This is a genomic window from Psychromonas ossibalaenae ATCC BAA-1528 (assembly GCF_000381745.1).
Lineage (GTDB): Bacteria > Pseudomonadota > Gammaproteobacteria > Enterobacterales > Psychromonadaceae > Psychromonas > Psychromonas ossibalaenae.
In genome coordinates, this window is the sequence record NZ_KB907002.1 from 1 (window position 1) to 53,778 (window position 53,778).

Sequence of the window (53,778 nt, forward strand, 5' to 3'; positions counted from 1 at the left end):
ATATACAGTATAATTACAACTGTTTATTTATCCAGCTTTCAGTATACAAAGGACGATGGGTATGGCTTCTCTGGGCGTAGCCCGGCATGTTCAACAGCTTATTATACGACGAAATGTCGTATTTCCGATGGAAAGACGACAGCCGTTTATTTATTTAAATATGAGGTCAGATTACTTGATTTGAATAATATATCAAGACGTTACAATTATAAATCAAAGACAAATCATGGAAAAAAGCGGCAAATTGGCGTAATTACGGCAGAAAGACGACAAAAACACTACACTGTATATAAAAACATCTATTTTCTAAAAAAAAGGAAATAATATGGCTTCTCAATTTTTGTCAGCCATCGCTGAAAATATGCGCCTTAAACATTACGCGCAAAAAACCATCAAATCGTATTTATACTGGATTAAGATTTATATTAAATTCAATAAAAATACTCATCCTGTCCACTGCCATAATAAGGAAGTTGAACGGTTTTTATCTTATCTGGCAAATCAACGCCATGTCGCCCCTAAAACCCAAAGTTTAGCTTTAAATGCTCTGGTCTATTTGTATAAGGAGTTCTTAGATAATCCGCTTACTCTTGAGCTGAAATATAACCGCACAACAACACAACCCAAATTGCCAGTGGTCTTAACGGTAACAGAAACCGCCGCACTATTGCGCAATCTCCCGGCAGCTGTTTCACTGCCCTGCCAGCTTTTATACGGCAGCGGCCTGCGTTTAATGGAAGTATTACGGCTGCGTATTCAGGATATTGATTTTGATTACTTGTCAGTGCAGATCTGGCATGGAAAAGGCGGCAAACACCGACGTGTTACCTTAGCACGAGAGCTTGTTAAACCTTTACGTCAGCAAATTGAAGCTGCACGTTTATATTATGATCAAGACATGCTTAATAACGATTATTGCGGCGTGTATTTACCCTACGCAATGGCGGCAAAATTTCCTAATGCGCCGAAAGAGTTTGCCTGGCACTTTCTTTTCCCTTCTCACAATTTAAGTGTCGAGCCTGATACAGACAGCTTGCGTCGACATCATATCCATGAAAGTCACCTGCAGCGTTCGGTACGACAAACCGCCAGAAAATTAAAGTTTGAAAAACATGTGACCTGCCATACTTTACGCCACTCTTTTGCTACGCATTTACTGCAGCGAGGCGCAGATATCCGCACGGTCCAAGAACAATTAGGACATAGTGATATTCGTACGACACAGATCTATACACATGTATTACAGGCTGGGGCTAATTGTGTAAGAAGTCCATTATCCGACCTGTTAGAAATTGATACCGGCAGCCAGCAGAAAAGTGAAATTTGATATCTTTTCACAATAAATAATTATCTAAAAAAAAGGCACTGAACGTTTCACGAACAGTGCCTTGTATATTAGGATTTAAACCTACTCCGGCGAATAGCCAAGCAGGCTCTGCTCTAAACTCACCCCCTGCAGTTTCAGCTGGTTGACCCGCTGCAGATATGCTGCACCTTTCAGTAGGTGAAGTGCCACATCAACCGCTTTACGCTGGTTGTAATCCTGCAGATAAGTACCCTTCACCCAGCTGTTAAATGCACCTAAACTTGGACCGGCCCAAATCTGGTAATCCATTTCACGGCCCTTTTCACCGATATTTGACCAGCGTGAAGAGAGGCCTAAATACCAGCGGAAGATCAGCGCCATTTTACGTTTCGGACTGCTTTTTGCGCGTGCCAGCATTTCCGGATCCCGCTCATGGAAAAAGTCGATAGTACCCGCCCAGACATCATCAAGATTCTGACGGAAAATCTGCTTTTCGATTTTTTCCCGCTCAGCAGCCGGAATTGCTTCAATTGAATCATAATTCATATACAGGTCATAGAGCTTGTTAGCGCGCATGGCAAACATGGAGCCGCGTTTTACCACCTGCAGTTTTACGCCCATCTCAAACATATCAGCAGCCGGAGCCATAGTGACATCGGCCATTTCAACGCCGGCTAATAGTTTGCGGGTATGCTCAGAAGCCCCTGCTTCTATACAGGCCTGGTTTACTGAACCAAGTACAATATAAGCGGCGCCCATATTAAAGGCAGCCAGTGCTGCTTCCGGGGTTCCGATACCGCCGCCCGCACCAACACGCAATGCTGGAGAGAAGTTATACTGGGCTTGTATTTCATCACGCAGTGCAATAATAGTCGGCAGCAGAGTTAAAAATGGACGGTTATCCGTATGGCCGCCGGAGTCAGCTTCAGCGGTAATATCATCAGCCATTGGCACACGTTTTGAAAGCTCAGCCTGTAAAGGAGTGATTTTGCCCTGCGCTAACAGTTTATCAACCAGCTTCTGCGGCGCAGGCTCCATAAAGCGGCGCCCTACTTCGGTACGGGACACTTTGGCAATTACTTTATTGCCGATATTTACCGTACCGTCTGCATTTTCAGATAATCCCGCTAAACGGTACCAGACGATATGTTCAGTCAGCCCCAAATAAGCAGAAGCTTCAACGGTATCTACACCGAGTTTTAAGAAGCGTTCAACGGCGCCGCGCTCTAATGCTTCTTCAGCAGGCGCATGGATCAGGTTTACCGCAAACGGACCGTCCGGTAATTCAGCCTGGATACGTTTAATTGAATCTTCAATCACATCGGGTACTAAACCAGCAGCCCCGAATGAACATAAGAATCCCGCTTTACCTAAAGCGACAACCAGCTCAACAGAAGCAATGCCGTTAGCCATTGCGCCGCCGTGATAGGCATACTTAACCTTATGCTGCTGCTTAAATGCATCATCACCTAAGTCTTCGGGATTAAGCGCCTGGGCAAAAGCTAATACCGCTTCAGAACCCTGTGCCGATACTTCCTGACTCAAGCCTAAACCGGCACCATTTTGTGCAAGGTATACAGGTTTTTTTAAATCCATTAAGCGTTTTCTGATTTCACTGCTTTCGCTGTTAATCGCACCGGCCTCTACCTGCCATGCCCAGTTGATCTGATTTTTATTATTAAAAGTTAAAGCTGACATATTGTTCCTTTAAACCCGTGTTATTCATTTCAGTGCTGATAAAACAACACAGTTTTTATGTAAAGCACCTCTAAAATTCCGGCAGCACCGCCGCCGAAATTTTAAACATTTTAGGCTTCTACGATGCTCAATACGATGTTTTTCACTTCGTATATACGCAGGCCGTCTTTTGATAAGTTAGCATCACCCACTAAACGTACTTCACCAGACTCACGAATGATATCAGTAATATGCACATCTAAGCTCATCTGTTTATTAAGCGGGGTGATCTGACCACGGTATTTCCAGATAACATTAGTCAGCGGCGCTTCAAAACGCGGATTACTAAACTGTGCGCCTAAATCATTTTTCAATGCGTAAGTCTGCAGCAGCTCGATAATTGCTTCCACCCCAAGTGATCCAGGCATTACCGGATCTTGATGAAAATGGTAACGGAAGAACCAGTCACTGGCATCGATGGTACGTTCACCATAGATATAAGCCAACCCGGCTTTACCGCCGCCTTCAACAACTGACACAGTGTCCACAAAGTTCATCTGTCCGCCGGCTAAACGGTAATGCGGTTTAGCGGCCGGCGTCTGGAAGAACGGCAGCTGTTTATTTGTTAAATCAAAGCGTTCAATCTGCGCAGCCGGGGTATTGTTATCAACAAACCAGGCATGAGTGATTTTACCGTTATCTATGCCTAGCTGGTTAGTCAGTGATTCAGAGCTAAAGTAACCAAAGACTGCATTACCTTTATAGAAGGTTTCGCCGTCAACCAGCAGATCAAAAGTGAAGCTTTGAATAATTGCGCCGCCGGCCATACTAGTGCTCAGTAATACCGATTTATTAATAATCGTTTTACCGCGCAGGTCAATTTTCTTAAGCAGTTTGCCGCTGCCGTCAAGATTACGGAAGAACAGATCTTTTTCAGGATATTTAAGCGTGGTGCCCATATAACCGGAAATAAAACCGTTCGGCTGCAGTGCAATTTCCATAATCAATGAATACGGCATCCAGTTTTCATGGCTGTTTTTGGTAAAGTACCAGGCATCGTGCGGCACATAATACTCAGCGATACAGCTGGACGGATTTTTAAGATCCAGACGTTTACCTTTTACTTCCACAACCTGGGTCACGACCTGCAGATCACCACAGGGCGTACGCGGCGGAATGCGTCCTTTATAAACATCAAAGTCAGGACCGAAACATTTAGAGATGTTACCGGTGGCAAATTCAAACATATGCCACGGAGTAAACGGTGCCTGGTTAGGAATGCGGTTCTGTCCACTAACTAACGGGGCTTCATAATGTTTAATCGGCACCACGCCTTTTTCACGATGTGCGTTTAAATCTGATTCCACACGCATTAAAGGGCGCTGTGCATGCTTAAACGGCTGCACACCGCGTTCATCGGTGATCAGGTTATTCTCAACGTCATGAATAGCGGCACTGTCGATATCTTCAATATGCTTCTCTAATTCAGTTAATGCGCTGTCCACCGAAACACTGGTTGAACCTAATGTCTGCACCACATTGCTGGGCAGTGTTACCGGGTAAGGTGAGTTCGCATCCTGCTCTTTAATTTCCACACAAAGATTTTTGAAATCAACAACGACTTTGCCGTCCAGAATAATATCAATATTTGCTTTCATAAACGGGCGCGGCGACATACCCATTTCCGTGACTTCCATCCGGTAAGTCAGTGTATTACGCTGCGGCTGCACCTGACCGCGGCAGCGTACTGTCTGCGCCTGTCCCGGCATAGGCTGGAAACGAGCATTGTTAACTTCACTGTTCATGCCTAACCAGAGCATAAAGAACATCGCCATCTGTCCGCAGCCTTCCGACATTAACGAACCAGCCATCACCTGATCACCTTTAAAGTGACACGGGAAATACCAGTGATCCGGGTCGAGATCTTTCTGACCTTCTAATAAACCCAGTCCCCAGTGACCGCCGGTCGGATCAACTTTAGTGATACGCTCAATCATCAGGAATTTTTCCGACGAGAATTTCAGTGATGGATTACGTCCCTGCTGATCATATTCAGGTCCGAAACAGCCGCTGATATCACCGTTAACCAGCTTCATCATATCGTCATAACCATACAGGGTACGGTCATTATTAATCAGCGGTTTAAAGTAGGACTTCTGCGCATTAGTAAATTCAGCTTTATCTTTATCATTATGGATAACGCCTTTGCCGTCAGCCAGCTCTTCATCGGTGAAGAAACCAGCACAGCCGTTACGCATGATCAGGACTTTTTTATCACCAACGTAACAGTCGTAATGGAAGAAAAACAGCAGCTGTTCGCCGTTTTTCGCATAGGAATCGATATGGATTTCATAACGCAGGGTTTCGCCGCCGAAGGCCATCTCTTCTAAGAAGGTTAATTCACAGTCCAGCAGACGATAAACACGCTCACTTTTGTTCTGGAAGTCGATTCCTATAAAGGAGATCAGCATTAAATCACACTGACCGGATTCAACCGATACCGACCAGGGGATCTGACCGTCGATTAAAAACGGCGCATCGACAGGAATATCATATTCCGTGGCCATATAGGATTTTTTGTATTCATTAACTTTAGCATCAAGATCGGTAACACGGGTTACCAGCAGATAATCTGTGGTCGGCAGACGTACGCGGCGCGCATAGCTGTCGATAATCTTATATTCACTGCCGAATACTTTAGCGATATCACCTTCTGCAAATTCAACTAAATCGGCAGTATCGTAAATTACCTGTTTAGGTTTATTAAAGCGTTCCACTAAATTCAAAGGCGGATAAGCGTAACCTGAACTGCCCTTTATCTGAAAACCAGGAGCTTGAAAAACAGGAGCCGAAGAGGCAGATGCCTGCATAACGGCATTCGTCGCTGTAGTTAAAGGCGTGCCCGCAAGCACCTGTGTCTGTAGATTAATCAGTTTGGCAATCTGCTGCTCGGCCGCATGACGCGAACGAATAAATGCCTGGTGTGTTTTAGTCTGCTGGGCAATCTCTTTGGTAGTTTTACTGATCACACTGTTGTATTCACCAGTCTGACTGTTTGCACTGTGGTTCATAGGGTCTGCACCTCGACCTGTTTGTACAGGCTGTTGAGTATTAGGTGTAAAAGGTTCGGCAGCTGCCGTTAATAATTCCCGGTTAATGGTTAACACAGTTAAATTATTAGGGTTAGACAGCGCTGTTAACTGTCTGCCGTTAATCTGCTGACGCACCGCAGTAAATACAGGGTTAGCCTGCTCTTTCAAAATTGCTTCTTTGATGTCGGTGCCGCCTAAGGTGATGGTTTTAACCAGCGCTAATTTCTTTTTAGGCTGAGCATAAACAGGCGCTTGATGCGCTGAATTTGTCGATGATAAAATCAGATGCGCACAGCTTAAATCTTTCCCTAAGCCGTTAACTGCAGTGATAGAAGCACCTGGCCTCTGATCCAGCTGGAGTGCGGTTTTGATAATGCTCGCCATGCCTGAAGCGTTAAACAGATGGCCTACCTGACGTTTGACACTGTCAATCTGTGCGTTTGGATAACAGGCCGCAAAAGCGGCTTTCTCAGCCTGGTTATCAGCAGTAAAACCACTGGCAAAGGCTTCTACTGAGTTAACTGTTGAAGCATCTACAGCCGCTGTTCGGCAGGCTTTTGCACTGCTTTTTTCAATCGCGCCCGCATCTGTGCCGGTACTGAATACACAGGCATCAATATTAGCGTAAACCTGCTGCGGCTCTACTTGCGTACTTGGTTTAAGTACAAATGCACCCGCGCCTTCGCCGACAACCCACTGCTGCGAATCTAGGAGGTTGGGGCAGTTTGTGGCGTTTTCAGAAACACCGCCGTAAGACTGGCGTATGCTGATATTTTCCAGTGAACCGGCCAAATCTACACTGGCGATGATCACCGCTTCAACGTCAGATGTCTGGAACAAATTATCTGCTAACTCTACGCAGCGGTATACCGAGTTTTCTTCACTGGAAACGGTAAATGCCGGACCGGAGAAATCCCATAATGCCGAGATCCGCGAAGCCATTATATTACCGATAAAGCTGGTGTACTGGTTTAGCTGAGCAGCTGAAGCGATACTCTCTTTAGCGATGGCAGTTAATTCATCCTGCTGAGCGGCTGTTAAATGAATGCCCTGCTGCAGCAGACTCTCTTCAATCTGTGAGCTTAAATTTACCCGCCCGCGGTACTGATGCAGATCCAGCTCAATACCCATTGCCACTAATACAGCAACATTACTGCCCTCTTTAAGGCCGGCATCTTTAGCCGCATTATCTGCAACTTTCATCATCATCAGCTGCTGCGGAATGAGACAGTCTTGTTCATTCGGCGGTACTTTGAAACGTAAAAAGTCGATATCAAAGTTTTCTACATAGCCGCCTTTGGGCGCTTTATTTAAACCTAATGTCTGTTTAACCGTCGAATTTAAATCTAAACCTTTCCAGCGCTTTGGCGGCAGTTCACGAAAAGTAGTCTGATCGCCGTCCAGCAGGGTTTTAAATTCAGATAAGTCGGCAGCACTGCCGAACAAACAGTCCATGCCGATAATAGATAAAGGCGTTGAAGCTTTTGCCTGCACACTGTTGTCGGCCAGCGGTGTATTACCCGGCTGTAGAACCAAATGGGCATTACTGCCGCCGAAGCCAAATACACTGACACCGGCAGTACGGGTTTTCGATTCAGGAACGTTCCATGATACTGACTCCGTCGGCATCTGGGCAGCATCAAAATAACTGTTTTTAGAACTGATAGGATTCTTTAAACTGATAGTGGCAGGAATAATGCCTTCATTTAATGCCCAGATAGCTTTGGTCATGCCCGGCATACCGGCAGCTGTCAACAGGTGTCCTAAATTAGATTTAGCCGAGCTCAGCAGCGGTTTAGTGTGATACGCACTAAAGAAAGTCTCCATGGAAGTCAGCTCAACCTTGTCGCCTTTCGGCGTGCCCGTTGCATGACATTCAATGTAATCAACATCAGCCGGATTGACCTGCGCATCCTGATAAGCACGCTGATACGCAAGTACCTGCCCTTTAGAATTCGGACTTAATACAAACTCGCCTTTACCGTCATTAGACAGCGAGCCGCCTTTAATAACCGCATGGATCTTATCACCGTCACGCAGCGCATCACTGTGGCGTTTTAACACCATCATGCCTGCACCTTCAGCCGCAAACAGCCCCTGCGAATCTTTATCAAAAGGTGCATGGGTATTATTAGCCGGGAAAGCCTGGAAAATTGAAAAGCCCATATTAACAAACATAGGATCCGCACCGGAAACCGCACCGGCTAACATCATGTCAGCTTTACCGGTATGCAGATAATCACAGGCTAATTTAACACTGTAGCAGGATGACGCACAGGCGGCATCCAGTGATAATGAACTGCCGCCGAGTCCGGCAGCTTTACTTAATAACGCCGACGGGTAACCGGCAATTAAAGCATTATCCGAATGGACCTGTTTAGCTTTGGTGAAATTAGCCAGCTGAAAACTGTCTGAGGTTAACTGCTGCAGCGCGTTTTCCACCACATGGTGGTAAAAAGGCAGAAACAGATGATTAGATGATTTAGTCGGGAAAGACAGATTACCTAGAATCAGACCGCAGTGTTCAAGCTGTTCACTGCCCCAGTAACCGGCATCGGTTAATGCCTGCCGGGTAACATATAAGCCCCATTTGTTAAGGTCGTCTAACTGGTTAAGGTAACTTTCCTGTAAACCGTGCAGCGCAAACGGCCCGGCCTCAAATTCAAAGCCGCGAATATAACCGCCGTACATGCAGTAGAACTTGTCAGTATCGCCTTTTTTACCGTAATACTTTGCCGGATCAACCCCCATTTCAACTGCGCTGATCTGTTCGCGGTTATCCTGCTTTTCCAGCAGCTGCTGCCAGAACTGCTCTGGTCTACTTGAGCCGGGAAATAGATTCGCTATACCGACTACTGCAATGTTTTCCATAAATTCTCTCTGTATTTTTAATCTTTTAGCGGCTGAATAATCGAGCCGTAGAAAAAACTATCTAAATTGATTTTTACACCGAAGCTAAGCAGCTTGGCAGCCGCCCGCGCATAGGTGAGCTGATCATCGGTGCCTTTGGCGTTCACCGGCACACTAAGATGTTCAACAGCGCCCGCTTTGTCTTTTAAAATCTTATCCGTCCAGCTGCACAGTGAGCGCCCCGCGCCCATTTCGATATATACCGACGTACCTTTATCCGCAAGGGTATTAATCAGCCGCGGAAAATCAACGGGATCACAAAGGCATTTGGCAATGCTCACCGCAATCGCTTTTTTATGCTGCGGGATCGGCAGATAACATGAGCTGGAAATCATTTTAGTGCTAATACGTTCCGTCACATCCATGCTGTATAGATCCAGCATATTCTGATATTCCGCATGGGCTGGAGCGCTGTGAATCGCATTAGCCATATTCAACGGCATAGCACGCACGCCCAGACGTTTAATCACTTTTAAACAGTCGTCAGGATAACCGCCGATCACTAAGCTGTCCGGGGTATTAATAATGGTCACATAAACCCGTTCGCCCTGTGCAATGACCTCATTGACCTGCGCTAATGTGCCTTTAATGCTGTAGGTTTCCCAGATCTGCTCAAAGGTGCCGTCACTCACATCGGGCAGATTCCACAACTCGCGAATAGCACGCAGTTCACCGGATAATCGATGGTTAAAAGTGTCCGAAGCCGCTAAACGCGCACTCATCAAACCCGGCGAGTGCCAGCAGCCGAGTGCTGCAAACATACTGATTTCGCCCATACTGTATCCTGAGGCATAATCTGCATTAACTGCAAATACCTGTTCGAATATTTTGGTAAAAACACAGGCATAACCAACACCGCATTCGGCAATATTTGCCAGATCATTACGCAGTGCTAAATCCCGCTGTTTGAGCTGTTTGAAATCTAAAGCGGTTACCGAACGCGGGTTAAGCAGCTGATCTTTTAAACTGGCGCCGATATTGTCCGCCAGCGCAATGACACTGGGATAGATTTCCGGAAAAAGATGAAACAGATCCCGGCCTAACCCGACATAAGTTGCGCCGATCCCCGGATATAAAAATGCGACATTACTGCTGCTTTGCGGCTGACTGCTGAAATAACTGCCCTTGGGTGTTTTCCAGTCGCCCTGCTGCAAAAATGCATCAGGCACGCCTGTTAAAGCCAGAGTAATCTCTTTGGTTAATTCAGCGCCTGATTCGGCAATCAGCACCGCTTTATAAACTGAGTCGCGCTTAGTTAAATAGGTCTGATATAAAGATTCAGCTAAGCTTTTCAGATTTGTATCTGCACATGCTGGCAGTTCAGAAAGCTGCTTAAGCAGCCCCGCTTCACTATTATCGGCAATAATAAACAGAGACTGCGCAGAGCTGGCGTTAAAACCATTATGATGGACCTGCTGGTCACTGTTTTCCTGCACAATAATATGCGTATAGCTGCTTTTATTGAGACAGCTTAAGGCCGCATAACGCGGACTGTTATCTGCATTAGGAAAAACCGGTGCAGCCTGATTAAACAGATAAAACGGCGAAGCCAGCCAGTCTTCAAGCAGCTTCGCCTGCGGTGCAGTCCAGTCCTTAACAGCAGGACGATAGCGCTGCTGCAGGGCAAACAGCGTATTTATCAGGCTTAGCAGCTCTGATAACACAGCATTTTCGCCGAGCACACTTTTAGCACAGCTGATTGAAGTATTAAGTGTTTTATCACATCGATAAGCACCAAGCAGTGCCAGCTGTTCAATATTGTTAAGATCCGGATCAGCTGAAGCTGAGACCTCCACTGTGCTGATATCTGCGCTGTTAAGCGCGCAGTCGACAAAAGAACGTTTAATTACTTCTTGTGCATCGGATAAAACTGAGCTGCTGACCAGCGAATCGATCGTCGCATAAATATAACTGTTATTAGCCGCGGCAACCGACTCACTAGCCACTAATACACTGCTTACACCGTTATTAACACCGTAAGCTTCGAAGTTCTCAGCAAAACTGATAGTGGCTTTACCCTGGACAAGCTCTGTCTGACTACGCACATCTGCAGCCTGAATTAAAACCGCCAGGTTATGCTGATTAATAATCTGCTCAGTAAGCAGCAGCGCATCCGCTAAGCTGCACACAGTATGACTGCTGAAATAGTTGTGCTGTTCAGGAGCGCTGTGCTTTTGGTCAGTGATCATAATCACAGCGGTTTGACTGCGGTTAAGTTTATTAACCTGGAGCACACGGTCAGCAGACAGCTTATATAAATCCGCATTGCTGTAATGCTGCTGTAGTGAAGCAGCCGCATTAAACACTTCACCACGGTATAAGGCAGCTTCAAACTGATCAACATCAGTTAGACCATCAAGCTGCACATCAAAACCGATCAGCGCTAATTTTGTCTTAATACACTTAAAATCAGTCATGCTGTTCAGCCTGTAAAGCACTGCTCAATGCAGGGCGTTTAAACAGATCATTAAGACTGGCACTGGCAGTCACCTGCGCACCTGTTACAGCCGCCATAATCTGTTTATCGCGGTTAATCATCTGCACATCAGCCGTTACTTTTTTACCCTTATGCGCCGTAACAGTCAACTTCACATAAAAAGGTTCATCTAACGGAACCTGGGAGTAAACCGTCCAGGCCGCAGTGCTGCTTGGCAGACTGCCTAAACCTAACTGTTTACGCACCCAGACCAGCAGTGACTGATAAATCAGATCATCGGCAAAAACATTATTTACCTGTACATCAAATTCCCCCTGCACAGCGGCTACTGAACCATCGATCAGACAGCTCATCAGTAACCCCTGCTGATCACAGTAATTAACTGCGCTGAATCCCTGCAGGCTTGCTCCGTGAAACAAGGTGCCGTTTTCATACAGCTCACTAGCACTTGTCTGTTTCTCCGTGATCAACGCAGGAAGTTCACCAGAATACAGCGGCAGCTCCTGTTTCTCTCTGCTCAGAAGCAGTGTTGCACCGTAATGAAATTGCGAACGGTCAGCTGTCTTTTGGCTGCCGATCTTAACTTCAACGGTTAGCAGGTTTTCACTTGTCGAGACTAAAGTCAGGTCGATAAAATATTGATCGGCCTGTTTCCCGTCAAAAATAACACCCTTGAACAGTTTGTAGTTGTGCACTGCTGCACAGCTGTAACCACTATAGGTTTCAGCTGCAGCATCCACCATCCAAGCAATTGCACAGACAGTAGGGAAAACCTGATTTTCACCAATCTGGTGATCAGCAATAAAAGGATTGTTAGCCGCTAAAAGTGTTTTAGATAAGCGGCTAACTAACGGCTTTTTTACAGCAGTTACCTCTTTATTTTCAGTTTTCAGCTCAGTCAGAGGCGCACTCTGCGGTTCCGGCTCCCCTCCCATATCGTTTCCAACCAGGATCTGCGGGCAGCGGTTGCTGTCAGCGGCTAATTCATTGAGCAGCAGCTCAGCCCCGGCATCTAAAGGAATGATATACACACCACGGTCGTTAAACATACGTTTAAGCTCTGGTGTTACCATGCCGCCGTCCCAAGGGCCCCAGTTAAAACTCAGTACCTGAGCAGTCGGATTAAGTGCTTTAAAGCGGTAAGCTGTTTTATTTAATATATCGTTAGCAATTGAGTAATCTGACTGCCCTGGATTTCCGTAGAAACCGGCAGCCGATGAGAACAACACTAAATGTTTAATCTGCTCCTGCTGGCAACAAGCCAGCATGGATAACAGACCGTCAATTTTGGTGCTGTAAACGGCTTCGAAATCAGCCAATGTTTTCTGCTCGATAAATTTATCTGCCAGTACACCTGCGCCATGGATAAGTCCGGTTATCGGCCCCCAAAGATCAGTAATCGGTTCAACTGCATCCTTCACACTGGCTGCATTTGTCACATCTGCGCTGACATATTCAGCAATACCACCGGCAGCGGCAACTGCATCTAATGTTGCTTTGATTTCACGATTAGCGAGAACAGGACGAATAAAGGCTGAAATTCGCACCGGCGTTGGTTTTTCACCAGAGGTTAGCAGCGACTGCATGGCCGCTTTTTTAAGTTCAGCCTGATCATTAATTCCATTTGCCCAACTCGGCTCGTCACTCTGATATTTCGAGCGTCCTAACAGGATAAACTTCGACTGATACTGCTTCGCTAAACGGATAATACAATGTGCAGTGACACCTTTTGCGCCGCCGCTGACTAGAAATACAGAATCACAATTTATGCTGTTACCTGCCGGCAGTGCATAACTATCGGTTTTTTCTCCAACCAGCGTTAAACGTCCGTTATTATTAAAACCAACTTCAACTGGATTTGTATCAGCATCGTTTAACTCTTCAACAAGCAGTTTAGCGACTTTGTCAGCAGCAAACTTGGCAGCCACATCAACGACACGGCAGAATACATTCGGCCATTCATGGGCTAACGTTTTCACTAAACCGCACAACCCTCCCTGTACCAGGTCAGAATTAAGCTGGTTATTCTCCAGACCAAAAGCCCCCCCCTGACGGGTTAGCACCACAAATGACGACCGGACTTCATTATTGTCCGCACTGCTGTTTTTCCCTAAACCGGACAGTTTTGCTAATAAAAATGCTAACTGCAGGCCTTGCTTATAAACCACTGGATATTCAATACCGCTAACATCACTTTTAGGGTGTAGATAGATAATGCTGGTCCAGATATCCTGCGTTGCTAAAACGGCAGTCAGCTCTTTTTCATCAAGCTCAGCCAGTTCAATAACATTAACTTTTTCAGCAAAAGTTTTTGAGCTTACGGTTTTCACCCATGACGGTTTTAATACTGTAACAGCCCAGCCTAAAAGAGTTAATTTGTCTGCCAGACGTACACAGCAGCCTTCACCGTCATCAACTAATAACAGATTCTGACCGTTAACATTGCTGTCGATTGTTTTAACGGCATCTAAATGTTTAATAACAACCGTTGCACTGGGTGCCGGTTGAAAATCAGCAGCAGGCGGCAGTTCAACAACCTCAGACTGCGCTGCAGCGGCAGAACTATCGATTTGTGCTTCGCCCTGTTCACTCATATAAGTAACAATCTGACCTAAGGTGCGCAGATCAGCTAAAGCTTCGGCATTAAGCTCCGGCAGTTGTGGAATTTCATCCTGCACCGCACCTAATATTTCTACACGTTTAATTGAGTCGATACCCAGGTCCGCTTCCATATCCATGCTTAGTTCGAGCATTTCTGATGGATATCCGGTTTTGTCAGCCACCACATCCATCATCACAGCCTGGATTTTTGCTAAATCAAGCTGCACTTTGCTGTTAGTCGTAATCGGTACAATTTCGGCAGAAACCAGTGAACTAGCCTCAACCGTTTCATTCATATAAGTAACGATTTCACCCAGAGTGCGCAGCTCAGCTAACGCTTCTGGATTTAATTCCGGCAGGTCAGCAATTTCATCCTGCACTGCACCTAAGATTTCCACTCGTTTGATTGAGTCGATACCCAGGTCCGCTTCCATATCCATGCTTAGTTCCAGCATTTCCGCCGGGTAACCAGTTTTATCGGCTACCACATCCATCATTACAATTTCAATTTGAGCTAAATCGATAGCGACAGTTTTTACTGTCACCGGCTCCTGCATTGCCTGCGTGGTAACCACTTCAGCTGCCGGCGCTTTTGACTGCATGTAATTGACGATTTCACCCAGCGTTCTCAGCTCAGCAAGATCTTCCGGGTTCAGCTCCGGCAGGTCAGTGATTTCATCCTGCACTGCGCCGAGGATCTCAACACGTTTAATTGAATCGATCCCTAAATCCGCTTCCATATCCATGCTCAGTTCGAGCATTTCAGACGGATAACCCGTTTTATCGGCAACCACTTTAAGCATCACACTCTGGATATTTTCTAAATCCAGTAATGCACCTGTTGATACATTAATCGGTACTACTTGTGCACTTTGAGCCGGAGCAGCCGGCGCTTGTGACTGTATATAACTAACAATTTCACCGAGAGTGCGCAGCTCAGCAAGATCTTCCGGATTTAGTTCCGGCAGGTCTTGAATTTCATCCTGAACTGCGCCGAGGATCTCAACACGTTTGATCGAATCAATACCCAGATCCGCTTCCATATCCATGCTCAGTTCCAGCATTTCTGATGGGTATCCGGTTTTATCAGCCACCACATCCAGCATTACCGTTTGGATTTTGTTAACATCAACAACGGCTGTCGGAGGCGTTTGCACAGCTGGTGCAGCCGGCGCTTTAGACTGCATATAAGTAACGATTTCGCCTAAGGTGCGCAGCTCAGCAAGGTCTTCCGGATTTAGTTCCGGCAGGTCGTTTATTTCATCCTGCACTGCCCCAAGGATCTCAACGCGTTTAATAGAATCAATACCTAAGTCCGCTTCCATATCCATGCTTAGTTCCAGCATTTCTGATGGGTATCCGGTTTTATCAGCCACAACATCCATCATTACCGTCTGGATTTTATTAACATCAACTGCGGCAGCTGGTGCATCCGTTTGGCTAACAACTACTGCAGCTGGAGCTTTAGACTGCATATAAGTTACGATTTCACCTAAAGTGCGCAGCTCAGCAAGGTCTTCCGGATTTAGTTCCGGCAGGTCAGCAATTTCATCCTGTACAGCACCAAGGATCTCAACACGTTTAATAGAATCAATGCCTAAGTCAGCTTCCATATCCATGCTTAGTTCGAGCATTTCAGATGGATAACCGGTTTTATCGGCAACCACTTCCAGCATTACCGTCTGGATTTTATTCACATCCACAGCAGTGGTTTGTGCAGCGGGAGCAGTTTGTGTCGCAGCCGGTGTGGAAGGTACAGCCGGTGCTTTAGACTGCATATAAGTTACGATTTCACCTAAAGTGCGCAGCTCAGCAAGGTCTTCCGGGTTTAGTTCCGGCAGGTCTGCAATTTCATCCTGTACAGCACCAAGGATCTCAACACGTTTAATAGAATCAATGCCTAAGTCAGCTTCCATATCCATGCTTAGTTCGAGCATTTCAGCAGGATATCCGGTTTTATCGGCAACCACATCCAGCATCACAGTCTGAATTTTGTTTACATCCACGACTGGTGCAGCTTGTATAACTGGCGGCGTTTGCGCTGTCGGTGCAGAAGCAGCCGGCGCTTTAGCGGTCTGACTGTTTTGAATAGTCTGATGGGTTTTCTTAAGCTGTTCCGGCATAGTCAGCGGCGCAGCTTTAACAGTTTTAGCTGAAGAGGCAGCGGCAGCTGGCGCTGTAGAAACAGGCTGGATCTGAGTCGCTGTGATAGACTTCTGCTGCTCAGGTAATGCAGACAGCATCTGCTGCATATTATCTGTCTGGCTGTTCAGGTAAGTTTCATGTACTCGTAATGTTTCTGACTGGAAATCATGATACATAGCAAGTGTTTTATCTAAGCTTTCCGGTAGTTCTGCTGCACCGGCCTGCGCCTGTAATACATTCTGGAAAGTCTTGGCATATTCCTGCGGCCCCTGCATGTATTCCTGATGTACATTTAACAGCTGTGCCTGATGATTTACAAATTGACTGACACTTTGTTCAATTGACTCTGCCAGCTGCGCATTATCAGCGCCGGCTGCAGGAGCCGCATTGCCGGCCGGTGAACCGTCGGCTTGAACATAAACAATCTTCTCCACTACTTTTTCAACAATAACTTCTTTGATCACCTCTTTAACAACCACTTTTTCCTGATGCTGCGGCGCAGTCAGCTGCCAGCCGTCATTTAAAGCATCAGTAAATGCTTTTTGGGTTTTAGGGCTGACATAAGCGGCACCGGTTAATTTCATCGCCAATGGCGAGCGTTTTGGCGGTGTTGTCGGGCGGGCCACGGCATTGTACGGGTCAATGTCAGCTAGTGATAAACCTAATACCGCCATTTCCAGTGCGGCTAAACGCAGCTGCAGATCCGCTGATTTTTTAGGACTGCTGTTAACAGCAATGGTAGTTACGTCGTTTTTGTCTTTTAAGATATTGTCCACTAAACGGGTTAACACGTTTTTAGGACCAAACTCGATAAAGATACGTCCGCCGGCATCATAAAGATTATCAATTTCATCATTAAAATGAACTGACTGCAGAATATGCTTTTTCAGGCTGTCTTTAATCTCAGACGGCTGGTCAGAATGGACCTGTGCAGTGCCGTTAGCAAATACCGGAATAAGCGGCGCCTTAAACTCAACACTGTCAATTACATCCGCAAATGGTTTTTGTGCATGTCCGACTAATTCTGTATGAAATGCAGCAGAAACCGGCAGCGGTACTACTTTGTAACCTTTGGCTTGTAGTGTTTCAACAGCGATAGTTACCTGACTGCTTACACCGGCAATTACGACCTGATTATTAGAGTTATAGTTAGCAATCGATACATCTTTAATGTCTTTAATATCATCTGCAACGCCAGAAGGTGAACCCACAACAGCGGCCATAGTACCGGCATCAAAGTTTTCATCCTGCGGCGCGGCCATTGCCTCTCCGCGGCTGCGTGCTAAAGTCATGTAGTCTTGTTCAGATACTACGCCGGCAGCCCATAATGCCGTTAACTCACCAAAACTGTGTCCGGCAGTAAAATCAGCACTGAATCCAGCCTGTTTAAAGGTATTGTATAAACCAACACTGAAGGTACCGATCGCAGGCTGCGCATGTTCTGTTAAACGTAAACTGTTTTCCTGCGCAGTGACTTTTTCTTTATCAAATACAGGGATCGGATAAACAAATGATGATAGTTGGGTTTTACCAGCTTCGCTGAACTGACTGTCCATAGCGGCATTAGCAGCTAAAACAGACGGGAAGTTACAGGTTAGATCGCGGCCCATATTAACGTACTGTGAACCCTGCCCGGAAAACAGTGCCACCACTTTACCAGCTGTTTCTAAACCCGACTCACGGTAATAGATACCCGTTGGTCTGCTCCAGGAAGCGCTGTCGTCAGAGGCCAGCTGTTTTATTATTTGTCCAATTTCGCTAAGCGCCTGCTCCGCATTTTTAGCGGCAAAACCACAACGCGCTAATTCACGATGCGGTGTTTTTAACGGGTTTTCAGTCACTAAAACATTAAAAGCAAAAGACTGCAGATCAGCATCAACCGCTAATTTTTCACTCCAGCTTTTTAAACTCTGCTGCAGTGCAGCTTTATCAGCAGCACTGATAATAATTGTCTGCGCCACTTCATTTAAACGATAGGCCCCAGAATGCGCCGCTTTATACTCTTCTAGAACAAAGTGGAAATTTGTACCGCCAAAACCAAAGGAGCTGATACCGGCACGACGTTTAACACCGTCGGCACGCGGCATCCACGGTCGCGTTTCATTATTAATATATAAAGGCGTGTTTTCAATATCTAAATTAGCATTCGGTTTATCAACGTTAATGGTTGCCGGCAGCACTTTGTGATGCAGTGCCAGCGCAGCTTTAATCATACCCGCAGTACCAGCGGCGGCTTTAGTATGGCCGACTTGCGATTTAACCGAGCCTAACGCAATATGCTGCTTCTGATTGTTATTCTCGCTGAACATCATATTCAAACCGGAAAACTCAGCAGCATCACCCGCTTTAGTTCCAGTACCATGCGCTTCAATCAGTCCGCAGGTAAGCGGATCAAATCCAGCATCAGCATAAGCACGTTTCAGCGCTTTAACCTGCCCTTCCGGACGCGGCGCATAAATTGATTTAAAACGACCGTCTGATGAACTGCCGATCCCTTTAATCACAGCATAAATTCTATCACCGTCACGTTCAGCATCTTCTAAACGTTTCATGGCGATCATACCCACACCTTCACCAATCATCATGCCGTTAGACTGATCATCAAAAGGACGGATATTTTCTCCATCGGTAAACGCAGGCGTTTTAGCAAATGACATATACATAAACGGCGAGTTATCACAGCACACGCCGCCGGAAAGCATCATTTCTGAACGGTATTCTAATAAGTCAGATACAGCCATTTTAATAGCGGCTAATGAACCGGCACAGGCGGCATCAACCACGCAGTTTGTACCACCTAAATCAAAACGGTTAGCAATACGGCCGGCAATAACATTACCCAGCATACCCGGGAAAGAATTTTCTTCCCACGGGATATAAGCTTTTTTAAATTTGTCGATAATCACCGCGCAGTCTGCTTCACTAACACCCGACGCTTTTAATACTTTTTCTAATACCGGGCCCTGCAGACGAGAAGTCAGCGGTGCGATCTGTTTCTGACCGCCGCCTACTCCCAGCGTAATACCGACTTTGTCACGGTCATAACCGTTTTCATCACTGATACCGGCATCGGCTAATACATCACGGGCAACCACTAAGGACATTAACTGGGTAATATCGGTTAATTCTAAAATATTCGGCGGCAGACCAAACTCCATCGGATCAAAGTCAATCTCAGGAAGAAAACCGCCGCGTTTACAGTAAGTTTTATCAGCGGCTTTTTTGTCACTGGAGTAATAATCATCAACCGCCCAGCGGTCTTCAGGGATATCTTTAATGCCGTTGACTGACTCAACAATATTGTCCCAGAACTGCTCGAGGTTTTTAGTTTCAGCAAATACGGATGCCATACCGACAATGGCAATCGGACATTCCTGTAAGCGTGAATTTAGTTGTTTATCTTCGTTCAAAGCATGCTCGCTTATTGTTGAGTTATTAGATGTCTGCTTGTTTGATTTATTCTGCTTAGCCAAGTGATTACTCCAGTTATGACTTATCTGCATTTTCAGATGTTGTTAATCTGCTAGATTTTTTATCTAACAAGCGAAAACGGCTTAAAAATTCGTTGTAGTTTCTTACTAGTACACGGCGCACATGAAACGGCGCTTTTAACAGAACGTATCTGATATAGCGCTGAGCGGCCTGGTATTCATCATCGTCGTACAGGTCAACATATACCCAGCTGCTGTCCGGATCATGCGCCATTAAAATACGCTGTGGTTTAGTCTTATTTTTTGCAGCCGAAGCACTAGATGCGGGCAGTGTAATTAAATAAACCTGTACCACATCCAGACTGCTTAACTCGCAGTCCATATTCTCTGGTACAGCCTCACCGCCCTGTTGAGCCAGCTGCAGACGCATCTGATTCAAAAAATCCGTCATTCCCTGCGGGGTGATCACCGTATTGAGTACTTCACTAGACAAGCTTTCCTCAATGGCAACCTGCACATAGGCATCACTGCTGCAGCTGTCATCAAAGGAATCCATATCTGCTAGCCGGGAAACGCCGTGGCGTTTAAGACAGCGCTGCAGGCCCGCACGCGAAACATCGGCATTAATAAACTCCCTGCACACAGCGAGTAATTCATCTAATGAAAGTTTTAAACGTATGCGCAGCTGTACAACTACATACTGCTGTGCGGTGGTTAAGGTAGTATTTAACTGTTTGGGAATATGCGAACCGTCATCGGTACTCGCGCGTTTGCGCCACTTACGTACCGTTGATTCAGAGACTTTCAGCAGCCGTGCTAATACTGCTGTTGCAAGATCAGATTCATGGATAAAAGCACGCATTTCTGGTGTGGTTGTTGCGTTTTTATGTTGTTTGGGCATTTATAAACTACTTAATTAAGTGAATATTCTGCTTACGACGAGAGTAGAAGCAGTAATATACACAGGTATCACACCCTATACAATCACCCGAAACTAAATTTACACTTTATGTGATAAGAGGCATTTTTGCGCACAAAAAAAGCGCATAAGCGCGCTCTTAAATAGTTGTTTTTGATTAATATTTAATACTCAGAAGCAAAACTTACTGGCTTATATTCCCTAAAACCGGTTGATGAATGCATATGTGGTATTCTGTGTACAGGTCTGAAATTTATTTATCCTTATCAACTGTCGGTATAAGCAGCAGATTATTATATTTGATCTCCTCCTCAGGAAAACACTTTGTTACCTGCTGTCCTTTTTCACCTAACGAACGGCTGTAAAGCTTATGCACTTGGCAGCCGGTGCAGTAGTTGTCTTTTTGTGCAAATGTACCTTGAATTTCGCCGCCGCAAAGAGTCCCTGCTACCGCCCAGCAGCTGTGACCAAGCTTTTCTTTTGAAACGATACACTCACCGAGCTCAGAGACTTTAGAGCAGCCTTTTTCTCGCCCGCAGTCCATTATCTCCCAGCAGTTTTTTAACTTTTCTTTCATTTTTCTCCCTGTGTACAGACACACATTAGTTTTAATGCACACGTCCCTCAATAATAATTCCGAACAAACGTATATTAGTATAAAGCACAGATGGCTTTATACGGCATTCAGCTTCATTGTTTATAGGTTTATAAGCTTAATGATTCAATTTATCTGCTTATGTGCACATTTTTGAACATAATTACTACCGGCAGTCAGAAATTCTGAAGCCGGTTAAACTCTCCTTTTACTTGCAGATTAATTTAGGGCAACAAAACAGGGGACCTGGCAGCACTTTTCATTTCTAATATTCTCTGCCGCACATAAATGAAACATCGCCGTCATTAGTGAATAAACTGCATAGATCCAGTAATGATAAAAATATATACTGCTGACTTAATAAAATTATCAACAAAACATGGGTTATTCAGAACACTAATTCAGCGATATAGTCGCTATTGCCGCAGCCTGTTTTGCCTGCTTTTACTAAATTATCGATGAGCATGAACAAGGAATTTCATGAAAAAAGTAATAACTGAAGTAGTAATACTAGTGTCATTGACCCTATTTTCTTTTATTACTCATGCTGCTGATTTCAAACCCGCAATCGCATATGACCTTACAGATATATTTGATAAATCTTTCAATCAGGCGGTTTATGAAAATGGTGTGATACACTTTACAAAAGAGACAGATATTAAGGTTCGTAATTTCTTTCCTACCAATGATATTAACCATGAACAAGGGCTTGAACGTTTAGCTAAACGTGGCTACAACCCCATTTTTGCAGTTAGTTTCCTGTACACCACCGCATTGATAGAGACTGCCCGCAAATATCCAGAAACTCAATTTATTATTATTGATTCTGTTGTTGATTTACCAAATGTAAAATCCATTGTATTTAAGGAGCATGAAGGTTCATTCCTTGTTGGTGCATTAGCCGCGCTAAAATCTAAAAATAACAAGGTTGGCTTTATTGGTGGTATGGATATTCCGGTTATCCGTAAATTTGCTTGTGGATATGAGCAAGGTGCTAAATATATCAATAAAGACATACAAGTGTTTCAAGATATGACCGGCTGGACTAATGCTGCCTGGTCAAATCCTGTTTATGGTGCTGAGTTAGCCAAAACTCAATTTGCTAAAGGAGCAGATGTCATATTCGCAGCTGCGGGCGGCACAGGTGTAGGTGTTTATCAAGCAGCGAAAGATGAGGGAATGTATGCAATCGGTGTTGACTCTAACCAGAATTACTTACAACCAGGTATCATGCTCACCTCTATGGTCAAAACTGTTGGTATTGTCACCTACCAAACTCTAAAAGATATTCAAGCAGGTAAATTCTCTGCCGGCGTGGAGAGGCATGGACTAAAAGAGAATGGTATTGACTGGGCTTTAGATAAATATAACCGTTCAATAGTTTCCCCTACGCTGGAAGCTAAAATTAATAAGATCAAAAAACAAATTATAATGGGTGAGATAACAATAGATGATTATATTACTCACAATAGCTGCGTCTATTAAATGCGGATTGTAAACCTGAATTCTGCTTCCTAAATTTCAATCTGCACCGAAAACCAACTTACCTACGGCAGATTATTTGATTACGTTCTAAAGGACGAAATTAAACGCCCTAGCTATAATCCTATCGTGAGATTAATACAACTACGCTGCGTGCATCTACGTTAAAAGTGACGCCTTTATACTCCTTCTCTTTACCTGTTTCAGCAATATCTGCAGGTGAGGCTAACGCAGTATTAACAGCACAATACCACTTCTTTCCCTTTACCTGCGGCAGTTCAAATTCGAGCGTATACCAGTACATATTAAACATGATATGCATATCCTGATGGGCCTCCCGTGCCCCTAAAGTCATCGCCAGCGCTAATCCGTGGGGATCATGCCATCCAGGTTTACCGAGCCGGCAGCCGTGCCAGGTAATATCCGCCAGACCGCGCCGGTTGACTTCACCGTCAAAAAAACGATCTCGAAACAGGCGCGGATGAGACTTACGAAAAACAATCAGGCGCTGCCAGAACTGCAGCATGCTTTTATTAGCTTTAACTAAATCCCAGTTAAACCATGATATTTCGTTATCCTGACAATAGGCATTATTATTACCCAGTTGTGTCCTGCACACTTCATCACCGGCAGCAAACATAGGCACACCTTTGGAAAGCATCAAAACCGCCGCAAAATTTTTAATCTGCTGCTGTCTTAGTGCATTGACCTTTTCATCCTTTGTCGGTCCCTCACTACCGCAGTTCCAGCTTCTGTTATGATCAGCACCATCACGGTTATTTTCACCATTGGCTAAATTATGCTTATGGTTATAGGAAACCAGATCATTCAGGGTAAAACCATCATGCGCGGTTATAAAGTTGATACTGTTGCTGGGCAGTTCATTCTGATTCTGATAAATATCAGCACTGCCGGATATCCGAGCAGCCAATACGCCGAGCATACCGGGTTTTCCACGCACAAATTCACGCACATCATCGCGGTAAATCCCGTTCCATTCCGCCCATCGATGGCCGGGAAAAGAACCGACCAGATAGCCGCCGCCGGCATCCCATGCTTCGGCAATAATTTTGCTTTCTGCTAGTGCTTCAGACAATTCAATACCCCACACTACCGGCGGATGAGCAAGCAGAGTACCGTTTTCGCCACGCGCTAAAATCGTGCCCTCGTCAAAACGAAAACCATCAACATGCATGTCACGAACCCAGTACTCTAAACAGTCAATAATGAATTTTTCACAGATAGGATGATTGCACTTAAAGGTATTGCCGCAGCCGGAATAATCGAAATAGAATTTTTTACTCTGTTCAACTAAAAAATAGTAACTGTCATTAGCCAGACCTTTAAATGAGTACACAGGTCCGAGGTGATTACCCTCATCGGTATGATTAAATACAACGTCCAGAATCACTCCGATACCCGCCTGGTGCAGTGCTTTAACCATATCTCTAAATTCGTCAACAGGCCTTGCCCCATGCGGGTTGACACAATACCCGGAATGCGGTGAAAAAAAGCTTACGGTACTGTACCCCCAGTAATTCACTAATTTACGGCCGTTAACATAACGTGCGTGTCTGTCATCAAACTCAAATATCGGCAGCAGCTCCACCGCCGTAATACCCAGCTTCTTAAGATAAGGAATTTTTTCGATCAACCCGGCATAAGTTCCCGGGTGTTTGACTTTAGCGCTGGGTGACCGGGTAAACCCGCCCACATGCATCTCATAAATGATACTTTCATTAAGCGGATGATTAACGGGTCGATCACCCTGCCAGTCATAATCCGTTAAGGGGACAACACAGCTTCTCATTGAAGTATGCAGATTGCTCCCGGGTAAGCAGGCAAACTCGCGCCGCCATAAACTGCGGCTGATACCTTTAGCATAGGGATCGATTAAGACTTTATGCTTATCAAAAATACGCCCATTTTGCGGCTGATTAGGACCGTCAACACGATAAGCATAATAGCTGTTTTCCGGCAGACCTTTGATAAAGATGTGCCAGAAATAAAAACTGCGGTGGATGAGTGGATCTAAGCGGATAATCTGATCCGGCTCTGGATCATCATGCAGATTAAACAGAAGCAGCTCAACAAAGGTGACGCTTTCATCACAATACAGACAAAAATTAACCCCGCCCCTCTCACGATCGATACTTACACCTATAGGATGGGTTTTACCTGGGTATAATTCATACTTGTCAGCATTTACCATACTTTCTGTCCAGTTGAGCTGTCTTTAGTTTCAGTGCAGAAGATAACTTATAACTGTACCGTTTGTCCTCTAGGTATTAACCAGCGAAATCACTTCAGCAGCCAGTTTATCTATCCCGCCCTTAGCGCTCAATATGCCGTCAGCCAGCATATATGCAGGCGTTGTCACTACCTTATGCTTTTGATCAACAACAATATCATTAACAGCACAGCTGACATGACGGCCGCCAAGACTGTTAATCACTTCCGCAGTCGCCGGGTCTTCCCCTATGGTACATTGAATATGATCGTATATTTTCGGCAGAAGTACAGGGGCTATACACATATATCCGGCAGGTTTACAGGCATCTCTAAAAGCTCTCATAACCTCTGCAAACTGTTCATTGATAGAAAATTCGCAGCCCGCAACGGCATAATTAGATAAATTTTTAGCAACCCCAAAACCGCCCGTCACAATCAGCGCATCAAATTCATCCTGCTGTAGTTCAGTTAAGGCTTTTACCCTGCCTCTGACTATGCGTGCGGATTCTGATAATGTATTTCTTACCTGATTGACCTCTTGTCCGCTAAGATGATCAATAACATGATAAAGATTGATATCAGGAGAGAAACATTGATAGGCAGCCCCCTGCTCTTCAAGTGCTAAAAGTGTTAAAACAACTTCGTTGATTTCTGAGCCGTCATATACTCCGCAGCCGGCTAAAATTACTGCTACCTTATTTTTCATTTACAACTTCCCCTATAATTATTTAACCGCCTGGAAACGGCAGACTTGGCGACAATTACATATTAAAACGTTAAATCAGATGTGATTAAATTTATTAGAAGGCTGAATAACAACAAATCGAAACGGCGGAACCTACATGTGTCTGCTGGGCCGGTATCCGCCGCTGGTAACGACGAATACCTGTCCGGGGGATTAATCTCTACTATGGCGCTCAATATACTGTTTGGCGATGGCCGTCATGCCGCGGCTGCCGCATTCGCAGCTATAGTCACGAGGTATATACTTAGAACCGCATCGGTGCCCGGAGCACCAGTCTTTCTCACATAAGCATTCAACTTTCCCGGATGTTTCAACTTTATTGCCGCATTCAGGGCAGGAAATAGCCTTTGTCATAACGTATCCTTCTTTTCATTATTATAGTTTTTAAAAATTACTGTTCAGCATGCTGCTGAATATTTCTCCGTTTTACAGAAAGAACAAAGTTCCTCTGCTTGGTGCATAACAATCGTATCAATTTAATATAACGGTAAATTTGACACTGCTCTAATTATTTAATATTGATTTGATGAAAATGCGAGGCATACGGATTTTATTTCAGGAAGTTATGATTAATGCTGAGGGTTAAAGCGCATCTAAAAGCTGTTGATTAAAAAACAAACATGCTGATGTAGTCTAAGACATAGATATTTTTTTGGCGGGTAAATTTATCGAAAACATAAATAACCAGTGCTCGGCAGCTAAAACTTGTTCCTGCAGTACATGATGTTTCACCTGCCATGATTAATATGGTCAGGCGAAACATCGAGGCTGCAGACCTTGATCGAAATAGACCTTTACAGCCTTTAAACAGGTCGGATTTAAGCCGGCAGAAAAATGCTGTAATCAGCAAGGCAGCACTAGAAATGAATACCGTTATCTAGTGAAGTAATTTGAGCTAATGACAGAGTTTCAATCTCCTGCTGATCCAGCATATCTCGTCCTGACTGAAATGATTTCTCAAATAATATGCCGACACCGGCAAGCTTTGCATCAGCGAGTTTAATAATATCAAGTGTGCCCTGTACCGCATTGCCGTGCGCTAATACATCATCAATAAACAAAACCCGATCACCGGCATTAATATGCTGTGCATTGCAGTTTAATTCATAGGTGCTGTTCTTAGTGAAGCTATGCACGAAAGTTGTTAATAGAACCTGTGTATCTAAAATACTGCGCTTTTTCTTCATCACAACTAACGGCACATTCAGCTTTAGTGCGGCTAATGTTGAAATTGCAATACCGCCGCTTTCTATGGTTAGAATTCGATTGATATTATGAGATTTAAAGTGGGCGGCCAGCTGTTCGGCACACCAGTCCAGCAGCTCTATATCAACTTGTTTAGTTAAAAAGTCACTCGCATCAAGTGCCGTATTATTAACCGATTTACCTTTTTTCTGAATAGTTTGTTGTAATAGATTCATTTTAATTTCCCAAGTTAAGCAAGTGCTAAATAAACAATAAACAAGGCGGCAAGGCAGTAGATAAGCGAATGAACTTCTTTACCTTTACCCTGAACTAACATAACAAAACAGTAACTGATAAACCCCATAGCCATACCGTTAGCCGGCGAAAAGGTAAGCAGACTGAATACCATAATAAAAAATACCGGTACAGCAGACTCTTTTTTCTGCCACTGCACATTAGCCAGGTTTTTAATCATATAGATACCGATAATTACCAGCGCAGGTGACACAATCGCGGTAGTAAAAATAGAAAAAACCGGGAACAAAAAAGCAGATACAATAAATAAAGCGGCAACCGTTAATGCACTGATACCCGTTTTTGCGCCTAATGATGAGGCGACTGCAGATTCGGAATATGCGGTGATGGAGGTAGTGCCTAGCAGCGTGCCGATAATAGTGCCTCCGGAATCAGCAACAAGTGCAGATTTTGCATTAGGTACTCTACCGTCCTTATCGATTATTCCCGCATCTTTACCAACCCCGACAATGGTGCTTAGACCGTCAAAGAAATCCACGATAAAAAATATAATAACCAGAAATATCAGATCGCTGATTTTAGGGATACTCATATGTGAGAAATCAAAGGCGGCACCAAATGTCGGCGCTAAACTTGGCGGCATAGCAACAAGCTGACTGGGAAGAGAAATCAGATTGCTGCCGGTAAACAGATCACTTAACAGGCTTAACACAATAGCGGCCAGAAAAGAGATAACCGTGGCTAATTTTATATCCCGCACCATACAGCCGACAGCAATAAAAATACTGATTAAGGCGATAAATACCTTAGGGGAATAAACATCACCTAAACTGACTAAAATAACCGGGTCACTGACAATAATGCCCGCATTTTTCAGCCCTAGAAAGGAAACAAAAAGCCCTAAACCGACAGATATACCCAGCTTGAGATCTTCAGGAATAGCTTCAATAATAAGCTTTCTAGCCGGTGTTAAACTCAAAATCAGATAGATACAGCCCGACAGAAAAATAGCAAAAAGTGCTTCATGCCAAAGCAGAGATATACCGCCTCCGAGCAGTATTGCTTTAAAGAAGCCGTTCATTGACATACCCGGCGCTAACATTATCGGATACTTGGCAAATGCCCCCATAATGAAGGTTGCCAGTGCCGCCGATACCGCAGTTGCAGTAAATATTGAACCTTTGTCTATACCGTCAATACTGCCTAAAATAGCCGGATTAACGGCTAAGATATAACTCATCGCTAAAAAGGTAATTAACCCCGCGTACATTTCATTTTTTACAGTGGAGCCGCGCTCAGAAAGCAGGAAGTACTTGTCCATTAAAAACCCATATAATAGTTTATTTAAGAGACAATATTTCGAAGTATAAAACTTGGGTAGGGAAATTAGACAAGCAAAAGAGGCAAGTAATTAACCTGTTCCATTGTAGTTCTGAAATTTACGGTATCAGAGTAGAGACTTATGGCCCATATCGCCAAGATTATACAACGTCACATTGTTTGATGGGCATATTAATGGTGCAGAAATAATTGTCAATTATTATTACTCTCGAATTACATGTCTGCTGAAAAACTGCGCATACGCCACAGCGCACAAGGGCTGCAGCGCACTATACTCAAACGCCGATAAAGATAACCAATACATCACAGTCTTTACCATGCGCACTGAAGTTTCTTTTTTATCCTCTATGGTTCAAGGCTGTTACGGTACTCAAACTGAGCCTGATACAGGGAAAGCGGCAGTACAGACTCGCCCATACTTTCCACAAAAGCCTGATCTGTTTCAGGGAGCATATCAACATATTGTGCCTTACCTAATTCATGCATGTTTTCAGCATAGGCCTTCTGCGTCGCATAAGTCATCGTATTACCTGTCATACCGATAATATAGGGCATAATAATACGACCGTACTCGTTATTAATGCGCATAAATTCAAATCCGTTATTGTTACTGCTGCTGAGATTCTCAGGATTCCAGTAAACTAACCCCTGCAGATGATTAGGCTGATTGGCTAATGAAGCTCCCCAGCGCCCGTAAACAAAACCGCCGCTCATATTATCAAACAGATTGTACATCGACTGCTCGCCATGCAGATCATTTCCAGAAGTTTCATCAAACTGCAGATTAAGGTAAACATTACCAATAGAGTATTTTGACACTCCCGGAGCATGCCATGTCGCGGCAGTATCATCAACATTAACAGCTAAATCATTATTGCTGTACATCATGCCCAGTGCACTATGGCCGGGATTGCCGTTAAGCTGAATATTTTCAGCGGTAACATTAAAGGTATTTTTAAGGTTTACAGCCTGCGAAAAATCTTTAACTTCAATATTATTTATCCAGCTGTTATTGACGTTGCTCAGCTCAAGCATACTATAGCCGCTGTCATGTACAGCGTCCTCATGATGTATAAACTCATCCTGCCAGTTTCCCTGCAGGGTAAGATCTTCAATACCAATATTCGTTACGGAATTTATAACGCTGGCCGTCCAGCTATATTCCTCTGATATTTCATGATTCAAAGGCGCGGTAAATGTAATTCGATCCGCATCAATAGACTCAATAATATGTTTTTCAATCTGCAGTGTATTTTCCGTTAAATTAGTCCAGATATAATTTCCGGGCTCGTGAGGCTGATGTTCTAACAGATAGGGGCTGATCAGCGTATTAACAGCACTAATACTGTCGGTTACCCCTGTTAATTCAACACTGTCGCCGACCTTAAAACCGCTGCTGTCGGCCACTGTAATAGTAAAAGTAGAACCCCTTAAGTGGCTTGATGTGATAGCAGAGCTAACCTCTGGTGTTTTATCTTTTGTTTCAGCACCAATACGAATCAAGTAAGGTGTTGTCCATTTTTTTTCAGGATCTTCAGGCAGCAGATGAACATCTGAATAGAGAATAGTTTTACCGGGCCCGTCGCCTTTCATAATAAAATCACTAATACGGATAATAATCGGCTGTACCTGTAGAATATCTTCGCGATCCTCGGGATCAATTTTGGCAATATCATGTGCATCATTAATAATGTAACGGCCTGACGGGAAATAAAGAATAGCTTTATGATCAGGGTCTAAAGCTTTCCGTTCCTCGATAAAATGGATAAGCTTTTTAAGCTTATCCTTACTGCTGACCGTACTGCCGGCTGTAATGCCGTAATCATTGACGTTATATTCAGTGTAGTCACTGCGGTCAATATCCTGGTAATGCTGCTCGCCGTTTTTATAACCGGCATAGGAAAAATCAGCCATCACCAGTGACGGATCAATCGACTGATCGCCGTTATATAAACCGTTACTGTCTCGTGTATTTACATAATTAGTCCAGTAAATGGAGGTGTCTGCTTGCGATTTTACACTGACATCAGGTATATCAGCATAACTACTGACAGCACCGAATATACAAAATGCAGTACACAAAGGATTTATATATTTTTTCATCATTAACTCCTTACTCTATGACAGGTGCATTTACATAATCCTATTTAAAGACTTATATAGATGCAGGCATTAAACGTTGAATTCTTTTATAAGAGTTGTGCAGGAATGGGGGCGGCGGTACAGCCCATTGCAATAAACCAGACTGTACCTGTTTCGAAGCTGCTAACGACTACTAGTTAACAGTTGGCCGCTTTTAGCCGAAACAATATTTTTATTATTTCCTGCCCGATAAATCATTGCACCGATACCGAGAATGAAGAATCCGCAGATTAAGAAATAATATGACGATTCATTATCCGGCAGCAGGTAAAAAGCGGAAATAACTGCACCGAAAATCAGTGTTAAACGCCCGAGAATATTACACTGCATTACATCTGATTCATCCATTCCACTTTCTGACGTAATAGGTGTAACTTGATTTTTAAAAAATTTCTCAACGGCATGATAACGTTCACCTACAGGTTTTTTATAAAACAACATTGTCGAAAAGAAAAATGCAACCGTTACAACTGCGTGCATAAACTGGGTAATAACAACCCCCAGGTCACCAATTTCACGCCCGCTAAAGGTGACATCAAGCGTTTGTGAAACCCAGTGAGCATTGAAAACGTTATTGCTGATAATACTGACCACAAAGCCAAACACAACCGTTGCCCAGCCGGCCCAGTCAGGAGTACGTTTGATAAACATACCCAGTGTCTGAGGTATCATCATTGGGATATTTACTAAACCTGCAAATATAATCATAATTGAAAACAGGCTGATTCCACGCAGTTCATTGAGAAACAATGCAAAGGCAATGACGATTAATCCCATAACACCCGTTGTTATCCTGCTGACCCGCAGTTCATCTTGTTCAGTAGCTTCTTTGTTGACCATTGGTTTATAGATCGACTTTACATATGAAGCCGTTACAAAGTTAATGCGCGAATCAAGGGTAGACATAGTTGCGGCAAACATCGCTGAAACCACTAATCCGACCATACCGGCAGGTAATAACTCCTGCACAATCACTAGATAGGCGGCCTGATCGGCTTGCTCTCCCAGCTGCGGGTACATAGCGGCAAGATCCGGATATGCACCTGCTGCATACATAGGCGGCAGAAACCACATAATACTGCCGAAAGCAAATAGCCCAGCAGTAAAATAGGCTGCTTTTCTAGCATGCTGCGAATCTTTTACACAAAGAAAACGCACTGACTGACCGATATTATTCATATCAATAACACGCTGAATCAATATCGCTCCCACCCATAACAGGAAAATCTCCTGAAAATAGATGCCGTTACCAGTCCATAGGGCTGCACCCTGCCAGTGATCGGTGATTTCAGTGATCCCCGAAGTATTATTAAGCACTGCAAGAAAGGTTACAACGCTAATACCAACTATCAAAAGCGCCTGCAGGAAGTCACTGGAAACAACAGCCCACGCTCCGCCGGCAATCGTCATCAATGCAACTGCACCACCAGTAATAATAATCGCGTAGGTAATATCCCAGCCTAAAACTGCAGAGATAAAAATTGAAACGGCATATAAAGTAATTGCACCGCCCATTAGACCTGTGATCATATAGATGACGGTATAAAAGCGTTCTGTTTTAGCACCGTAGCGCTGCCGTATTGCTTCCATCGGGGTAATAACATTCATCTGCCTGAAACGCGGCGCAAAAATGCGTGCACAGATGATGTAGCCGACAATATTAAAAACAAATATCCAGATGATTGCAAAGCCGTCAATATACGCTTTTCCAGCCGCTCCGGTAAATGTCCAGGCACTAAAAGTAGTCATAAACGCACTCGCGCCCCCCATCCACCAGAGCATTTTACCGCCCCCGCGAAAATAGTCACTGGTATTAGCTACCTGCTTACGGAACACCATGCCAAGAAGCACCATGAAAATAAAATAAAATACAATTGCACCAATATCATATGTAGAGACCATAATATAATTCCTTACCAGAAGTAACGCTGATGACCACAGATGCGCATTAACGCTTCCATGTAATAGTAATCTCCATACGGAAGTAGATTATCACTCATGCCTTTTGCAACAAAAGAAGCACCGTGATTCAACAGCCCTTTGGCATCAGGGTTATCGGTCAAGTCACACTGTTCCATTAATCCTTTCACTAAATGCATAGCCCACTGCTCGTAAAAAACAGCTTCTTCTCCTTCACACAGACCGGCAATAAGCATAAAACCTGCAGCAGTAACAGCACCGGCTGAGCTGTCTTTATACTGCACTTGATCTTCAGGCAGTAGATAATCCCAAATAGGCACAGCATCCTGGTGCAGATGCTGCATTGCATATCTGGCTAAATTTTTTGCCAGTTCAAGAAACTTCTCATCCCCGCTGTAAATATAAGTCTGTGCAAAACCATGAATTGCCCATGCCTGGCCGCGTGCCCAGCAGGACTCATCAGCATAACCTTGAAATGTCTCCCCCCGCAGCGGTTTTTGTGTAACAGGATCAAAGTTATAAGTATGGTAGGTTGAGTAGTCATCACGCACAATATTTTCAGCCATTGTATGTGCATGAGCTAGCGCCGCATTACGCAGTACCGGAGAATGGTTCTGCTCTGATGCCCAGAAAAGCAGTGCTGTATTCTGCAGTGAATCAATAATAACTTTACCCTGCGTTTTCTCAGGCCCAAGAATATGCGTTTCATTCCACGCTACAATATACTTGCCGATACGACGAAAACGCATATATAAACTGTCAGCAGCCTGGATAGCCATCTGCTTATATTCACTGTCTCCGGTAAGCTTGTAACCGGCAACACAGCTTAAAGAATACTGAAATCCGAGATCATGGTCGTGACAGTCCGGCATTTTCAGCAGTTCATTGAAATACTCCTTACGAAACCCGGCACTATTTTTAAAACTTTCTTTGCCGCTCAGCTGATAGCATAACCACAACTGCCCGGTCCAGAAGGACGAGACCCAGTCTGAAGCCCCGCAGTATGTATATTGTAAATTCTCATCTCCTATTTTGGGATTATTAATACCAATTTTACTAATGTTACTTTCAGTAAAATTAACGACCTTTTGCAGATGCTCTTCGAACTGACGCTTTTCATAATGGCGTGGCGGCAACTTATTCATAACAGACAAATACCTCAATTGAAAAAAATAAAATATCGAACTGGACGTTAACTGCAGATGATTATTTATCAGCAAATAGAGAGCTTAAATAATATCGCAGTCAGTTCAGTTGAAAACTTTTAAGCATTCTCAGCAATCAGCGGCTCTCTATCCATGATAAAAACACTCTACCAGATGAACAAAATGAAACTTAAAATATAAAAACAGTTTTTTTGTCAGATAACGTGACAGGTGTCTTCCTTTGTATAATAAAGATGGCTGCAGCGCTATTTTGCGGGGCAATGCACAATAAAAACAAACAAAGAAACTGACATTCATTTTGTACATCACGATTGTTTTTTTCTACATTCCCATGTTTTATTTAAACATTATGATGCCAGTCAAACTTAACCCAAGGAGTACTGTGTCATATGTCAAGTTCAAAACTACCCTTTTATTTTGCCGCGCTTCCATTACTAGTTTCTGGTAACACTGTATTCGCATCGACTGTCGATTTCTCCGGTTATATGCGGGCAGGTACAGGATCCAGTCAAAACAGCGGGGCTATGGTTTCCTATGAAAAGCAAAAAGTGGGACGCTTAGGCAACGAAGATGATATCTATACGGCATTAGGGGCTGGAACAGAGCTGTATAATAGTGCTGAGCAGTCAGTATACTTACAAACACGCTTTATTTATCAATCAGACGGAGCGAATGACTGGGAGTCGATATCGAATGAAGATACCAACTTTATGATTAAGGAGCTGAATGTCGCGGTTAAAGGTATATTTCCTTCTTTACCAGAAGCAACTGCATGGATAGGTAAACGCTACAATCAGCGCCATGATAACCATATTATTGACACATACTTCTGGAATGTTTCCGGTACCGGACTGGGAATTGACTATATACCGCTAGGTTCAGGTCTACTGTCAACCTCGGCCATTCGCTCTGACCGCGCAGCCGTCGCTGATGACGGAACAAGCAATGGAAATCTGAACGTTAATATATTTGATATTCGTTATAAAGCAGGTTTATGGAACAATGCGGTTTTTGAAGTAGGCCTGGACTACGCGATGCCTAACGAATCCAGTGACTTTACCGGATCGGTAGAAAGTGGTCAGTTAATCACCGGTTTATTAACTCATAAATTTTCATGGGGAAGTAATAGCGGTGTTTTTCAGTATGGAACAAACGGTTTTTCGGAAGCCTTGTTTAACGACCATGCAGGGAAAAGCTATTATGCTGAAGCAGAAAGTGATTCTTCAGCTTACCGTATAATGAACTTCGGCCTGGTGAATATATCTGAACAATTTAAAGTGGCTCATTCAGTGTATTACACCTCTTCAATAAACGAAATTACAGCAGGTCAACATGATGATAAAACAACCTTTTCTATCGTTGCCCGACCTCAATTTAACTGGGATACACAAAATAAAACCATGGTAGAATTAGGGTATTTTGATCAAACCGATGGACATAATATCGATTCATCCGGATCTAAAGTCACACTTGCACAAGCCTGGTCTCCAGCCGGCGGCTTCTGGTCCCGCCCTGAGCTGCGCCTTTTTGTGAGTTATCTCAATGATCAGGGAGATCAAGACAGATTCGGCACAGGTAAAAACTCAGAAGTTAATGTGGGCGCACAGGTTGAAGCCTGGTGGTAATAGAAGTCAGCTGATACAAGAAATATTAATCAGGGCGTCTGCCGACAGTAAAGCACCGTTCCTGATTAATGTTATCACGGCAATGTTTTTCCATTTCTTGCAGATCGGCAGATATTAAAGTAATTTGTTAAACGGCGTTTTTTCTATTCAGCTGTTTTATAAGAGGATCACATCATCATGAAAAATGCACCTCTGTTAATTAATAGGGCCATCGAATCCTGCGGTATAACGTTACGCGCTATGTGGGATATTTACGCAGACAAACACTATTCAATAAACTGGCCTAAAGACAGAAAAATTCCCATGGTTAAAAATGCCGTAGTAGCTGTCTATACTATTCAAGGCAGCGGCAGTATTGAATTAAAAAATGGAAAAAAACTCATATTATCAGGTCCGAGCATTATTTTTCTGGACTGCCAGCAGATCAAAAGATATAAAACCAACGGCTTATTCTGGGAATTAAACTGGTTTGAATTTATGACCAACGGAGTTGCACATATCCCTTTTGAACAGCAGATTTTCTTAACCACTGAGCAGTATCCGCAGATTCTTAATGAAATTAAAGAATTCATTAGATCTGAAGATGAAATCAAAAGAAATACCGCTGTTGCAGGTTTCGGATACCTGTTTTATAAATGGATAAGCCTCAGTAAAGAAAACCAGTCCATGAGCAGTCAGGAAAAAATTGTTTCCGATGTGCTTGCCATTATGAGCACACGTATCGGCGAAAACTGCAAAGTAACAGACTTTGCCCAGGAGTCTGGTTACACGCAGCAGTACTTAAGAAAACTATTTCTGAAGCATGTACACCTCACACCAAAACAGTATTACTCCAAGCTGAAAATGGATGCCAGCCTGTCAATGCTCACTAAAAGAGGATACAGCGTAAAGCGTACTGCTTATGAACTGGGGTTCAACGACAGCTTTCATTTCAGTAGAACATTTAAAAGCCGTTTCGGCACCTGTCCATCGCAGATAGAAAAAGACGGTACAGCAGAGCCGAAAAGTGACGTTTAACACGTCCGTTTTGAAGTTTACAACAACGGTTATTCTCGTTGTACAGTCATGTTCATTAATTCAGCAGGCGAAATTCCCCGGTTAATTAAATTTCTCATTAACTTCATATAAGGTGCACTGCGGGTGAAAAATATCTTATAACCCTCACAGAAATAATTATGATTTTTCTGTCCACTGGATGAGGCTATAAAACGATGTTTAGGACATCCTCCATGGCACACCTTAAGAAAAGGACAAAAATGACAGTCAGTCGATAAATTAAGCTTTTTATCATTTGCAAACTGCTTTGCCCGTTCACTATTATTGATTGTAATTATTTTTGTCTCATTGATATTACCGAGCTTATGTTCTGGATAAACGTAATGATCACAATTATAAATATCGCCATTTGCTTCAAGAGCAAAAGCATGTCCGCAGCGTTCACTAAAAGAACACATCTGAGCAGGATAGCCGCACCAGACACCTAATAGCGAATCAAAAAGCTGTATAAATACCCGGCCTATATCCTTTTCAACCCAGGCAGTAAAAACATCAGCGAGAAACTGTCCGTAAGCTTTTGCTTCAACGGACCAGGATGTCACATAACTTAGCGGCTGAAAACCGGGGCTAATCAGACGAAGCTCATGACTTGGTGCATTCCTGTTTTCTCTTTCAATAAGCGGGATAAACTGAATATGTGCTGTTCCCAGCGATTTTAAGTAGTTGTATACCTTTTGCGGATGTTTAACATTATGATTATTAATAACTGCCAGTATATTAAATTCTATCTGATAATATTTAAGCAGGGTGACAGCTTTTATCACCTTCTGGTGTGAGCCTTTACCACTGCGGTTGACGCGGTAAATATCATGGAGCTCCATTGGACCGTCAATAGATATGCCGATCAGCCAGTTATTTTCTTTAAAAAACTGACACCATAAATCATCAATAATTATACCGTTGGTCTGCAGGTTATTGTGAATTTGTTTCCTGCCGGCATATTTTTTCTGTAGTTCGACAGCCTTCTTATAAAAGGCTAACCCTGCCAGTGTTGGTTCACCTCCCTGCCAGGCAAACTCAACAACATCAGCAGACTGCGCCTCGATATGCTGACGAATGTAATTTTCCAGTGTGTACTGATCCATAAACTGCTTCGAAGATTCGCGATATAGCTTATGTTTTTCTAAATAGAAACAATAGGTACAGTTTAAATTACAGGTAGAGCCAGTTGGCTTTGCCATCACATGACAGCCGTTTTTAATATCATTATTCATCTATAAACTTACTAATTGGAAAATCCTGCTGACTTTAATACCGGCATAAACAAGTGCACTCAACACAATAGAAAAACTGAGCAGGCTTTTAGTTGTCACCGAGCAGCCGCTGCTCAGCTTATTTTTTATATCCATAAGGCGACGCTTACAGGCATACACATAAACGGTAATATTACTAAACAGTAAAGCGGCGGCCGCGCAGCTTAAGGCATAGCTGTTATTGTAAAAAGCAGCTCTGAAAAGTACGACAGCCACTATGATCACAACAAAAAATGTCCGAAACCAGGAAAGCGACGTTCTTTCCGGCTGCAGCCCCGGATCATCAATACGTCTCGCAGTACGGCTAGCCGGCATAGGTAATAAACAACATAATTACAACGGCAGTAATAACCATAAACAGACTAATTACTCTAAGAAAACCAGTATATGGCAAGTCGGTTTTATAGCGCATCGCTTTCTCATTCGCAGCCCAGCGCATATAAGCATACAAGGCTACGACTGCAGCAAATATACACAAGGTAAGAGAAATAATTTCGCCAGCAGCCGGCCCGGCCAAATGCGGCGCTAACTGATCCAGCCCGATGGCGGCGGCTAAAAATGCCAGTGCCGTTCTAATCCAGGCAAGAAAGGTCCGTTCATTTGCTAATGAAAATCTGTAATCAGGTGATTCACCTTCATGGATCCATTTCATATATTTCCTCAATTGTGCAATACTCCGCCGCATCGGCGGTGCTCTATAATAATTATCAGCGCCAAAACAGCAGCCGCCTGTATACCTGCAGGTAAGAACGCATTAAAACTTCTGCAGTTTCTGCTCAATTTTAGTGCCTTTAGTCGGCATTCCCGTATCATAGTCACGCACCACTGCAGAATAACCATCATCCGGACGCGGCCGAAAAGCCCCCATCCAGCGTGGCATTATTTCCTTTCTCCAGGAACGACTTGCCCATTGATAACTTCTGAACGGATCGCGTATATGATCCATATAATCTAATAATCGATCATGCATATTATTGCGTATCTGCGCATGCTGCCGCGATGTAATAAGATTGTTCATCTCATCAGGATCATTATGACGGTCGTACAGTTCATCGCTGCTGAACAGATTGATGACTAATTTATAGCGATTCTCTATCCAGCAGCGTACCGGAATAAAGCCGCCGAAACTATCATGCTCAATTTCATAACGATTAAATTCCACCATAATACCCCGCTCACTGTGCTGCTGGTCATCAATAGTCAGCAGATCACCGCCGGGCAGCATCTCCGGTTGTTCAATCTCTGCTAATTTCATTAATGTCGGCAGAATATCAATATGACTGACCGGAGAATTAATCTGAGAGTGCTGCTGCGCTTCTTCAGGCGGGCGGACAATCAACGGAATCTTAGTAATGTCATCATACATAGCGGCACCTTTACTGATCAGCTTATGCGCCCCCATCATTTCACCGTGATCAGAAGTATAAACAACCCAGGTGTTTTCGATTTCTGACTGATCCAGATTATCAATTACACGGCCTATTTCATCATCAACAAAATCGTTGCAGCCGAAATATAAAGGATGACGATACAAACCGTCATCACCCACGGGACTAGGCATCGCTTCTGCCCATAACCTATGGTGCTCAGGTTTATTTTCCAAGGTATCAAATGCTTTCTCGCCCAGGTCATAGCTGAAATCTTTAAAACGTTCGATATATTCAACGGGGCAGGTAAACGGATGGTGAGGCTCGTCATAGGAAAGCACTAACAGGAAAGGTTTATCATTTTCAGTCTGATCTAGATAACGGACAGCCCGGTTGCTTATCCTGTGCGCCCAGGTAAATTCTTTACCTATATCATTTTCCAATAACTCTTCAACACTGTTAAGTCCATTGCGCCACAAAGCAATTTCCTGCTCGCTAAGCTCCGCTAAATAGTTGGCACCGTCATACCAGTACTCTGAATTCCATTCATCGGGACACTCGCCTGTCCCATAATAATCATGACCGTCAAGGTGCCACTTTCCGATATAACAGGTCTGATATCCGGCATCTTTAAAATAACGCCCCATTGATGAAATATTTTTACCCGGGGCTACATTATTTGTCCACGGCCCGGACTGATTAGCATAAATGCCTGTAAATAATCCCGCGCGTGCAGGAGTACAAACTGGAGAGCAAGTATAGGCAGAATTGAACTGAATTCCCTTTGACGCTAACTTATCAATATTATTTGTATTAAGCGCCCTGCCGCTGTAACAGCCCACCATATTGGTCGCTTGCGTATCAGTCATGATTAAAATGATATTTGGTTTTGTCATGATTACACCTGGATTGATTTAACTAAGTCGTTTGATAAAATGCTTTCCATCCGCGCAGTCTCTGAGAAATGGTGCCTGCGCCCGATCGAAGGTATGCTTTATTATTAATGAGTCTATTTTTTACTTTTTAAGCGCTTAATTGAATAGAATAAAATACATATAACATGAATAAAATGAACCTGGATATAAGTTACTGGTTTGATAATCTGCAGGACAGCTTACGGGAAGAGAAATACGCATGACGGCACTGCTGATAGGAGTCCTGTAAGTCAGGAAAGCACTAAACAACGGGCCTGAATGTGAATAACGTTTGAATGTTAATCATGTGTAGAAAAATGGATGAAATCGCGACATTCATTGTAACAAACATAAATGAGTAGAACATTTCGGTTCTGCTGTTAACTACCCCGCTGTGAAACTGCATAATCTACCGCTTCAACAAATGAGTCTGCATTAATATGCGCCAGGCTGATTTTGTATTCATCACCCGGCTGGTATTTTCCCGTATGTACTAAACAGCCCTGCAGTCCGGCCTGCACTGCCCCTTCAACATCACCGTAGATATCATCACCGATCATTAAAACCTGATCCGCCTGCAGATCAGTTGATGCAAGTACCTGCATGAAGAAATCAGCACTGGGTTTCCCTAATATAACCGCGCGGGTTGATGCGGCATACTCAATCGCTTTGATAAACGGACCGGCATCCATTAACAGCTGTTCATCTAATTTAAAATAGCGGTTACAGCCGATACCCAGTAAAGGCGCCCCCTGCTGGCATAACTGAAAAGCGCGGTTCAATTTGTCATAACAAAAATCCTGCTCGGCATCACCAATAATGACCGCATTAGGCTCACTCTGTATAAGGTCGGAAAATTCACTTTGAATATTCTGATGGATAAGGCAGAAAGGACGCAGCTGTTTTTGCCGCAGCCAGGCGTGAGCAGCAGCAGGTGCTGTAAACAGCTCTGCAGCCGGGAGTACAAACCCCAGCGCTTTTAAATCAGTTAAAATCTGCCGGCGTGTTAAACGCGAAGTATTGGTAACAAAGCGCAGGTGCAGGCCGCTCTGCCTAGCCTTGTCAAGTGCATCTGCGGCTCCGGATATCGCTTTACTTCCGGTATACAGCACGCCGCTTAAGTCAATGAAAAGAGCTTTTATCATAACTGCTGTCCCTCTAACAAGCCTGCCTACAGTATAGAAACAAATATACTAGAAATGCACAGTTTGATGACGGACTGTCTGCTTATATTTCTTGACCGCATGCAGAAAATACCTAGACAGTTCCGGCTGCCATAACCACAAAATAATTGCCAGCATGACCAGAAAATCCGACAAAGGCCCTTCGACAAGCAGGCCGACAAAAGATAATAATGCGATAGCAACTCGGGTATTATTGTGCAGCTGCTGGTATTTAGTTCCATTTTTCATAACTCCCCCTTTATACCAATACGTATAAATACTCGGGCAGCTGTGTTGATTGAAAAGTTATTAAGCTGTATTTCCCGGACGGTATTTCCTGCATAAACGGACTGGTATTAATAAGCTTTCTATATATCTTTATCGGCCGTAAACAGTTATATATAAGCTTATAGAGTAATTTGGTTTAAACAGAGTTACCTTATAACCAGCATTTCTAAACAGGGAACAAAGAGAGTTAACCGCCTTCACTGCTCATTTTCATAGTCGCCGAGCAGCATTGCATCAAACATCTGCTGATACCTTCCTGACTCCTTAAGCACTTTCAGGCCGTTATTAAAATCCGTCAGAATTTTCTGACGTTCATGAGACGGCAGCTTCTTAGAGATCATTAAATGATATTCGGACTCATAGACCGGGTTAGGATGGTTAGTTATCATCTGCGCTTTAGATCGTACAAATGAATTATTTAATATTGTGTATCCCACCACCATCTCCACCATAATTAAATCTACCCGATCCAGCATGAGTTTTTTGATATTCTGATGATCACTGGTCACCGTTTCTGTGCGCAGTGTTTTATCTTTGATTGCCTGCTCAAACATCTCTCCATAGGAATAACCGTTCACTATACCTATGCTGTAACCTTTTAAATCTGCAATTGAAGACCAGTCGAAAACAACATCATTTTTATAAAAAAACACTTTCTTCTGAGTTATCATAGAGTCAGAAAAAATAAATGATTTTTCTCTCTGCACTTTTTATCCAGCACAGAGTAACATCCGAAACGGCATTTTCGGTGACACTTAACGCCCGTTTCCAGGGATAATATTTGATCTGTGTTTGATAGCCGGCCAGCTTAAAAGCCTCTGTAGTTACATGACCGCAAAAACCGCCGTGTTTTAAGTTTTCACCGGAAAACGGCGGCCACTCGCCGCTGGCAACTTTGATAATATTCCGGGCATATGCAGTCATGGCAAGCTGCATAAACAATACGAAAAAAATTATTTTTCTCATCATATTCTCTCTGAGCTTAAAGTATAAAAAAAGGGCTGACAGATAAAAGTATAGACGCAATTATTGCCATAAAGGCAGACATCCATAATTCAAGCAAGACAATTGTAATCAGTTTGAATAAGGCAGTTATCAGATCATCATATCAATATGCTGAACTCGCCCGGCACTACCATTTTCACGGGTAAATTCAGCACTTTTCTGAGCCATACCCAACAAGCGTCCCTGTTCATCCCGATATTCCCGTACATCTTGTACCGCCTGCAGTGAAATAGAAGATATACCGACATCAGCTACCGCCAGCAGCTCCCCGCCGGGGCGCCAGACTTTCAACTGCGCATATACGCTGTCCTGACTGTCAATAACCTGATCCGAGTTTTCATCATACTTTGCCAGATCTACAAAACCATTACCGCTTTGCGGACCGAATAACTCCGAGCCGTCATCAACCTGTGCATTGCCGTTATTATCCAATGCAATAAATGCCGAGCCGGCAGCCAGTTTAGGCACCCAGTCTTTATCTCCGTCAGCATCAAGATCAAAGTAAAATTTAGCACTGTCCAGATCGGCAAACTCACGGCTAAGATTGATTACCAGCGGATCAGTCAGCTGCTGTTCAGAGGTTTCATTGATCTGCAGTTCACGGCGAGACATATTCACGTTAAGCTGTTTCGTTATTTCGAAATCAAGCGCTGCAGACTGTCCCTCCAGAGACTCTACCTGACCATGTACGTTTAACGTCGACACGCTGGTTGACTGCACTACAGATACATTGTTTTCGGGTTTAGGGCTGTTTTCAGACAGCTCGATTCTTTTACCTGTCATATGCTCTATCAGCAGTTTCATTACCAGCAGCTCTGCCTGTAAAGTAATCTCTGTCGGATAATCAGCGATATTCTCAGCTCCTGCAGCAGAGGTCAGCGGCTGTGAATCGGGCTGAAATGCAAAGTCATTAAGGGACTGCACATTTAGGGCTAAGGTTGAAACATCCATAACAAACTCCTCCTCCCTAGGCTATCGGCCGGCGGGCAGACGGATTTAAGAACAAATTGTTATAATAAATGAATTGAAATAACCAAAAAAATACCCGTTACCAATCAAAATGCATTTATCAGTCGCTAGCTCGGACACCAAGACAAGGCGCAACACGATGACCTTTCGAGCGATTAACTTCGTTAATCCTCTATCGGTAGGATTAAAATAAAGACTTTAATCCTTAAATAGCTAGCCCTTATCGAAGGTTGCAACGCAGTATTGGCTTTCGAGCTAGTGACCCACGGGGCAAGCCGAGAGACAAACATCTTCTTTGTTGTGAAGTCTCGATTTAACCCGTTAGATCTTCACCTTCACGCCTAGAACCTGTTCACCTCTCGGCTTGCTGATTTTTGCATCTTGAATGATAACGGGTATAAACCAATGAAACGAAGATTATGCAGTAGGAAAGACAAAACGAAAAAAATGTAAAATATATATAATTTAACACTTGATTATTCTACATAAGTGGTTAAGATTCAAAGCGTAATTAAGTGACGGAAAGTTTACTCACTTAGTTACTTCTCATTATTTTAGATTTATTGCTGATAAACAAAGGAGGCAACATGATTCACTTAAACATTACAAACACGTTGCGTTCTTGTAACTCTACCTTTAAGGCCCGTACTCTGTGCGCAGTTAAGGGGTTATATAAGCAATAGATCCGTCACCTAAAATAACTTTGGGCCGCGGATAGAAAGCGGCTCATTAAGTAAACATCTCTTTTTGTAAAAACTGCTTTTTATCTGCGTCCCTCTTTTAAACTCAAAAAGAGGAGAGATATTATGTCTCAATCAATCTACCTAAAACTTGCCGCGTTATTAATTAAAATTGACATCTACACTGAATCACAACGGATCCGTAGTGGTTATCGCAGAGCAAAGTTCGAACCATTTTATGCCAGCGCCCATATGCTCAAAGATATCGGTCTTGATAACCAGGGTTATGCACTGCAGACCACTTATTTAGCCAATGATCGCGCAGCTAGAACAGTGCGTCATCTAAGACGTCTGCAGCAGATTAAGTTCCCCACGTAAAACTAGCGCTGTACCTGAAAGCAGAAGGTATAGCGCTATAACCTAAGGACAGAGCTGCTTTAACATATTTTAGTTACAGCATCCCTGTCTTTATTGCTAGTGCAGGTTTTCCAGCTTCAAGAAACAACTACATAAACCAGCAGGGCAAAAGCCAGCCTCAAACATAGAAAATATAACAATACATATGTGTGAATGACTTTGTTTTGCCAAGTTGAGTTAAAGAAATCATTCAATTTATTTTTTACGATAAAATACATACAAAACAATGATCAACCTTCTATCTGTACATTGTTCACGCAATCCCCTTAGTGTATAACATCACAATAACACCTCCTATTGGGTAGTGGCCTATGTGATATACAAAAAGGATGAATAAATACTATGAATACACATTACGATATATTATCTAGAGCACTTCATTGGGTTATGGCAATTGTAATAATATATGCATCATTTGCAGGCTACGCTATGCATTTAGTGATAGATTCACACCCTAAAATATTCCATTTTTTGTCAGTAGTTAATATGTCACTAGCAACCGCAGCCAGCGGACTTTATATTATTCGTTATATATGGAAATTTTTTCGTCAGCCGTTAGTGGAGTCGCAGCAAATCCGAACGCACCAACACAGCATTGCTAAGCTGGTGCACTCACTGCTTTATTTTCTGATGTTCATCGTATTATCCAGCGGATTCTTAATGGTAAAGTATGACTATTCTTTCTTCTGGTTATTTCCAGTCGAAAATATGATCAGTAACCCTGAAATTAATGATTTCTTCTTTTTAGTGCATAGGTTTGGCTGTGCGTTTCTTGCATTGCTTGTTTTGATGCATGCCGGTGCGGCTCTGCATCATCACTTTATAAAGAAAAACAATATTATGCACCGCATGGCTGGTCCTGCGGTCTCCTACAGACCTGATAAGTAAGCTGGGCTCGGGATAAATCACAATTTAACTGAATTTAAACACGACGCACACAAAGTGTGGCAGACGCCGAATGCGCACTTTTATTTCTGATTAGCCGTCAACCAGTCTTTAACCTCTTGATAGGTTCCCTTAAACTGTATTCTGTCAGCCTTTTTATCAAGCTGGAATCGATACATAGGATCGTAATAATCATTAAGAACCTGGGTTATCCAGTTAAGATGCCCCTGTGTACTACCGCTGTTCTTCTGCTCGGTTAGAGCTTTTTGTAGAACAATATTAAGGCTGTTGAATTTCTCTAAACCTAAACGCTTACGGATACCATAAATCCCTCGATGCAGGTATTCATCATAGGCCTGCCAGCCTGCCTCTTCACCCCGGGCCGCAATGAATTTCTCGGTCATAGAAGTACAGTATTCAAAACGTAGTCTCTCCAGGCGGACTTCAAAGGGATCATCGACCACCACCATCGGAGATGTTTTCATACTGCTGAACAGCGGCAGCGGTACATGAACCGCACCAATTGACTGCGACTCGTCTTCGATAACCAGTGATCTGCTGTGCTCCGATATTCTCAGAATATCAACTGCAAGCTGATTTTCATAACTGATCTGCTTCGGCTGCGGCGTCGCCTGTTTGCCAAAACTTGAACCACGATGATTTGCTCTTCCTTCAATATCCAGACCGTTATCCAGCTCTTGAATAAGCTGCGTTTTTCCGCACCCGGTATTACCGCCGACAATCGTCAACGGCTGAGCGCTGGCCTGTTCGATTACTTCAATAAGATAACGGCGCAGGGCTTTATAACCGCCCGGCACAATATTGATATCAGTGCCGTTGTCTTTAAGAAACTGAGTAGATAAGCGCGACCTTAAACCGCCTCGAAAGCAGTAAAGCCAGGCGCTGGGGTTTGCCTGTTTAAATTCAGCCCAAGCGGCGATTCTATTTTTTATATCATGCTCAACCAGTTTATGACCAAGCACTATCGCAGCTTCCTGCCCATTATTTTTATAACAAGTACCGACAAGCTGGCGCTCACGATCCGTCATTAACGGTAAATTAACACTGCCGGGAAAAGCCCCCTGCATAAATTCGACCGGTGCGCGCAGGTCAATAAACGGCGTATCGGATAATAATAACGACTGAAATAATTGTTGATCTGTCTGATTCATTATTAGACCACTGAAATAAGAGGCTGGTCGGATGAAACTGGATGCATACTGCCAATCTGATGCAGAATTACCGAATGCAGCTGAGCAGTTTCCAGCAATACAGAAACCTTGTCCGGTGCCACGGAAATCAGCAGACCGCCCGATGTCTGCGGATCGCATAATATGGTTCTCTGCATATCACTAAGCGGGTTAACTTTATGTCCGTAACTGTCAAAGTTGCGATGCGAACCGCCGGGTACACAGCCTAGCTCCACATACTCGGCCACCGCGTCTAAAGTCGGCACAGCTGAAAAATCGACTGAAGCCGATAATCCGCTGCCTTCACAAATTTCCGAAAGATGTCCAAGTAGGCCGAAACCGGTAACATCGGTCATCGCGCTAACACCGTCGCCCTGTTCATCTAACCCGGAGAACACAGCGCCCACTTTATTAAGCTGGCACATAGTATCGCGCGCCAGATTTTTGTGCTGCGCTTTTAATAAACCTTTTTTCTCTGCCGTGGTTAAAATGCCGATCCCCAGAGGCTTTGATAAAAACAGTAAATCGCCCTCTTTAGCCTGACTGTTCTGTTTTATTTTACTGGTCGGTACTATGCCGGTGACAGCCAGGCCAAAAATCGGCTCAGGGGCGTCAATACTATGCCCACCAGCCAGAGATATACCCGCTTCATTACAAACGGCACGCCCGCCGTCAATCACTTTAGCTGCAACGGAGGCATCTATTTTATTAATCGGCCAACCGAGAATCGCGATTGCCATAATAGGTTTCCCCCCCATGGCATAAATATCACTGATCGCATTGGTTGCAGCTATACGTCCGAAATCAAAGGCATCATCAACGATAGGCATAAAAAAATCAGTGGTACTGATAATAGAGGTACCGTTACCCAGATCATAAACGGCTGCATCATCCTTATTCTCATTACCCACCAGCAGGTTGGGATCTTGAAACTTAGGAAGCGCTGACTTGAGAATTTCATCTAATACTTTTGGAGAAATTTTGCAGCCGCATCCAGCACCGTGGCTGTACTGAGTTAAACGTATATCACTAGATTCATGATCTATTGGCATTTTTGTACCTTTATCGGATTATTAAACAACACTGAGAAGTGATTGTACTCAACTGCGGGGCGGTTACAAAGTTCAATGCACTATTTATGCTGAAAAACAGCAGCAGTCTTATCTCTGCTCTAACTTAACAGTACAATAAACAACCTTATAGCACGCTTAACAGATGTAAATTCACCTTTGAAATCAAAACAGATTGCAATAAATATCGATTACGCCATAGTAACGGGAAATTATTTAACTATGTCGGAGATCAGGTAACAATGAGCCAGATAAATCTACTTTTATTATGCGGCGGCGGCGGCGATGAACATGCTATATCACTAATGTCAGCGGATTATTTTGAAACGTCTCTTGCTAAACTTGCTGATATAAATGTACTACGCATTGAACTGGACTGTAATGGACAGTACCGCACCCAGGCGGGAGATGAATGCGAACTCACCAACAGCAGACAAATCCGCTTTGCTGATAAAGATAAAGAATCATGGCCTGTTGATTACGTTATTCCCTGTATTCATGGTTATCCAGGTGAGACTGGAGACATACAGTCCTATTTAGAGCTGATTAATCTGCCCTATTTCGGCTGTAATTCCGAAGCAAGTCGCAATTGTTTCAACAAAGTGACAGCCAAGATGTGGTTCAGCGCACTGGATATTCCCAATACACCTTACCTTTTCCTTAACGATTATAATGAGCAGGCACTTGCACAGGCAGAGCCGGCATTAAAAGAGTGGGGCTCAGTATTTATCAAAGCGGCTTCACAGGGATCTTCGGTAGGCTGCTATCGCGTTGACGCTCAAGAGCAGCTAAGCAGTTCACTGCAGGAAGCTTTTACTTATTCACCTTATGTAGTGGTAGAAAAAACCATTAATGCCCGTGAACTCGAAGTTGCCGTTTATGAGTTAAACGGAGAAGTTATTGCCACTAAACCTGGTGAAATCATCTGCGCAGATAACACCTTTTATACCTTCGATGAAAAATACGCATCAAACAGCCAGGCAGAGACCAAAATTGAAGCCGAAATCAGCTTAGAAACCAGCGAACAGATCCAGGACTATGCGGTTAAAGTCTTTAAAGGCATGAAATTAAGCCACCTATCGCGTATTGATTTCTTTTTAACACCGGACAATGAAATACTGCTTAATGAAATCAATACCTTCCCGGGCTTAACACCGATTTCTATGTTCCCGAAAATGCTCGAAAATCACGGCGATAATTTCTCCGAGTTCCTATACAGCAGTATCAAAGAGCAGCTTGCATAATCTGCTTTAACAGGCGCGCAGTAAAGTTTACTGCGCATCAAAATTCGGATACTCCAGCTGCCATTTCTGATAAATTTTCTTTAGTTCTCCTGATTCGTGCAGCCTTTCAATTCCCTGATCCCATAAACGGCTTAATCTTAAGCCCTTCGTAGAAGATGAAAAACCAGGATAACAGGTAATAACCTGCAGAGGCTGAAAGTTGTACTGAGACATTTTGATATCGCTGTTTTTGTCCAGCTCAAAATCAATGTTAATCTTAAAATCTAGAAAAAAATCAGCCCGTTTCTTGCGCAGTAGTGTAAGTGATCTTGTACGGCTGTCGGTCTTGATAAGTTGTGCATTAATACCCTGTACAAAAGGTAATATACTTATCTCTTTATTGAGAGTAACAGTGTGCTTATCATGCAATGCTGTCCCCTGCCAGTTACTGATAACCTGCGGATCAAAAAGTGCACCTAAGCTCTCCTGCGCCCAGGCATATTGCGGTTTTATAAAGCCGCTGACGGGACTACACAGGGAAAACAGATCCATTCGCCCTTCTCTGACAAAGTTAATTCCGCGCTTGTAAGGTAAAAACCTATGTACAAGTTCAAACTGCGGCTCAGGGTAAACCGCATTTAATAAATCAAAATAGGCCCCGCGGCTGTCCTTCTGGCTGACTTTCGGCCAGATTTCGCTTGTCCAGGTTATTACTGTCTGCGGTGCAGCCGAAACTGCGCCCGGCAGGTACTGCATCATCAGCACAATACCGGGTAATGTTTGTTTTAATCTATTTGAGGGCATCTTGTATCTGTTATCTCTGCGCTTATTCTACTGTAAACTCTTTTTCAGCAGCCTACGTTCATGTGAACAGCTTGTTAATTTACCATGCAAAACATCATTCGCATTGTGCCGTAGTCGCATATTTAATATTTAGCAGTAACAAATCAATATAATCTTATTATTTACTGCGCTAAGAGCAGCCGGCGGTGGCCGGAATCGACATCCTGCGTTTATGTATATCCTGCCATACAACAGGAGCAACCATTATAAACAGCGCAATATTTGATAAAGGTAATGCCAGCCATACCCCGCTGACACCTAACCATTGCGGCAGGAAATATAAAAAAGGCAGCTGAATCAGCATATTACCAATAGATATTGACAGCGCTTTTACCCCTTTGCCAACCGCCATAAAATACACAGACGATAGAACAATAAATCCATCAAGACACATCGCAAAAAGATGCAGACGGATCCCGGTAATTGTCTCATTTGTTAGCGCAGCATTATTATTATTAAACAGACTGATTAAAGCATTTGGGAAAAGATTAAGCACTAACAGCCAGATTAAGCCGGATACCACCACAAGCTTAACCGCCAGCAGCACTATTCGCTTTATATTTTTCTGCTCTCTAGCACCATGATAATAACTGACCGGCGGCTGCATACCTTCGGCTAAACCTTCCGCCAGCAGGTAATACAGGGTCATCAAATATCCAACAATCGCAAACGCACCGACCGTTAAAGGAGAGCCATAGTGCATAAACAATCGATTATGTAGAGCAACAATAAAACTGGTATATAAATACATAACTAAACATGAAGCGCCGAGAGTAATGATCTGTCCCATCAGCCTTGGATTGAATGTTAACCTGCCGCGGGTAACTCTTAATGCAGAACGGGATGAACAGAAATAAAGTATTGCACCGATGCACACAACCAGCTGTGCAATTACCGTTGCAGCAGCCGCTCCCTCCAGCTTCCAGTCCATCACGCCGATAAACAGATAGTCTAAAACGATATTAATGACTGCGCCGCATACCAGTAAGGCGGTAGCAATATTCGGACTCTGATCATTGCGGATAAGCAAAGGTAAAGACGATGCACCAATAGTGATCAACGAATATTGTGCCAGAACGGCCACATACTGTAAGCCAAGCTCAAAAGTGACATCGTTAGCCCCCTGCACCAGCAGTAAGCTGCCGCCGAACAAAGACAAGACTGTATAAGAGAGAATACCAAGCACAATCATCAAAACAAATGCGGCTCTCAGTGCCTGAGTTCCACTGTGATTATCACCTTCACCGCGCTTAATGGAAATTAAAGTACCGCAGCCCATTCCAACCATCAAACCTAAGCCACTGACCACAAATACTATCGGCCAGGCCATGTTAATCGCGGCCAAGCCTTGATAACCGACATAGTGACCGACAAAAATACCGTCAATAATCTGATAAAGGCCGTTTACCAGCATAGCGGCAATCGACGGGATCGCATAGCGCCAGAATAAGCGTATAATTGCCTTATCGGATGCAGTGACTCTTTTGTTGTTTTGTGCGGCTATGATTTCCACAATCAGTCCTTTCTATAAATTAAACAGATGCTATTATCCTTCATAATCAGATTGATGAAAGCTAGTAGCTATCCGCTATTCGGATAGAACAACGGCGCGCTTAGGAGAAAATATGAACTGGACACTGGATCAACTTGAGGCCTTTGTAACCTCAGTAAAGCAAGGTTCTTTTTCAGCGGCGGCCAGACGGCTGGGTAAAGCCCAGTCACGAGTCAGCACTGCGGTTGCAAATTTAGAAGCGGATCTGGGTTTTGTCTTATTTGATCGAAGTACAAAACTACCGCAGTTAACAGCAGCCGGTGAAGAGATGTTTATTGAGGCACAAGCTGTTTTAGAACAGTGCCAGCGCCTGCAGTCACGAGCATTAACGGTATCAAGCGGCGAGGAAATTTCCTTTACGATTGCGATGGACGAAGCGGTACCGATAGCGGCTTTTGAAGAATTTTTCCAACTGGCGGCGATCGAATTTCCCCTGTTAAAAATGACCATCATTAACGGCTCTCAAGAAGATATTCCCCTATGGGTGGATAAAAAAAAGGCTGATTTAGGCATTTTATTTCACTTAAAAACCCTGCCTGACTCACTGCAGTTTATGCCGATTGGTCAGTTCAGTCACTCACTGGTGGTATCACCCGCCCACGCTTTAGCTGCTGTTAATGAACCAACAGCAGTAGATCTCAACCGCTACCGTCAGCTGGTGATCTGCGACCGCAGCGGCGCAACACAGGCGAAAGCGATCTCTTCTAACCATTGGCATATCGATAGTTACTATTACATCACCGCCCTGGTGATCCGCGGCCTGGGATGGGCATTAATACCCGAGCATATCGCCAATGAACAATGGTACAGTGAGCAGATAACTAAGCTGTCGGCTAGAAATATTACAGACTCATTACTGGTAGAAATGGGAGTGGTAAAGCGTTTAGATCAGGGAGTTGGACCGATAATGGACTGGATGCTCTCAGAAATGCAAGAGATACTCAATAAAGAAAAATAAAAATCCAGCCTGATTACCGCGGCAGGTATTTTAAGGCAATTCCATAAAACTGTGTTTCCCTTATTACACGCAGGCTGTCCCATATCTGCTGTGCTAACTGCGGATGTTTCTGTACAAAACCATGCGACAGCATTAAGTAATAAGGCTTAACCGCAACGGCAGGTGTCACCTTTGCCGCCTGCTGATACTCCTTAGGGTATGCTTGTAATATTGCATCCCCCGTCACCTCCTGGAGTACAATTCCTTCTACCCGTCTGCGTATCAACATTTCAAAAGTCATTCTAGAGCTTAGAGATTTTATTACAGTGATCCCTTTATTCTCTAAATCCCCAACAATTGAATAACCTAAAGGAGCGGCAATCTTCGAAGCATTCAAGTTTGTAAAATTCTGTCCGTCCCAGCTTAGAAGCGAATCTTTTAAAGTATACAGTGAATAAGCGATGGTAATTGTTCGGCGAGCTGTATCTATCGGACCACTGTGACTACCATCGGTGGTGGGATACCAGCCCGCTTGTAAACGTTCGGATTTGTAACTTGCGTTAAAGATGCCGTCTACGGAGTTGGCACCAAGCTCCTTTAAACAACGGGGCCAGGGGCGGCGAAGCAGCGTTATTTCTAACCCGGGTATTGACTGTTCAAGCATCTGAATCATTTCCACAGTAATGCCGGGCTGCAGCTTAGGGACAGAGTGAGAATTTCCCATATAATAAGGCGGCTGCGCTTTATTTTCATAGGCGATAGTCAGCTGCACCGCTCCAACTTGAAAAATGACACTATATAAGCACAACACTGCAGCTGGCAGTAAACAACCGTACATCACAGCGCCCCTTAATTAATTGTTCATGGATTTAAGAATTGTTCAATAACTAGATATAATCAAACATTATAACTGCAATGAGACTGAATCTTAAACTACGCATAAAAAAACACCCAGTTTACAAAACATAAACTGGGTGTGTATTACTTAATTTACCGGGTTAATCTTAATTATTGATGATGCGATTTAATAATCACATCAATAAAAAAGTACATCATATAAGTAAAAATAACACCGCTAATAGTTAACACGCTGATAGAAACATAATCCATAATAAACTCCTGTTTTCTGTACGCAGAAAGAATAATGAATAATTACAGTCTAAATAACTTGTCCTTTAAAAGTAGAAATCATCTTCAATTAATGGACTGATTGACAGCAATTATTACAAGTTAAACGAGTATGGAATACGCCGTTCATCACAGATTACTCAATTACTTAAATTAATTAGCTAAACAGTAAAGGTATCAACAGCCGCTAAAATAACAGGCCCGATAAAAACAGCGGAAAACCAGGAAAGAATGTCTATTCTGAATCATCTTAACCATTGGCTGTTTCCTTATTCCTTACACGGCAAGATCATTATAAATTGAACTTTTCCTCCAACTAGCGATCTGATCACCATATACTAACAATTCGCTATTTGGTGATAATAATGAGCGCTACTTTTTTGAAATACTTCGATTCCATCTCAGACCCTCGTATTGAACGATGTAAGAAACATAATTTACTCGATATTCTTTTACTCGCTATTAGTGCCGTTATGTCTGGCTCTGAAGGCTGGGAGGATATTGAAAACTTCGGCCATATAAAGCTTGATTGGCTTCGTCAATATCGTCCTTTTGAATCCGGGATACCTCGGCATGACACTATTGCTCGTGTTATCTGTCGTTTAAAAGCAGGTGAAATTGAACAATCTTTT

General features: G+C 43.5%; 38 protein-coding genes and 1 riboswitch. Of the genes, 10 read left to right on the forward strand and 28 right to left on the reverse strand.

Translation table 11 applies throughout. From position 1 onward, the window contains the following. Both G327_RS27210 and G327_RS0116045 read left to right on the forward strand, forming a co-directional pair. Window positions 1–324: hypothetical protein (locus tag G327_RS27210; protein WP_033298475.1), on the forward strand; the 324-nt coding region annotated here is incomplete at its 5' end. 1 nt (window position 325) lies between these two features. Then, window positions 326–1,327 (forward strand): integron integrase, encoded by a 1,002-nt coding sequence (locus G327_RS0116045; protein WP_019615818.1) that lies wholly within the window; start codon window positions 326–328, stop codon window positions 1,325–1,327. A gap of 81 nt (window positions 1,328–1,408) precedes the next feature. Here the strand turns inward: G327_RS0116045 and G327_RS0116050 are convergent, their stop codons facing one another. The 6 genes from G327_RS0116050 to G327_RS24920 form a co-directional block, all read right to left on the reverse strand. Continuing rightward, window positions 1,409–3,004, reverse strand: a complete 1,596-nt coding sequence (locus tag G327_RS0116050; protein WP_019615819.1) for a PfaD family polyunsaturated fatty acid/polyketide biosynthesis protein — start codon at window positions 3,002–3,004, stop codon at window positions 1,409–1,411. A gap of 110 nt (window positions 3,005–3,114) precedes the next feature. Then, window positions 3,115–8,946 (reverse strand): hotdog fold thioesterase, encoded by a 5,832-nt coding sequence (locus G327_RS0116055; protein WP_019615820.1) that lies wholly within the window; start codon window positions 8,944–8,946, stop codon window positions 3,115–3,117. A 17-nt stretch (window positions 8,947–8,963) separates the two neighbouring features. Continuing rightward, a complete protein-coding gene (locus G327_RS0116060; RefSeq protein ID WP_019615821.1) occupies window positions 8,964–11,402 on the reverse strand; it encodes a PfaB family protein in 2,439 nt (812 codons plus the stop codon). Further along, window positions 11,395–19,671: a type I polyketide synthase gene (locus G327_RS0116065; RefSeq protein ID WP_019615822.1), complete on the reverse strand. Its 8,277-nt coding sequence runs from the start codon at window positions 19,669–19,671 to the stop codon at window positions 11,395–11,397. The genes G327_RS0116060 and G327_RS0116065 overlap by 8 nt, the downstream gene beginning before the upstream one ends. Then, on the reverse strand, window positions 19,655–20,500 hold the full coding sequence (locus G327_RS0116070) for a hypothetical protein (RefSeq protein ID WP_019615823.1): 846 nt from the start codon (window positions 20,498–20,500) through the stop codon (window positions 19,655–19,657). The genes G327_RS0116065 and G327_RS0116070 overlap by 17 nt, the downstream gene beginning before the upstream one ends. 271 nt (window positions 20,501–20,771) lie before the next feature. Next, window positions 20,772–21,095: a two-CW domain-containing protein gene (locus G327_RS24920; RefSeq protein WP_019615824.1), complete on the reverse strand. Its 324-nt coding sequence runs from the start codon at window positions 21,093–21,095 to the stop codon at window positions 20,772–20,774. Between the two features lie 498 nt (window positions 21,096–21,593). On the opposite strand from G327_RS24920, the gene G327_RS0116080 reads away from it, so the two are divergent. Then, complete coding sequence (locus G327_RS0116080; protein ID WP_019615825.1) at window positions 21,594–22,598, forward strand: BMP family lipoprotein; 1,005 nt, start codon at window positions 21,594–21,596, stop codon at window positions 22,596–22,598. A 121-nt stretch (window positions 22,599–22,719) separates the two neighbouring features. On the opposite strand, the gene glgX is transcribed toward G327_RS0116080, so the two are convergent. The 8 genes from glgX to G327_RS0116125 form a co-directional block, all read right to left on the reverse strand. Beyond that, a complete protein-coding gene (glgX, locus tag G327_RS0116085) occupies window positions 22,720–24,807 on the reverse strand; it encodes a glycogen debranching protein GlgX (protein WP_019615826.1) in 2,088 nt (695 codons plus the stop codon). Between the two features lie 69 nt (window positions 24,808–24,876). Beyond that, window positions 24,877–25,533 carry an isoprenoid biosynthesis glyoxalase ElbB gene (gene elbB / locus G327_RS0116090; protein ID WP_019615827.1) on the reverse strand — a complete coding sequence of 219 codons (657 nt, stop codon included), beginning with the start codon at window positions 25,531–25,533 and terminating at the stop codon, window positions 24,877–24,879. A gap of 192 nt (window positions 25,534–25,725) precedes the next feature. Next, entirely contained in the window at window positions 25,726–25,926 is a 201-nt protein-coding gene (locus G327_RS0116095) for a hypothetical protein (protein ID WP_019615828.1), read from the reverse strand. A gap of 503 nt (window positions 25,927–26,429) precedes the next feature. Beyond that, the gene (locus G327_RS0116105) at window positions 26,430–26,993 is read right to left on the reverse strand and encodes a xanthine phosphoribosyltransferase (protein ID WP_019615830.1); all 564 of its coding nucleotides are present in this window, start codon (window positions 26,991–26,993) and stop codon (window positions 26,430–26,432) included. Between the two features lie 14 nt (window positions 26,994–27,007). Then, on the reverse strand, window positions 27,008–28,333 hold the full coding sequence (locus G327_RS0116110; RefSeq protein WP_019615831.1) for an NCS2 family permease: 1,326 nt from the start codon (window positions 28,331–28,333) through the stop codon (window positions 27,008–27,010). Window positions 28,334–28,419: 86 nt separating this feature from the next. After that, window positions 28,420–28,521: riboswitch (purine riboswitch) on the reverse strand. Between the two features lie 177 nt (window positions 28,522–28,698). Next, entirely contained in the window at window positions 28,699–30,456 is a 1,758-nt protein-coding gene (locus G327_RS24925; protein ID WP_019615832.1) for a DUF4955 domain-containing protein, read from the reverse strand. Between the two features lie 162 nt (window positions 30,457–30,618). Beyond that, complete coding sequence (locus G327_RS0116120; protein ID WP_019615833.1) at window positions 30,619–32,397, reverse strand: sodium:solute symporter family transporter; 1,779 nt, start codon at window positions 32,395–32,397, stop codon at window positions 30,619–30,621. Between the two features lie 11 nt (window positions 32,398–32,408). Further along, entirely contained in the window at window positions 32,409–33,560 is a 1,152-nt protein-coding gene (locus G327_RS0116125; RefSeq protein ID WP_019615834.1) for a glycoside hydrolase family 88 protein, read from the reverse strand. 410 nt (window positions 33,561–33,970) lie between these two features. Between G327_RS0116125 and G327_RS0116130 the strand changes: the two genes are divergently transcribed. Continuing rightward, complete coding sequence (locus G327_RS0116130) at window positions 33,971–35,206, forward strand: carbohydrate porin (RefSeq protein ID WP_019615835.1); 1,236 nt, start codon at window positions 33,971–33,973, stop codon at window positions 35,204–35,206. 177 nt (window positions 35,207–35,383) lie between these two features. Continuing rightward, entirely contained in the window at window positions 35,384–36,223 is an 840-nt protein-coding gene (locus G327_RS0116135) for an AraC family transcriptional regulator (RefSeq protein ID WP_019615836.1), read from the forward strand. Window positions 36,224–36,252: 29 nt separating this feature from the next. Here the strand turns inward: G327_RS0116135 and G327_RS0116140 are convergent, their stop codons facing one another. The 9 genes from G327_RS0116140 to G327_RS26170 all read right to left on the reverse strand — a co-directional run bounded on the left by G327_RS0116140 (window position 36,253) and on the right by G327_RS26170 (window position 43,203). Beyond that, on the reverse strand, window positions 36,253–37,476 hold the full coding sequence (locus G327_RS0116140) for an anaerobic sulfatase maturase (RefSeq protein WP_019615837.1): 1,224 nt from the start codon (window positions 37,474–37,476) through the stop codon (window positions 36,253–36,255). Continuing rightward, window positions 37,477–37,830: a DUF202 domain-containing protein gene (locus tag G327_RS0116145; RefSeq protein WP_019615838.1), complete on the reverse strand. Its 354-nt coding sequence runs from the start codon at window positions 37,828–37,830 to the stop codon at window positions 37,477–37,479. Further along, entirely contained in the window at window positions 37,820–38,167 is a 348-nt protein-coding gene (locus tag G327_RS0116150; protein WP_019615839.1) for a YidH family protein, read from the reverse strand. Before G327_RS0116150 ends, G327_RS0116145 begins: the two co-directional genes overlap by 11 nt. A gap of 102 nt (window positions 38,168–38,269) precedes the next feature. Then, window positions 38,270–39,778 (reverse strand): sulfatase-like hydrolase/transferase, encoded by a 1,509-nt coding sequence (locus G327_RS0116155; RefSeq protein WP_019615840.1) that lies wholly within the window; start codon window positions 39,776–39,778, stop codon window positions 38,270–38,272. Window positions 39,779–40,176: 398 nt separating this feature from the next. Next, a complete protein-coding gene (locus G327_RS0116160; protein ID WP_019615841.1) occupies window positions 40,177–40,941 on the reverse strand; it encodes a TIGR01458 family HAD-type hydrolase in 765 nt (254 codons plus the stop codon). A 48-nt stretch (window positions 40,942–40,989) separates the two neighbouring features. Further along, on the reverse strand, window positions 40,990–41,208 hold the full coding sequence (locus tag G327_RS0116165; RefSeq protein ID WP_019615842.1) for a hypothetical protein: 219 nt from the start codon (window positions 41,206–41,208) through the stop codon (window positions 40,990–40,992). A 236-nt stretch (window positions 41,209–41,444) separates the two neighbouring features. Further along, window positions 41,445–41,954 (reverse strand): substrate-binding periplasmic protein, encoded by a 510-nt coding sequence (locus tag G327_RS0116170; RefSeq protein ID WP_019615843.1) that lies wholly within the window; start codon window positions 41,952–41,954, stop codon window positions 41,445–41,447. Beyond that, window positions 41,923–42,213 (reverse strand): type 2 periplasmic-binding domain-containing protein, encoded by a 291-nt coding sequence (locus G327_RS0116175; protein ID WP_019615844.1) that lies wholly within the window; start codon window positions 42,211–42,213, stop codon window positions 41,923–41,925. Before G327_RS0116175 ends, G327_RS0116170 begins: the two co-directional genes overlap by 32 nt. A gap of 129 nt (window positions 42,214–42,342) precedes the next feature. Next, on the reverse strand, window positions 42,343–43,203 hold the full coding sequence (locus G327_RS26170) for a hypothetical protein (RefSeq protein WP_019615845.1): 861 nt from the start codon (window positions 43,201–43,203) through the stop codon (window positions 42,343–42,345). 824 nt (window positions 43,204–44,027) lie between these two features. Here G327_RS26170 and G327_RS0116185 point away from each other — a divergent pair. Next, window positions 44,028–44,279 (forward strand): hypothetical protein, encoded by a 252-nt coding sequence (locus tag G327_RS0116185; protein WP_019615846.1) that lies wholly within the window; start codon window positions 44,028–44,030, stop codon window positions 44,277–44,279. A gap of 381 nt (window positions 44,280–44,660) precedes the next feature. After that, a complete protein-coding gene (locus G327_RS24935; protein ID WP_019615847.1) occupies window positions 44,661–45,206 on the forward strand; it encodes a cytochrome b in 546 nt (181 codons plus the stop codon). 80 nt (window positions 45,207–45,286) lie between these two features. Here G327_RS24935 and mnmH read toward each other — a convergent pair whose 3' ends face one another. Next, window positions 45,287–46,375: a tRNA 2-selenouridine(34) synthase MnmH gene (mnmH, locus tag G327_RS0116195; RefSeq protein WP_019615848.1), complete on the reverse strand. Its 1,089-nt coding sequence runs from the start codon at window positions 46,373–46,375 to the stop codon at window positions 45,287–45,289. A gap of 2 nt (window positions 46,376–46,377) precedes the next feature. Further along, entirely contained in the window at window positions 46,378–47,445 is a 1,068-nt protein-coding gene (gene selD, locus G327_RS0116200) for a selenide, water dikinase SelD (RefSeq protein ID WP_019615849.1), read from the reverse strand. A gap of 260 nt (window positions 47,446–47,705) precedes the next feature. On the opposite strand from selD, the gene G327_RS0116205 reads away from it, so the two are divergent. Beyond that, window positions 47,706–48,707, forward strand: coding sequence for a D-alanine--D-alanine ligase (locus G327_RS0116205; protein ID WP_019615850.1), 1,002 nt, complete (start codon window positions 47,706–47,708; stop codon window positions 48,705–48,707). A gap of 27 nt (window positions 48,708–48,734) precedes the next feature. Here G327_RS0116205 and G327_RS0116210 read toward each other — a convergent pair whose 3' ends face one another. Both G327_RS0116210 and G327_RS0116215 read right to left on the reverse strand, forming a co-directional pair. Next, the gene (locus tag G327_RS0116210; RefSeq protein WP_019615851.1) at window positions 48,735–49,490 is read right to left on the reverse strand and encodes a type 2 periplasmic-binding domain-containing protein; all 756 of its coding nucleotides are present in this window, start codon (window positions 49,488–49,490) and stop codon (window positions 48,735–48,737) included. Between the two features lie 169 nt (window positions 49,491–49,659). Beyond that, window positions 49,660–51,042: an MATE family efflux transporter gene (locus G327_RS0116215; protein WP_019615852.1), complete on the reverse strand. Its 1,383-nt coding sequence runs from the start codon at window positions 51,040–51,042 to the stop codon at window positions 49,660–49,662. 112 nt (window positions 51,043–51,154) lie between these two features. On the opposite strand from G327_RS0116215, the gene G327_RS0116220 reads away from it, so the two are divergent. Next, window positions 51,155–52,039 carry a LysR family transcriptional regulator gene (locus G327_RS0116220; RefSeq protein WP_019615853.1) on the forward strand — a complete coding sequence of 295 codons (885 nt, stop codon included), beginning with the start codon at window positions 51,155–51,157 and terminating at the stop codon, window positions 52,037–52,039. A 13-nt stretch (window positions 52,040–52,052) separates the two neighbouring features. On the opposite strand, the gene G327_RS0116225 is transcribed toward G327_RS0116220, so the two are convergent. Continuing rightward, the gene (locus G327_RS0116225; protein ID WP_019615854.1) at window positions 52,053–52,856 is read right to left on the reverse strand and encodes a substrate-binding periplasmic protein; all 804 of its coding nucleotides are present in this window, start codon (window positions 52,854–52,856) and stop codon (window positions 52,053–52,055) included. A gap of 655 nt (window positions 52,857–53,511) precedes the next feature. Between G327_RS0116225 and G327_RS0116235 the strand changes: the two genes are divergently transcribed. Further along, window positions 53,512–53,778, forward strand: a 267-nt coding sequence (locus G327_RS0116235) for an ISAs1 family transposase (protein ID WP_019615856.1), incomplete at its 3' end; no start/stop codon positions are given.

What these genes read in the sequence shown, in the direction of transcription:
- G327_RS0116045 (WP_019615818.1), top strand. Translation starts at nt 326, where the DNA reads ATGGCTTCTCAATTTTTGTCAGCCATCGCTGAAAATATGCGCCTTAAA.
- G327_RS0116050 (WP_019615819.1), bottom strand. Translation starts at nt 3,004, where the DNA reads ATGTCAGCTTTAACTTTTAATAATAAAAATCAGATCAACTGGGCATGG.
- G327_RS0116055 (WP_019615820.1), bottom strand. Translation starts at nt 8,946, where the DNA reads ATGGAAAACATTGCAGTAGTCGGTATAGCGAATCTATTTCCCGGCTCA.
- G327_RS0116060 (WP_019615821.1), bottom strand. Translation starts at nt 11,402, where the DNA reads ATGACTGATTTTAAGTGTATTAAGACAAAATTAGCGCTGATCGGTTTT.
- G327_RS0116065 (WP_019615822.1), bottom strand. Translation starts at nt 19,671, where the DNA reads ATGCAGATAAGTCATAACTGGAGTAATCACTTGGCTAAGCAGAATAAA.
- G327_RS0116070 (WP_019615823.1), bottom strand. Translation starts at nt 20,500, where the DNA reads ATGCCCAAACAACATAAAAACGCAACAACCACACCAGAAATGCGTGCT.
- G327_RS24920 (WP_019615824.1), bottom strand. Translation starts at nt 21,095, where the DNA reads ATGAAAGAAAAGTTAAAAAACTGCTGGGAGATAATGGACTGCGGGCGA.
- G327_RS0116080 (WP_019615825.1), top strand. Translation starts at nt 21,594, where the DNA reads ATGAAAAAAGTAATAACTGAAGTAGTAATACTAGTGTCATTGACCCTA.
- glgX (WP_019615826.1), bottom strand. Translation starts at nt 24,807, where the DNA reads ATGGTAAATGCTGACAAGTATGAATTATACCCAGGTAAAACCCATCCT.
- elbB (WP_019615827.1), bottom strand. Translation starts at nt 25,533, where the DNA reads ATGAAAAATAAGGTAGCAGTAATTTTAGCCGGCTGCGGAGTATATGAC.
- G327_RS0116095 (WP_019615828.1), bottom strand. Translation starts at nt 25,926, where the DNA reads ATGACAAAGGCTATTTCCTGCCCTGAATGCGGCAATAAAGTTGAAACA.
- G327_RS0116105 (WP_019615830.1), bottom strand. Translation starts at nt 26,993, where the DNA reads ATGAATCTATTACAACAAACTATTCAGAAAAAAGGTAAATCGGTTAAT.
- G327_RS0116110 (WP_019615831.1), bottom strand. Translation starts at nt 28,333, where the DNA reads ATGGACAAGTACTTCCTGCTTTCTGAGCGCGGCTCCACTGTAAAAAAT.
- G327_RS24925 (WP_019615832.1), bottom strand. Translation starts at nt 30,456, where the DNA reads ATGAAAAAATATATAAATCCTTTGTGTACTGCATTTTGTATATTCGGT.
- G327_RS0116120 (WP_019615833.1), bottom strand. Translation starts at nt 32,397, where the DNA reads ATGGTCTCTACATATGATATTGGTGCAATTGTATTTTATTTTATTTTC.
- G327_RS0116125 (WP_019615834.1), bottom strand. Translation starts at nt 33,560, where the DNA reads ATGAATAAGTTGCCGCCACGCCATTATGAAAAGCGTCAGTTCGAAGAG.
- G327_RS0116130 (WP_019615835.1), top strand. Translation starts at nt 33,971, where the DNA reads ATGTCAAGTTCAAAACTACCCTTTTATTTTGCCGCGCTTCCATTACTA.
- G327_RS0116135 (WP_019615836.1), top strand. Translation starts at nt 35,384, where the DNA reads ATGAAAAATGCACCTCTGTTAATTAATAGGGCCATCGAATCCTGCGGT.
- G327_RS0116140 (WP_019615837.1), bottom strand. Translation starts at nt 37,476, where the DNA reads ATGAATAATGATATTAAAAACGGCTGTCATGTGATGGCAAAGCCAACT.
- G327_RS0116145 (WP_019615838.1), bottom strand. Translation starts at nt 37,830, where the DNA reads ATGCCGGCTAGCCGTACTGCGAGACGTATTGATGATCCGGGGCTGCAG.
- G327_RS0116150 (WP_019615839.1), bottom strand. Translation starts at nt 38,167, where the DNA reads ATGAAATGGATCCATGAAGGTGAATCACCTGATTACAGATTTTCATTA.
- G327_RS0116155 (WP_019615840.1), bottom strand. Translation starts at nt 39,778, where the DNA reads ATGACAAAACCAAATATCATTTTAATCATGACTGATACGCAAGCGACC.
- G327_RS0116160 (WP_019615841.1), bottom strand. Translation starts at nt 40,941, where the DNA reads ATGATAAAAGCTCTTTTCATTGACTTAAGCGGCGTGCTGTATACCGGA.
- G327_RS0116165 (WP_019615842.1), bottom strand. Translation starts at nt 41,208, where the DNA reads ATGAAAAATGGAACTAAATACCAGCAGCTGCACAATAATACCCGAGTT.
- G327_RS0116175 (WP_019615844.1), bottom strand. Translation starts at nt 42,213, where the DNA reads ATGAGAAAAATAATTTTTTTCGTATTGTTTATGCAGCTTGCCATGACT.
- G327_RS26170 (WP_019615845.1), bottom strand. Translation starts at nt 43,203, where the DNA reads ATGGATGTTTCAACCTTAGCCCTAAATGTGCAGTCCCTTAATGACTTT.
- G327_RS0116185 (WP_019615846.1), top strand. Translation starts at nt 44,028, where the DNA reads ATGTCTCAATCAATCTACCTAAAACTTGCCGCGTTATTAATTAAAATT.
- G327_RS24935 (WP_019615847.1), top strand. Translation starts at nt 44,661, where the DNA reads ATGAATACACATTACGATATATTATCTAGAGCACTTCATTGGGTTATG.
- mnmH (WP_019615848.1), bottom strand. Translation starts at nt 46,375, where the DNA reads ATGAATCAGACAGATCAACAATTATTTCAGTCGTTATTATTATCCGAT.
- selD (WP_019615849.1), bottom strand. Translation starts at nt 47,445, where the DNA reads ATGCCAATAGATCATGAATCTAGTGATATACGTTTAACTCAGTACAGC.
- G327_RS0116205 (WP_019615850.1), top strand. Translation starts at nt 47,706, where the DNA reads ATGAGCCAGATAAATCTACTTTTATTATGCGGCGGCGGCGGCGATGAA.
- G327_RS0116210 (WP_019615851.1), bottom strand. Translation starts at nt 49,490, where the DNA reads ATGCCCTCAAATAGATTAAAACAAACATTACCCGGTATTGTGCTGATG.
- G327_RS0116220 (WP_019615853.1), top strand. Translation starts at nt 51,155, where the DNA reads ATGAACTGGACACTGGATCAACTTGAGGCCTTTGTAACCTCAGTAAAG.
- G327_RS0116225 (WP_019615854.1), bottom strand. Translation starts at nt 52,856, where the DNA reads ATGTACGGTTGTTTACTGCCAGCTGCAGTGTTGTGCTTATATAGTGTC.